Annotated in this window: 48 protein-coding genes, 6 tRNA genes, 1 other RNA gene and 2 other annotated features (1 of these 57 only partly in view); of the genes, 2 read left to right on the plus strand and 53 right to left on the minus strand. The window is 46.2% G+C overall.

The window, feature by feature from the left end; translation table 11 throughout:
* The 14 genes from ACX4JR_RS15870 to metG all read right to left on the minus strand — a co-directional run.
* On the minus strand, nucleotides 1–188 hold the 5' end (the start) of the coding sequence (locus tag ACX4JR_RS15870; protein WP_476058964.1) for a CAP domain-containing protein. The gene continues 1,522 nt to the left of window position 1, outside the view; only the first 188 of its 1,710 coding nucleotides appear in the window; its start codon is at nucleotides 186–188; its stop codon lies off the left edge, out of view.
* A gap of 333 nt (nucleotides 189–521) precedes the next feature.
* Entirely contained in the window at nucleotides 522–923 is a 402-nt protein-coding gene (locus ACX4JR_RS15875; protein ID WP_476058965.1) for a hypothetical protein, read from the minus strand.
* A gap of 14 nt (nucleotides 924–937) precedes the next feature.
* Nucleotides 938–1,387, minus strand: a complete 450-nt coding sequence (locus tag ACX4JR_RS15880; protein ID WP_476058966.1) for a chymotrypsin family serine protease — start codon at nucleotides 1,385–1,387, stop codon at nucleotides 938–940.
* A 174-nt stretch (nucleotides 1,388–1,561) separates the two neighbouring features.
* Nucleotides 1,562–3,166 carry a recombinase family protein gene (locus tag ACX4JR_RS15885; RefSeq protein WP_476058967.1) on the minus strand — a complete coding sequence of 535 codons (1,605 nt, stop codon included), beginning with the start codon at nucleotides 3,164–3,166 and terminating at the stop codon, nucleotides 1,562–1,564.
* A gap of 313 nt (nucleotides 3,167–3,479) precedes the next feature.
* Nucleotides 3,480–5,099 carry a (Fe-S)-binding protein gene (locus ACX4JR_RS15890; protein WP_476058968.1) on the minus strand — a complete coding sequence of 540 codons (1,620 nt, stop codon included), beginning with the start codon at nucleotides 5,097–5,099 and terminating at the stop codon, nucleotides 3,480–3,482.
* A gap of 25 nt (nucleotides 5,100–5,124) precedes the next feature.
* Nucleotides 5,125–6,018, minus strand: a complete 894-nt coding sequence (locus tag ACX4JR_RS15895; protein WP_476058969.1) for a respiratory nitrate reductase subunit gamma — start codon at nucleotides 6,016–6,018, stop codon at nucleotides 5,125–5,127.
* A gap of 268 nt (nucleotides 6,019–6,286) precedes the next feature.
* Complete coding sequence (locus tag ACX4JR_RS15900) at nucleotides 6,287–6,754, minus strand: hypothetical protein (protein ID WP_476058970.1); 468 nt, start codon at nucleotides 6,752–6,754, stop codon at nucleotides 6,287–6,289.
* A 59-nt stretch (nucleotides 6,755–6,813) separates the two neighbouring features.
* On the minus strand, nucleotides 6,814–7,698 hold the full coding sequence (gene yabG, locus ACX4JR_RS15905) for a sporulation peptidase YabG (RefSeq protein WP_476058971.1): 885 nt from the start codon (nucleotides 7,696–7,698) through the stop codon (nucleotides 6,814–6,816).
* A gap of 191 nt (nucleotides 7,699–7,889) precedes the next feature.
* The gene (locus ACX4JR_RS15910; RefSeq protein ID WP_476058972.1) at nucleotides 7,890–8,360 is read right to left on the minus strand and encodes a ribonuclease H-like YkuK family protein; all 471 of its coding nucleotides are present in this window, start codon (nucleotides 8,358–8,360) and stop codon (nucleotides 7,890–7,892) included.
* 93 nt (nucleotides 8,361–8,453) lie between these two features.
* Nucleotides 8,454–9,332 (minus strand): 16S rRNA (adenine(1518)-N(6)/adenine(1519)-N(6))-dimethyltransferase RsmA, encoded by an 879-nt coding sequence (gene rsmA / locus ACX4JR_RS15915; protein WP_476058973.1) that lies wholly within the window; start codon nucleotides 9,330–9,332, stop codon nucleotides 8,454–8,456.
* Between the two features lie 89 nt (nucleotides 9,333–9,421).
* Nucleotides 9,422–10,405 carry a ubiquitin-like domain-containing protein gene (locus tag ACX4JR_RS15920; RefSeq protein WP_476058974.1) on the minus strand — a complete coding sequence of 328 codons (984 nt, stop codon included), beginning with the start codon at nucleotides 10,403–10,405 and terminating at the stop codon, nucleotides 9,422–9,424.
* A gap of 129 nt (nucleotides 10,406–10,534) precedes the next feature.
* Nucleotides 10,535–11,068, minus strand: coding sequence for a cob(I)yrinic acid a,c-diamide adenosyltransferase (cobO, locus tag ACX4JR_RS15925; protein WP_476058975.1), 534 nt, complete (start codon nucleotides 11,066–11,068; stop codon nucleotides 10,535–10,537).
* A 26-nt stretch (nucleotides 11,069–11,094) separates the two neighbouring features.
* Nucleotides 11,095–11,868, minus strand: a complete 774-nt coding sequence (locus ACX4JR_RS15930; RefSeq protein ID WP_476058976.1) for a TatD family hydrolase — start codon at nucleotides 11,866–11,868, stop codon at nucleotides 11,095–11,097.
* Nucleotides 11,869–11,879: 11 nt separating this feature from the next.
* Nucleotides 11,880–13,430 carry a methionine--tRNA ligase gene (gene metG, locus ACX4JR_RS15935; RefSeq protein ID WP_476058977.1) on the minus strand — a complete coding sequence of 517 codons (1,551 nt, stop codon included), beginning with the start codon at nucleotides 13,428–13,430 and terminating at the stop codon, nucleotides 11,880–11,882.
* Nucleotides 13,431–13,486: 56 nt separating this feature from the next.
* Nucleotides 13,487–13,746 (minus strand) — a binding site (T-box leader).
* A gap of 176 nt (nucleotides 13,747–13,922) precedes the next feature.
* Between metG and ACX4JR_RS15940 the strand changes: the two genes are divergently transcribed.
* Nucleotides 13,923–14,192, plus strand: coding sequence for an AbrB/MazE/SpoVT family DNA-binding domain-containing protein (locus ACX4JR_RS15940; RefSeq protein ID WP_476058978.1), 270 nt, complete (start codon nucleotides 13,923–13,925; stop codon nucleotides 14,190–14,192).
* A gap of 34 nt (nucleotides 14,193–14,226) precedes the next feature.
* Here ACX4JR_RS15940 and rsmI read toward each other — a convergent pair whose 3' ends face one another.
* From rsmI to ACX4JR_RS15970, 6 genes are read right to left on the minus strand one after another with little or no spacing between them, the layout of a single operon-like run.
* Nucleotides 14,227–15,081 (minus strand): 16S rRNA (cytidine(1402)-2'-O)-methyltransferase, encoded by an 855-nt coding sequence (rsmI, locus tag ACX4JR_RS15945; RefSeq protein ID WP_476058979.1) that lies wholly within the window; start codon nucleotides 15,079–15,081, stop codon nucleotides 14,227–14,229.
* A 13-nt stretch (nucleotides 15,082–15,094) separates the two neighbouring features.
* Nucleotides 15,095–15,343 (minus strand): initiation control protein YabA, encoded by a 249-nt coding sequence (locus tag ACX4JR_RS15950; RefSeq protein WP_476058980.1) that lies wholly within the window; start codon nucleotides 15,341–15,343, stop codon nucleotides 15,095–15,097.
* On the minus strand, nucleotides 15,330–16,211 hold the full coding sequence (locus ACX4JR_RS15955; RefSeq protein ID WP_476058981.1) for a PSP1 domain-containing protein: 882 nt from the start codon (nucleotides 16,209–16,211) through the stop codon (nucleotides 15,330–15,332). The genes ACX4JR_RS15950 and ACX4JR_RS15955 overlap by 14 nt, the downstream gene beginning before the upstream one ends.
* Nucleotides 16,183–17,211, minus strand: coding sequence for a DNA polymerase III subunit delta' (holB, locus tag ACX4JR_RS15960; protein WP_476058982.1), 1,029 nt, complete (start codon nucleotides 17,209–17,211; stop codon nucleotides 16,183–16,185). Before holB ends, ACX4JR_RS15955 begins: the two co-directional genes overlap by 29 nt.
* Nucleotides 17,198–17,833: a dTMP kinase gene (gene tmk / locus ACX4JR_RS15965; RefSeq protein ID WP_476058983.1), complete on the minus strand. Its 636-nt coding sequence runs from the start codon at nucleotides 17,831–17,833 to the stop codon at nucleotides 17,198–17,200. Before tmk ends, holB begins: the two co-directional genes overlap by 14 nt.
* Before the next feature lie 25 nt (nucleotides 17,834–17,858).
* Nucleotides 17,859–19,304 (minus strand): aminotransferase class I/II-fold pyridoxal phosphate-dependent enzyme, encoded by a 1,446-nt coding sequence (locus ACX4JR_RS15970; RefSeq protein WP_476058984.1) that lies wholly within the window; start codon nucleotides 19,302–19,304, stop codon nucleotides 17,859–17,861.
* Nucleotides 19,305–19,482: 178 nt separating this feature from the next.
* On the opposite strand from ACX4JR_RS15970, the gene ACX4JR_RS15975 reads away from it, so the two are divergent.
* Nucleotides 19,483–19,746 carry a hypothetical protein gene (locus tag ACX4JR_RS15975; RefSeq protein WP_476058985.1) on the plus strand — a complete coding sequence of 88 codons (264 nt, stop codon included), beginning with the start codon at nucleotides 19,483–19,485 and terminating at the stop codon, nucleotides 19,744–19,746.
* Here ACX4JR_RS15975 and ACX4JR_RS15980 read toward each other — a convergent pair.
* From ACX4JR_RS15980 to dnaN, 33 genes are all read right to left on the minus strand, one after another.
* Nucleotides 19,701–19,886 (minus strand): sigma factor G inhibitor Gin, encoded by a 186-nt coding sequence (locus tag ACX4JR_RS15980; protein ID WP_476058986.1) that lies wholly within the window; start codon nucleotides 19,884–19,886, stop codon nucleotides 19,701–19,703. The genes ACX4JR_RS15975 and ACX4JR_RS15980 overlap by 46 nt on opposite strands.
* Before the next feature lie 117 nt (nucleotides 19,887–20,003).
* A complete protein-coding gene (locus ACX4JR_RS15985) occupies nucleotides 20,004–20,264 on the minus strand; it encodes a 4Fe-4S dicluster domain-containing protein (RefSeq protein ID WP_476058987.1) in 261 nt (86 codons plus the stop codon).
* Between the two features lie 12 nt (nucleotides 20,265–20,276).
* Nucleotides 20,277–20,846, minus strand: coding sequence for a 2-oxoacid:acceptor oxidoreductase family protein (locus tag ACX4JR_RS15990; RefSeq protein WP_476058988.1), 570 nt, complete (start codon nucleotides 20,844–20,846; stop codon nucleotides 20,277–20,279).
* Nucleotides 20,839–21,606, minus strand: a complete 768-nt coding sequence (locus tag ACX4JR_RS15995) for a thiamine pyrophosphate-dependent enzyme (protein WP_476058989.1) — start codon at nucleotides 21,604–21,606, stop codon at nucleotides 20,839–20,841. The genes ACX4JR_RS15990 and ACX4JR_RS15995 overlap by 8 nt, the downstream gene beginning before the upstream one ends.
* A gap of 78 nt (nucleotides 21,607–21,684) precedes the next feature.
* Nucleotides 21,685–22,770, minus strand: coding sequence for a ferredoxin oxidoreductase (locus ACX4JR_RS16000; RefSeq protein ID WP_476058990.1), 1,086 nt, complete (start codon nucleotides 22,768–22,770; stop codon nucleotides 21,685–21,687).
* A 165-nt stretch (nucleotides 22,771–22,935) separates the two neighbouring features.
* On the minus strand, nucleotides 22,936–23,589 hold the full coding sequence (locus ACX4JR_RS16005) for a hypothetical protein (protein ID WP_476058991.1): 654 nt from the start codon (nucleotides 23,587–23,589) through the stop codon (nucleotides 22,936–22,938).
* 181 nt (nucleotides 23,590–23,770) lie between these two features.
* Nucleotides 23,771–24,034: a pro-sigmaK processing inhibitor BofA family protein gene (locus ACX4JR_RS16010; protein WP_476058992.1), complete on the minus strand. Its 264-nt coding sequence runs from the start codon at nucleotides 24,032–24,034 to the stop codon at nucleotides 23,771–23,773.
* Between the two features lie 58 nt (nucleotides 24,035–24,092).
* Nucleotides 24,093–24,689, minus strand: a complete 597-nt coding sequence (recR, locus tag ACX4JR_RS16015) for a recombination mediator RecR (protein ID WP_476058993.1) — start codon at nucleotides 24,687–24,689, stop codon at nucleotides 24,093–24,095.
* Nucleotides 24,690–24,759: 70 nt separating this feature from the next.
* Nucleotides 24,760–25,089 (minus strand): YbaB/EbfC family nucleoid-associated protein, encoded by a 330-nt coding sequence (locus tag ACX4JR_RS16020; protein ID WP_476058994.1) that lies wholly within the window; start codon nucleotides 25,087–25,089, stop codon nucleotides 24,760–24,762.
* Between the two features lie 32 nt (nucleotides 25,090–25,121).
* Nucleotides 25,122–26,795, minus strand: coding sequence for a DNA polymerase III subunit gamma/tau (gene dnaX, locus ACX4JR_RS16025; RefSeq protein WP_476058995.1), 1,674 nt, complete (start codon nucleotides 26,793–26,795; stop codon nucleotides 25,122–25,124).
* A 119-nt stretch (nucleotides 26,796–26,914) separates the two neighbouring features.
* Nucleotides 26,915–27,179: signal recognition particle sRNA large type (ffs, locus tag ACX4JR_RS16030), an RNA gene on the minus strand.
* Between the two features lie 21 nt (nucleotides 27,180–27,200).
* Nucleotides 27,201–27,295, minus strand: a tRNA-Ser gene (locus ACX4JR_RS16035).
* 43 nt (nucleotides 27,296–27,338) lie between these two features.
* Nucleotides 27,339–27,433: transfer RNA gene (locus ACX4JR_RS16040), tRNA-Ser, on the minus strand.
* A gap of 5 nt (nucleotides 27,434–27,438) precedes the next feature.
* Nucleotides 27,439–27,906, minus strand: a complete 468-nt coding sequence (gene tadA / locus ACX4JR_RS16045) for a tRNA adenosine(34) deaminase TadA (protein WP_476058996.1) — start codon at nucleotides 27,904–27,906, stop codon at nucleotides 27,439–27,441.
* 100 nt (nucleotides 27,907–28,006) lie between these two features.
* Nucleotides 28,007–28,082: transfer RNA gene (locus tag ACX4JR_RS16050), tRNA-Arg, on the minus strand.
* A gap of 58 nt (nucleotides 28,083–28,140) precedes the next feature.
* A tRNA-Arg gene (locus ACX4JR_RS16055) sits at nucleotides 28,141–28,217 on the minus strand.
* Nucleotides 28,218–28,414: 197 nt separating this feature from the next.
* Complete coding sequence (locus tag ACX4JR_RS16060) at nucleotides 28,415–29,767, minus strand: N-acetylmuramoyl-L-alanine amidase (RefSeq protein WP_476058997.1); 1,353 nt, start codon at nucleotides 29,765–29,767, stop codon at nucleotides 28,415–28,417.
* A gap of 127 nt (nucleotides 29,768–29,894) precedes the next feature.
* A complete protein-coding gene (gene ltrA, locus ACX4JR_RS16065; RefSeq protein ID WP_476060484.1) occupies nucleotides 29,895–31,151 on the minus strand; it encodes a group II intron reverse transcriptase/maturase in 1,257 nt (418 codons plus the stop codon).
* 262 nt (nucleotides 31,152–31,413) lie between these two features.
* A complete protein-coding gene (locus ACX4JR_RS16070) occupies nucleotides 31,414–31,713 on the minus strand; it encodes a hypothetical protein (protein ID WP_476058436.1) in 300 nt (99 codons plus the stop codon).
* A gap of 52 nt (nucleotides 31,714–31,765) precedes the next feature.
* Nucleotides 31,766–31,859, minus strand: a tRNA-Ser gene (locus ACX4JR_RS16075).
* A 17-nt stretch (nucleotides 31,860–31,876) separates the two neighbouring features.
* Nucleotides 31,877–31,968, minus strand: a tRNA-Ser gene (locus ACX4JR_RS16080).
* A gap of 114 nt (nucleotides 31,969–32,082) precedes the next feature.
* Complete coding sequence (gene serS, locus ACX4JR_RS16085) at nucleotides 32,083–33,351, minus strand: serine--tRNA ligase (RefSeq protein WP_476058998.1); 1,269 nt, start codon at nucleotides 33,349–33,351, stop codon at nucleotides 32,083–32,085.
* A 165-nt stretch (nucleotides 33,352–33,516) separates the two neighbouring features.
* On the minus strand, nucleotides 33,517–35,106 hold the full coding sequence (serA, locus tag ACX4JR_RS16090) for a phosphoglycerate dehydrogenase (protein ID WP_476060593.1): 1,590 nt from the start codon (nucleotides 35,104–35,106) through the stop codon (nucleotides 33,517–33,519).
* Nucleotides 35,106–36,257: a pyridoxal-phosphate-dependent aminotransferase family protein gene (locus ACX4JR_RS16095; protein ID WP_476058999.1), complete on the minus strand. Its 1,152-nt coding sequence runs from the start codon at nucleotides 36,255–36,257 to the stop codon at nucleotides 35,106–35,108. Before ACX4JR_RS16095 ends, serA begins: the two co-directional genes overlap by 1 nt.
* Before the next feature lie 99 nt (nucleotides 36,258–36,356).
* Nucleotides 36,357–36,582, minus strand: a binding site (T-box leader).
* A 49-nt stretch (nucleotides 36,583–36,631) separates the two neighbouring features.
* A complete protein-coding gene (pdxT, locus tag ACX4JR_RS16100; protein ID WP_476059000.1) occupies nucleotides 36,632–37,216 on the minus strand; it encodes a pyridoxal 5'-phosphate synthase glutaminase subunit PdxT in 585 nt (194 codons plus the stop codon).
* Nucleotides 37,217–37,220: 4 nt separating this feature from the next.
* Nucleotides 37,221–38,105, minus strand: coding sequence for a pyridoxal 5'-phosphate synthase lyase subunit PdxS (pdxS, locus tag ACX4JR_RS16105; protein ID WP_476059001.1), 885 nt, complete (start codon nucleotides 38,103–38,105; stop codon nucleotides 37,221–37,223).
* A gap of 799 nt (nucleotides 38,106–38,904) precedes the next feature.
* Nucleotides 38,905–39,114, minus strand: a complete 210-nt coding sequence (locus ACX4JR_RS16110) for a hypothetical protein (RefSeq protein WP_476059002.1) — start codon at nucleotides 39,112–39,114, stop codon at nucleotides 38,905–38,907.
* A gap of 297 nt (nucleotides 39,115–39,411) precedes the next feature.
* Nucleotides 39,412–41,835: a DNA gyrase subunit A gene (gyrA, locus tag ACX4JR_RS16115; RefSeq protein WP_476059003.1), complete on the minus strand. Its 2,424-nt coding sequence runs from the start codon at nucleotides 41,833–41,835 to the stop codon at nucleotides 39,412–39,414.
* A 48-nt stretch (nucleotides 41,836–41,883) separates the two neighbouring features.
* A complete protein-coding gene (gyrB, locus tag ACX4JR_RS16120) occupies nucleotides 41,884–43,788 on the minus strand; it encodes a DNA topoisomerase (ATP-hydrolyzing) subunit B (RefSeq protein WP_476060594.1) in 1,905 nt (634 codons plus the stop codon).
* 117 nt (nucleotides 43,789–43,905) lie between these two features.
* Nucleotides 43,906–44,160, minus strand: coding sequence for an extracellular matrix regulator RemB (gene remB, locus ACX4JR_RS16125; RefSeq protein WP_476059004.1), 255 nt, complete (start codon nucleotides 44,158–44,160; stop codon nucleotides 43,906–43,908).
* A gap of 3 nt (nucleotides 44,161–44,163) precedes the next feature.
* Nucleotides 44,164–45,279, minus strand: coding sequence for a DNA replication/repair protein RecF (gene recF / locus ACX4JR_RS16130; RefSeq protein ID WP_476059005.1), 1,116 nt, complete (start codon nucleotides 45,277–45,279; stop codon nucleotides 44,164–44,166).
* Between the two features lie 29 nt (nucleotides 45,280–45,308).
* The gene (locus ACX4JR_RS16135) at nucleotides 45,309–45,530 is read right to left on the minus strand and encodes an RNA-binding S4 domain-containing protein (RefSeq protein ID WP_476059006.1); all 222 of its coding nucleotides are present in this window, start codon (nucleotides 45,528–45,530) and stop codon (nucleotides 45,309–45,311) included.
* Nucleotides 45,531–45,551: 21 nt separating this feature from the next.
* Complete coding sequence (gene dnaN, locus ACX4JR_RS16140) at nucleotides 45,552–46,658, minus strand: DNA polymerase III subunit beta (RefSeq protein ID WP_476059007.1); 1,107 nt, start codon at nucleotides 46,656–46,658, stop codon at nucleotides 45,552–45,554.
* Nucleotides 46,659–46,850: the final 192 nt, after the last annotated feature.

Genomic DNA, 46,850 nt, shown 5'->3' on the forward strand with positions numbered 1-46,850 from the left:
GAAACTCCGGCTTCGGAGCGGTCACCGTTAATCAATTCCAACAACCGGCTTTCGTCTCTGCTAAGGGATATACCCGCAGCAGCAATTTCAGTTGATTGATTAAACTGTTGTAAGGTCTCATCATCTACCGCAAAAACCGGACTTACAGCAAAAGCCAGCACCACCGTGCAAAAAACCGCTAACACCATAAATATCCCTAAAGTTTTTTTCAAGTAAGTTTCCACTGTCACTGCTCCTTTCTTATATTTTTGAAGGATTTTCAGGATTTAGTTAACTTAATCCTGTTTTAGGCAGTTACGGATACACAGTGCAGATATAGCAAGTATATCTTAATGGTACCAGATGACAGTATATGTAACAATTTGTTGAATATTAGTTACGTCTTTGATTAGTTAACAAGTAATGGTTATTTCGGTTAAAAATTATTGTTAACGTAAAATTCGGGGACCATGGTATAACTAACCAAAAAAACCAGCAATTAAATGCTGGCTTTTTATAAAAATAACGTCCAAAAATATCTTTTATTTTATGGCTACTAAAACAGCACCCAGCCCTTCCGTAAGGGCAAGGCATTCCAGCTGTCCATCTTCATTCTCATAAAATGAGGTTACTATAAAAAATTTTTTCCGCAGTCCTTTACGAAAACGTTTTAACATTAACTCGTCCAGGTTTTTAAGGGCCTCCAATTTAACTTCCCCGTACTTCAGCACAAAGGAATACCTGCCGTCAGCTTGCTTTACAAATGACGCACTGCAACTGCCCTGAGCGGAGGTAAGGCCGAACCGGTTAAAATTCGCCAGGTAATCTTTTACCGCCCGGATGGCATCGTCCCTTTTACTAAAAAGGGGACCGATGGCCGGAATATTATCCTCCCCTAAAAAAACCAGTGCCTTATCTTCGGCCCGGTATACCCTTATACCCATGAACGTTCCCTGCACTAAAAGGTTACTTGCAATTGTTCTAAAACATTATTTATTCGATTAAACACGGAATATTGATCGGAGCCGGCAAAGATTAAGCCCACTGCTTTCTGCTCCCCGTTTAAGACCAGGGAACCGCTGTCCCCGGGATTTACCTTTATATCGGAAACTACTTGATCGGAAAACCAACCGTATTCTTCCTCTCCCAATTCTACCCGCAAGCTCACGCCGATGGCCGTTACACCGCCCTCCGTCAAGCCACTGGAACGGCCGCTCTTTTTTATGGGCATACCCAACTGCGCCTCCGCCACTCCTTCCACTTTCCCCAATTCCATTATTTCGTCAATTATCTGATTCGGCTGGTCGGGTTTGGCCACAGCCGCATCGATTAAATTTGAAGCCCTGGTATGTCTTACAAGCTTCATTTCATAATCAGGCCGTACCACTTTTATCAGCCTGTTTCCCATTCTTTGAACCCCTGCAGCTACAGGACATTCCGGTTCCTGAATAGTTCGCGTCAAGGGTATGAACCTTAACAGTGAGCCAATACGATCATTAAGAGTCCCGCCGTCATAAGGCCCGGGTTATGATACCACATTGATCTTAAAAAAGCCCGGTGCCTTTGCACCGGGCAAAATCGCTTAGACAGAGCGCACATTGTAAAGAATGATAAGCCCTTTTTTTTGCCCAATTTTTTTTAGCTGCTCCTTACTTAAAACTGTCTTCAGGCTATATTTTTCCATTACCTCTTCATTAATTTTTTCACCGCTTTCAATTACGATTATTTTTTTTAAAAATTGTTCCAAAAATATGCGGTCAATGTCTCCGTTATCTAATAAATCCAGCCCTATATCATTAATTTTTTGATAAATATCTTCGCTTGTTTTTTGTATCTCTGCCCACTCGGCTTTTAATTTATCCAAACAGCCCGACAGAAAGGCTATTTCCTTTTCTAAAAATGAATTTATTTCTAAAAAAAGTTCCCCTGAAATAATACCTCTAGCTTTATCAAGGTAAGCCATTTGCAGTTGTCTCTTTCTGCTGGCAATTTCATCTCTTAATTTCTTAATTTTTTTATGATTGTCGTCTTTATTATTATCTTTCTCATACTCCCTGATTAACTGATCACGGAAAGAAATACCGTCGGCCATACTTTGTATATCCTGGATTATATAACTGATTAACCCCTTTTCTGAAACATGGTGGCTGGTACAGGCCTTGCGCCCCAGCCTGTTGTAAAGCCCGCAAATATATCCTGCCGGCCTGTTTCCCTTTTTCCGGTATATGTGGTGGGCACCGCAGCGGGCACAAACAATGAAGCCGGTAAACAGGTGGGGGCCGGCCCTTTTACTTTTTTTCCTGCCCTGCCCTTCCAGCCACCTCTTAACCCGCATCCTCTGGGCCAGTTCAAAAGTCTCCCTGCTAATAATAGCCTCGTGAGTACCGGGCACCACAATCCACTTTTCACTGTTTACCCGCCGGGTTTTCTTGGACTTAAAAGAAATCTTCTCACTTACTCCTTGCACGCTGTCTCCGCAATATACCCGGTTGGTAATAATCCGGCGAATATGTTGCTCATTCCAGCGCTGGGATTTGGGCGCGTACAAATATCCTTTGTCCTGACTGGGAGTGGGAACGCCCAATCCCTGAACATAATCGGCCAGTGCCCTGTAACCCCAACCTTCAATGTATAGCTCGAATATTTTTCGGATAATTTCCCGGTAACGTTCGTCTACCACCAGCTTGTTTTTTTCCCGGGAAGATTTAAGGTAACCGAAGGGCGGCCGGCCCAAAAACTCACCGTTTTGCTTTTTTTTTCTAAGGTTATAACGAACTTTTTTGGATATGTCCCGGGCATAATGCTCATTAACCCAGGTTTTAATGCCTATAATTTCGTCGTCATCCCTAAAACTATCGTAGTTGTCTCCCAAAGAAATCAAACGTACATTTTTTTCCTCTAAAAAAGCAAGAAAAGTTAACGTTTCCCCGTTATTGCGGCCTAATCTGGAAAGGTCCTTAACCACAATGACCTTTACAATCCCGCTGTTAATGTCGTTGACCAGTTTAATCAGCCCGGGGCGGTCAAAACAGGTTCCCGATACGTCATTGTCTATGTAAAATTTAAAGCTGCCAAGCCCGTTTTTCTCCACATAGTCCCTTAACAGCTGGCACTGGGTTTCCAGACTTTCATCCCGCTCACCCTTCTCATTCACACTGAGCCGGGCGTAAATGGCCACAACGGGCATCCCTTACCCCTCCCGCGGTGAGTGTTGTACTGCTTTATCGGCAAGGACTTTTTTAAATTTTCTATACATTAAAAAAAAATCATCTCGTCAATTTTCCTGTCACCGGCCAGCACCGAGATATGGTTTTGTTTTTCCAACACCCGCACCGCTCCTGAAGGCCGCTGCATGTCAAAACACCCCCACGCTAAAATATGCCCGGCGCGGCAAGTAAATAAGTTGTCCATCCCCCCAACAACCTGGTAATTTATACCGCCGAACTTCACATAAAAAAGCCCGGTAAACCCGGGCCCGCGATAAATAATTATATATCCTGTCAGTTAACTGTATCTTCACCTTCCTCTAAAAATTCCAGGAAAGGCCTGTCAAATTGAGGCATGGCATTGACCACCAGTTCAACCAGGCCGCCGTAATGGACGTTAAACTTGGCGGTTGTTTGGTAATAATTAAGAATATCCCTGATGGCTCCCTTGCAGTTTGAACAGGGTGCGCAGACATATTTGGGAACCTTGGGATCTTGAATTGTATCCTGGAATGCCTCCAAAATCTGCTTAAATTTCATCCTGCTGGATATCTTATTCCTAAACTCCGGGAAATTGAAAGAATTCATAATGGCAAACCCGCTTCCGCCGCCGCAGCAGTAATTTCGCACCCCGTTAGGAGTCATCTCTCTGAATTGGGGACATATGGCCTTGATAATTTCACGCTGCGGCATGACCAATCCCATCATCCTGGCCATGTTACACGGGTCATGCAGGGTAACAGGGAAGTTATTCCTTACGGGATCCACTTTTATTGCTTTCTTTTTAATTAAATCCCTTAAGAGGGGCAGAAAACTCTCCCTGGGAATGTTATCTTCCCCGGCAACATTCCGGTCCATACTTACCGCAGCCGCCTTATGGGCATGGCCGCACTCGCCAATGACAATTCTCTTAACTCCCAATTCCTTGGCGACCTTAAGCTGGGCAAGGCCGATTTTTCGTGCCTGGACATCATCATAAAAAATACCGTAATTGACATTATCGTAACCTATCATTTCACTGCTCAAAGTCCAATTAAGGCCGGCCTCTTCAAAAATGATGGTAAAAGCGGCAGGATTTTCAGGCCATGCTAGAAATTCACCGGCATTATGGGTTAAAAGGATATCGGCACCCTTCTTATCTATGGGAATTTTATATTTCTTGCCGGTTTTTTCGTAAATATCTTCTTCCAAAAATTCAATAACATCCAGCAGAGCAGCCCTGGTAAGTCCTGTACTGGATCCTGTCCTTAACTGGTTCATTGTACCCTTTTCATGCAGGGGTTTTGGCGCAATACCCATTTCCATGCTAAATATTTTCCTGATTTCCCTGGCCAGCAGGCCGTTATCCAGTCCCAGAGGACAGGTTTGTGCACAGCGGCGGCAGAGATTGCAGCGGTAGGCCAGCTCTCCCAGGCGCATAACCGTTTCAATGTTAATGTCAATATCCCCGCCCGTAAAACGGCTCAACAAACTACCGTTTTGCTTATATTTTTTATAAACTTTCCGCAAAACCTCGGAGCGGAAAATCGGCCTGTAAATCTCCGCCCCGCCACTGGATTTAAAGATGTGACAGGCTTCGGAACAAGTATTGCACTTGGCGCAGTATTCAAAGGAAAGCATCAACGGCTGCAAAAAGCCCCTGTTAGTATCTTCCGAAAAGAGCTTGTCCAATCCGCTCAGGAACTTTTTGATCATTTCCTGCTCTTCTTCTTTTGTTTTCGGCCTGACCAGGGTATCATTACCCACAAATCCGTCCAGGGTAGTGCAAAAATCCTCCTTCCAAACCTCTTTTAGAGGGGTAAATTCCGGCTCCATGCCCGGTTTATCGTAAGGAGGCGGCAAAGGCATTAATTTATCCGGCTTAACCAACTGTTCCGCCGGCTTGCCCATATCTTGGGGTTTTATGTCAACCATTGGAGTTATCCACCTCTTTCAATTGCTACTTTTCCTCGGATGCAAGGGTACCGTGATGAATATGAGGTGCCGACCAGGAAGTCCTGGGCTTATAGCTTAGATTCTCTTTAACCTTTTCTTCTATCTTCGAATTTCTCAAATTAGGCTCGTTTTCCCATAATACCTTGTGAAAAGCAAAATACTTGCCTACATAATGACTCATTTTGGTCAGCGGTATATAAATTAACAAGGCCCCTAACAATAAAATGTGGACGGTCAGGGCAGTATCCGCCCGGATAGGCGAGAAGGTTAAAAGTCCCTTCATAATCTCCCGGCCGTAATTAAAAGCAGGATCTCCGCTCCACACTACCAGCCCGGATACCGCTACAATAAATATAAAAAGCAAATTAAAGTATTCCTGGAACGTAGTGTATTTGCGAAAAGTACTGTTTAAAAGCCTTTTTAAAAAAAGGCCGGCAGAGCCAAAGGCCAGTAACAGTGCCCCGGTCGTACCTGAAACAAGGGTACCGTAATATACAAGGGCAGCCGGTAAACTTTGCATTAAGGACGTTTTAGACAGTTCCAAAATGGCGCCGGCCAGTAATAAAACAGTCCATAAACCCAACAAGTAAATACCCAAATGCATGGCATAGCAAAGCCACCACTGGCGTCTCTGGTTTATAAAGAGATTTTTAATAAATAGCATTTCTTTTAACATTTCTTTAATTTCCCCGGCAAGGGAGGTTCGCCTGGGTTTTTTCCACCACTCCGCATCTTCATAATAAGACCCACCGTAATGCCCCCTCTCCCCTGGCTCTTTTGGTACCGGGTACAGTTCCCAGCGGCCGTGCATGGGCATTTTGGCATACCGGTAGGCCTTATACAGGGAAAGCCCTATAAAAGCAGCAATAAAAAAATAAATAAATAATAACAGCAGCAATCAACATTCCTCCTTATCTTTCTAAGATAATTATTTTTATGCCCTGTTATGGTAAAACCCACTTGGGCTGAAGCCTTGTGGCTTAAAATTCAACCTACTTATAGGTCAGACCACCATACCAACCTCGACCTCTGCATAATACAAGATAACATAAAATTATGTAATTCGACAATATCAATTTTTGGCGAATTATAAACCAATTATTATCGAAATTACATGTTAATAGCTGCTACCTAATTAATTCGTTATATTAAGTTATTTAGAAACTTTAGTTCAATATAGTTTCGCAACCGCCGGGCTGTAATATGGGATCACCAATTTGAGCCCTCCCGTCGCGGCCGCTGGTACCGTTGGCCAGGATATGATTGTTGGACAAAATTAGGGGCTCGCCGGTATTAATATCCTTTACAACTGCACCAAAGGTGCCGGCGGAAATTTTATAATGTCCGATACTGATTCCCGGCTGAGCAGGGCGGTGGCGCTCTAACCTGGTCCCTAAAAGCCGTACTTTCCCTATTTCAATTACGTCTGTTTCCAGCCCGCCCACTATTTTAGGTACTCTCTCTCCCCGGGATAATTCTTCCCATTTCACCTTTTTTTCCACGAAAACTATTAAAGCAAGTTTATCGGTACGCTGCATCTCTTTGTATTTGTACCCGACACCAATTCCGCAAACATTTGGCAGCCCGATAAAACGGGACTTATATTTATTGCAGGCCCTAATATATTTGTCCATAAAAACCTCCTCCTAATGTTTTCAAACCCATGATATGCAGACAATTAAGAAAGAGTTACCTAATCTATTTGCGGCCGGGGAATTCCAAGCCTGTACTTACCCCGGGTTTCCAGCCCGCCAATTCCGTCAAAGCCTGTTATGGTGGATGAAATTATATCCTTTAAACGAATTGGGTCGTATATGGACGTATAAGCAACCTTTTCCATAACAAATACCGGATCAAAAGCATGTATAAGAACCCGTTTGGGAGAACTGGCAAAATTGGCTCCGGCCTCTAAAATGGCCTCGTAGTGGGACTGGCAGGCTCCTGCAAATATAACCAGGTCGTCCCTGCTCTTTTCATATTCCCGGGCCGCCTTAACGGCCTTCACAAAATAAGCGGAGCTGTGATAATTATTAATGTCCGCATAATCTTTACGTCCTTTTATAAAGCCGTCGTGGCCGGTTAATACCAAAAGATCGGGCCTGTGCCGGCGCAATAAGTCTACAACATGTTTTGCCTGTTCCTTTTCAGGAATCTTATAGCCATGGGCAGGAATACTAAGTTGCTTGTAAGTGGTCATACAGAGATCAAGGTATTCCCCGTCGCCGTCCAGGTGAAGTACCGAGCCGGGGACATCAAAGCTTTCTATCTTACAAGCCTGCCCCTTATCTTCTACCGCCCTCATAAAGCTTTTTTGGCGCTCCTGTTTCCTGCGGGTTAATACCCTCTTGAGATTTTCACTGTTTTTAGTCATACATTTCCTCCAATATTCAGCAACTTTAGAAGGTTCGATTTTTACCAGGTCACTTACGGGTGCCGTTGCGCATAAGCGCAAATCAATACCCTTAAGTCTGGCAAATTTTCTCCCGGCATCATCTTCCACCAGCTCAACAACCCTGAAATATATATCAAAGTTATATGACTTGCGTCCCACCACGTCGCCTTGTTTAATATTACTCATAAATCCTTTCCTCGCTTTTTTATTGTTCCTTCATTCTATGAATTCCGGCAGTCAAGATGTTCCACGTAATTGACAAAACATTAAAAAATCCTCATCCCCATAAAGGTGGTGAGACGCTCCGCACGACGAGCATGGCCGGCAACAGGGTACCGGCCCGCAAAAATAAAAAAGCCCGGTGCTCTACACCGGCCTTACTTGGTATGCTTGTCGGCCACACTGGAGGCCCCGTAAGCTTCCGGTTTTATTTTGGCGTTAAAGCCGCTGCCTGTTACCATTCCTACCACTTCCTTAATCAAATCCCTTGTATCCCCCCGTTCACCAGCATCAATATGAATTTCCACCGGCAGGTCCGCAAGCCCGTTATCGGCAAAGTGCTTTGCTATACGGCTGCCCAATTCCAGGCTCAATGCAGTTTCATAAAAGAGTTTTTGCCGTAAGCTATTAATCTTGCGCTGAACCTTTTTCCGGTAATAATACCGGGCCCCCTTGCCCAGGCGGTGAACCACCACCGCGGTAATAAAACAGGTTTCGTTACGTACCTGGGAATCGGAACCGATGATTATCTTATATGAGGAGTTGGGCAAACCAGTTATATAACTCAAAATATCATCCATCATTTCTTCAAAATGCATTTTCCCCTTGGTCGGACTTATAAAATACAACTGCTTCAGCCCCTTTCCCATTTCAAAAAACAAAGATCTTTTCAACTATAACTTCTTGGTCAACACCCCTTTTCAAACGACTTGCAACACCATCTAAAGTGTATTACTATCCACGTATTCTTCGTAACACCTGGCCAAAGCGGCAAATTGGTCCATTCCCAGGGTCTCACCGCGGGCCCCGGGCTTGATTCCGGCACTCTTAATGATATTATTCCACTGTTCTTTCCCAAGCCCAAGCCCGGCGCCTGTAAGGGCATTAAGTAACGTTTTTCGCCGCTGGGCAAAAGCAGCCCGGACAATGGAAAAGAAAGTTTTTTCATCCCTTACCTCCACTGCAGGGGTCTCCCTGCGAGCTAACTTTACCACAGCTGACCCCACCTCCGGCCGGGGTATAAAGACATTGCGGGATACCTTGCAAACCAGCTGCGGGGAGGTATAAAACTGCACGGCTATACTCAGGGCACCGTAATCTTTGGTACCCGGCAGGGCCAGCATGCGCCTGGCCACTTCTTCCTGTACCATCACCACTATTAAAGAAAAATTAAATTTATGTTCCAATAAATGCATCAACAGGGGAGTAGTAATATAATAAGGCAAATTGGAAACTATTTTGTAAAGCCCGCGGTGCCCGGCGTAACCGGCGACCAAATTATCAAAATTAACTTCAAGGGCATCTCCCTGAATTACCTTAACATTTTTCCTGTCTGCCAGAGTTTCGTCAAGGATGGGCATAAGCCCCCCGTCTATTTCCACCGCCAGCACCATGCCGGCCTTTTCAGAAATTTTCCTGGTAAGAGTCCCCAAGCCGGGCCCTATCTCAACAACTATATCCTGCTTACTTACTTCCGCCCCTCCCAGTATTTTAGAGATTATATTGGCATCTACAAGAAAGTTTTGTCCCAAATTTTTCCGACACCTGAATTGATAGCGCTCCATCAAGCGCCGTACCACGGAAGGTGAGGTAAGATCCACAGGCATCAACACCTTTAAATAAATGTATTTTATATTTTACCCAATAGAAATAAGGATTTACATATAACAAAAAAGGAGGGACACCCCTCCTATTCCAGTACATAAACTTTTACCCGGCGTACTCCCCACTGGTAGGCTTTTTGTGCACTTTCCATAAAAAGGTCGATCCGGTTTCCCTTAATGGCACTTCCCCGGTCCAGGGCCGCACAATATCCGTAATTTTCAACATACAATCGGGTGCCCAAAGGAATCACCCTGGGGTCCACGGCAACAACACCGCGCCTCGGGGGAACACCGGTAGCGGTATTATGCCCGGTATAAGTATAAGCAGTGGCAACCATATCAAGTACCCTGGAATATCGAACCGTCCTGCCGCCCCTGGAAATTATTTTTCCCGTCCCCACCTGCACTATCCTGTCAACGGGCTTGCGAATTGTTTCACTGGATATTAGCTGGCGGCTGTATTCTTTGCCGTTGCGGTACGTTATTTGCCAAACTTTCTTTTCCAGCCCTGCCTGTCCTTTTTGAACTACCCTGCTCTCCCCGTACGGAATATTGGAGTTATTTTCCTTTAAGGTCTTGTTGGGGATAACAACTTCCTCTTCCACAATTTCCGTGTGTTGCCTGATTACTTCAATCTTCATCCCCGGCTTTATTTTTTCTTCAAGGGATGGAATAACCTGATCTTCTTCCTGGAGAATTATACCAAATTCATTTAATAACTCTTGCACCGTAGTGCTTAAGGTATATACATTTTTTTCCTTACCATCCGCCTTTAATGTTACCGGTACAACCCTCTTAACCGATACCGTCATACCTTCCCGCAAGAATTCATTCGGCCCGGGGATGACACTGTCCTTTTCTCCTACCTGTATTTCCTCGGCCTGTAAAAGTTGCCCTACGGTAAAGGCAAAGGTTTTTACTTCCCTTTTTTCACCGTCCACACTTAAAATTATCGTTTTGCTCGCCCAGGCAAATCCCAACAAAAACAAACAACCCAAAGCTGCCGCAAGTACCAGGGCCCACGTACTCCTTAAAAACTCAATGCCCCGGCACTTTTTTTCAAAATCCACAATTCCACCTCTTCCAAAAATCGTTACTCAATTAATACCATTCTATTAATTGGTTAAAATTCCTGCCAAATTATCAATTCTCCAAAAACAGGAAGTTGTCTCTGAAAGAGGTGGCCTCGTTTTCTAAAATCAATATTCTATTCCCTTTTGGGCCTTAACTCCCTTGGAAAAAGGATGTTTTATTTCTTTCATTTCTGTAACCAAGTCGGCCAGGCCAATAATTTCCGGCGGGGCATTGCGCCCGGTAAGCACCAGGTGTAAGCGGAGCGGCTTATTTTTAACCAACTCTATTACGTCATCCTTATCCACAAGGCCGAAGGAAATGGCGTAATTAATTTCATCAAGAATAATCATATCATATTTACCCGAAGCCATTTTCTCTTTGGCGCTTCTCAGGGCTTCCCCGGCGGCACGCCGGTGTTCCGCCAGCTTTTCCTCATCGCTGTCCATAATAAATCCTACCCCCGCCTGGCGTATCTCGAAGCGCTCCCCCAGTTGCCCGGCGGCCTTTAATTCCCCGTATGTCCAACCGCCCTTGATAAATTGCAGCATTAATATCCTCATCCCTTGTCCCCAGGCACGAAGGGCCATACCAAGGGCAGAAGTAGTCTTCCCCTTCCCGTTTCCTGTAAATACCAAAACCAGGCCTCTCGTTTCTGCCAACAGAAAAACCCCCATATCATTTAATTTCAGCCATCCAGACCAAACAACTTCCTGGCATTAGCAGCTGTAACCAATGCCAATTCTTCCGGGGCCATGTCCCTTAACTGGGCTACATGCTCCACCACATATTTTACAAATGCCGGTTCATTTCGCCTGCCTCGCCGGGGTTCCGGCGCCAAGTAAGGACAATCGGTTTCCACCAGGAGACGATCAAGGGGTACACAGGCAGCCACTTCCTTTAATTTCCGGGCATTTTTAAAAGTAACCGGGCCGGCCAGGGATATGTAAAACCCCAGATTTATACATTCCCGGGCCATTTCCCGGTCGCCGCTGAAACAGTGCATTACTCCCCCGGCCTCTCCCACACCGTCCTTACGGAGAATGTCCAGTAAGTCTTCATGGGCTTCACGGTCATGAATAATAACAGGCTTACCTATCTCCCTGGCAAGACTCAATTGCTCCCTGAATATCTTTCGCTGGGTTTCCCGAGGAGAAAGATCGCGATAATAGTCCAATCCCATTTCCCCCAGGGCCACCACCTTTGGATGCCCCCCCCAATCGAAGAGCAAATCCAGGTAATTTTCCGGTATGCCCTTTGCATCATGGGGATGCACCCCTGCCGAGGCATATATAAAATCATACTTTTCCGCCAATTCAACGGCCTTTGATATGGAATCCAGGTCAAAGGAGACGCAAATAAGCTCTTTGCCCCCTGCTTCCCTGTACCGGTTTATCACTTCTCCCCGGTCTTCATCAAAGGCCGGATCGTATAAATGGGCGTGAGTGTCTATAAACTCCATGCCGGCCCCCCTTACTTCCCTAAACTCTCCGGATCGATCCGCGGGAACAAGGGCTTACCCCTCTTCATGGTCGTCCCGCCCGGCAGTTTACCCCACTTGAGAGATTCCCAGGTATGCAGCTCCGGCTTGTCTTCCAATCCCAATAGCGGCCAAGCCCGGGGCGGAAATTGCGGCATAAATGGGCTAACCATAACGGTAATCATGCGCATGCACTCCGCCACATTATAAAGTACCGCCCTGCACCTGTCTTTTTGGGCGGGATCTTTGGCCAGCGCCCAAGGAGAAGTTTCCTCCAGGTATTTGTTTGCCCTGCCCACCAATTTCCAGATGGCTGCCAGGGCGTTGGAGATTTCCATGCGCTCCATATGTTCTTCCACCAGCCGGGGGGTGGCCTCCGCCAGTTCTATCAAGTCACTGTCCGGGCCCTCCGCGGCCCCCGGCTCCAGAATACCGTCAAAGTATTTTGTTGCCATGGCCGCCGTGCGGTTAAACAGGTTACCCAAGTCGTTGGCTAAATCCTGATTAATCCGGTGTACCAGTGCCTCTTCGGAATAATAGCCGTCCGCCCCGAAGGGCAGCTCGCGAAGCAAGTAATAACGAATGGCATCCACCCCGTACTTATCTATCAAAACCAGGGGATCCACCACATTGCCTTTGGACTTGCTCATTTTGCCGCTTTCCAAAAGCAGCCACCCGTGCCCTACAACCCGCTTGGGAAGGGGAAGCCCTGCGGCCATTAAAATTATGGGCCAAATAATAGTATGAAAGCGAACAATATCCTTACCCACCAGGTGTACATCGGCAGGCCAAAATTTCCGATACAGGCTGTCATCTTCGCTGCTGTAGCCAAGAGCAGAAATATAATTGGTCAGAGCGTCCACCCAAACGTAAACCACGTGCTTGGAATCAAAGGGAACCGGAATGCCCCAGTTAAAGGTAGTCCTGGAAACACATAAATCTTCAAGCCCGCTTTTAATAAAGCTCACCATTTCATTACGCCTGGATACCGGCTGTATAAAATCCGGGTTCTCTTCTATATGCTGCAAGAGCCGGTCCGCGTATTTGGACATGCGGAAAAAGTAGCTTTCTTCTTCCAATAATTCCACCGGCCGCCCGCAGTCGGGACAATTTCCCTCTTCCAGGCGGGCCTCGGTCCAAAAGGTTTCACAAGGGGTACAGTACCAGCCTTTATAACTGGCCTTGTAAATATCTCCCTGATCATAAAGCTTTTGAAAAATCTGTTGAACTACCCGTTTGTGTCGTTCTTGGGTTGTCCTTATAAAATCATTATTACTTATTTCTAATTTCTTCCACAGATGCTGGAAGCCCTCCACAATTTTATCCACATATTCCTTGGGAGACTGTCCCTTTGCCCTGGCAGTACGCTCAATTTTCTGGCCGTGTTCATCTGAACCGGTAAGAAACCATACATCATAGCCGGTGAGCCGCTTGAACCGGGCCATGGCGTCCGCAGCCACCGTGGTATAGGCATGGCCTATATGTAACTTATCGCTCGGATAATATATTGGTGTGGTTATATAAAATGTCTTTTTTCCCGTCATTACCCTTCCCTTCCTTTTAATTTTTGGAAATATAAAAACCCCCACCCGTGGCCATGGCCAGGGGCAGAGGTTTAACTCCGCGGTACCACCCCGGTTCAGTATTTCCTCGCGGAAATACCCTCAGTAAGTACCGGGAATATCCCTCCCGGTACTCAAACACGATAACGGTGTTTACCCGTCCTGGCCTACACACCTTACACAGGTTTTCAGCCGGAAGCTCCGGGGCCATCTTCAGTCCTTTTCCCCGGCGGGCTTTCACCATCCCCGCTCGCTTTAACGGGTACCCGGACCTACTCCTCCCCTTCACAGCCTTTTCCCGCAGATTTTACATTAAAAATCTTTATCTTGTCAAGTTTTCCCTTAACAGGAGAAATATATACAAAAATAACCAGAGTTTTTCAAAAAATATATTGACTTTTAATGGTACCGTTGGTATCATTTAGATGTAGTTTATCGTCGAAATATGCAGATGTATTTGGGGAGGGAAAATCATTGAAGTCAACGGGTATTGTACGTAAGGTGGACGAGCTGGGCCGGGTGGTAATTCCCATTGAGCTACGCCGCACATTGGGTATTGACGAGAAAGATGCCCTGGAAATTTATGTGGATCAAGAAAAAATCATCCTTAAAAAATACGAACCGGCCTGTGTATTTTGCGGAAATGCAACCGACGTGCAACATTACCGTGGAAAAATGGTATGCCGCGACTGTACCATGGCCATGTTTGAAAACGTTAAAGAGAAAGCAAAAGAAATTGGCTAACTTTTCGTCTACCTTGAAAGGGGGAGGAGAACATCTAATTTTCCTTCCCCTTTAAAACTTCGTTATAAACTTCCCGCTTCGAAACGCCCCGCAGGCGAGCCACTCTTTTAATGGCCTCTTTGCGGTGAATGCCCTGGGATACCAACTGGGCCACATGATCCGCCAGGGAAATATCCCAAATATCTTCTTGCATCTCCCGGTACTTTTCCCCGGCTCCTTCCAGAACCAGGGTAAATTCACCTTTAGGTTCATTGATTGTAAAAAATTCCAACATTTCCCGGACATTACCCCGCAAAACTTCTTCAAATTTTTTTGTTAGCTCCCTGGCCACAGCTATTTGCCGGTCGCCCAATATGCGGTATATTTCTATAAGTGTTTCCCGGAGACGGTGCGGGGATTCATAAAAAATCAGCGTTCTTTTCTCCCCGGCCAGGCTTCTTAATTTATCTCTTTTGGCTTTCCGGGCAGAAGGCAAAAATCCTTCGAACACAAAAGCGCCGGTCGAAAGACCGGAAACCACCAACGCCGCCAGGGCCGCATTGGGACCGGGAAGGGGAGTGACATTTACTTTCCTCATTAAGGCTTCCCTTACCAAAACTTCCCCGGGGTCGGAAATTCCCGGCAAACCGGCATCACTAACCAGAGCTACATCTTTTCCCTTCTCAAGTAAACCCAACAGGTATCCCGACTTTTGTTTGTGATTATGCTCATTATAACTGGTCAGGGGAGTATGAATGTCATAATGGGAAAGGAGTTTTCGCGTTCTTCTGGTATCTTCCGCCGCTATCATATCCACTTCCCGAAGGATCCTTACCGCCCTGAAAGTTATATCTTCCAGGTTTCCTATGGGCGTGGCACACAGGTACAAGGTGCCCCGGCCGCCTGTCATTACGAAAATCCTCCTATTCCTGGTTTTTGTGCAAAAAGGCCGCACAGAATAAACAATCTCCGGATCGCAAGCGGCCAAAATACAAATTACATATGTGAAACCCCTCCCGGTAAAGATTGACGAGGTTTTTCAGCCCGGCAGGGGGAGGATTTTCTTCCCCGTTTTTCCCTACCCCGGACATAACCGCCAGCTGCTGTCGTAACTTTGCATTTTCCTCTTCCAAAATTTCAATCTGGCTTTTCATCTTTTTAAGATCCGTCATTATATTGTTGATTTTGCTTTCCATTCCCATTATTGTCCGAAGCAGGGGATGCATTAGCGGAGTTTACCTCCTTAGCCGTTAGTTCCTCAGCCTTGTATTCCTTTACAATTTTACTTTCTTTCAGCTCAACGCTAACAGTTTGCTTAAAAATATTTATGCCGGTAATCTTCCCTTCTCCGTCCGGAGTAACCACTTTACTGCCAATAGGTGGAAAAATCTCCTTGGCCTGCTCATAACACTCATTTTCAAATTTCAAGCAGCACATTAACCGGCCGCAAATACCCGATATCTTGGCCGGATTTAAGGAAAGATTTTGGTCTTTGGCCATTCGGATGGACACCGATGTAAAATCTGTCAGCCAGGATGAACAACACAATTCCCGGCCACAGCATCCCAGTCCACCTATCATTTTGGCTTCATCCCGCACCCCTATTTGCCTTAATTCTATCCGGGTGCGGAAAACCGCTGCCAGATCCTTTACTAACTCGCGGAAATCCACCCTGCCCTCAGCGGTAAAATAAAATATTATCTTATTACCGTCAAATGTTCTTTCTACACCTACTAATTTCATGGGCAGACCGTGGGCGGCAATTTTATCCAGGCATATTTGAAAGGCCTCTTTTTCCAGTTTTCGATTCTCCTCTAATTTTTGTAAATCCTCTTCCGTGGCTTCCCGCAGCACCTGCTTTAAAGGAGATACTACTTCATCATCATCCACTTCCTTCGGGCCGGTGACCACCCACCCGTATTCAATTCCCCTGGCTGTTTCTACTATTACACCGTCATTTTTAGCTAATCGTAAATTTCCCGGATCAAAATAATATATCTTTCCTGCAGGCTTAAAACGTACACCTACTACCCTGGGCAATCATTTTACCCTCCCTTGCGGCGTAAAATCCCGCCAATGTATAAAACAGGTCTTCTAAAACCAGGCGGGCATTGACCCGAAATGACAATCTCATCCCGGCCCTTTCCACAGCCTTTATATTTTGAATAATCCGGCGTACAGACAGCTTATCCGCCTCTGATTCTATATCACCGGCCCGGTCTAAATTTACTATAAAATTTTTCCGCCTGGTTTTTTTCCATATCAGTACGTCCCGATACCACAACGAAAGCATATCCAGAAACCGCTGCAAATTAACTTCTCCTTCCGCCATTTCCCGGGCCAAAATAGATACCCCGGCAGGAGTGGTTTCCTCTAATTTTCCCAACAAAAAAAGCAACTGATTCCGTTCCCGGTTACTTTCCGCCAGTTCCAGTGCCTTCCCTAAACTCCCCCCGGCTAACATAACCGGCAGCCGGCAATCCCGTTCCCTCATACCCCGTAATTTTTTCAAGCCCAGGCTAATTTCATTATTGGAAAGGGGCTTGAAATTGAATTGCTGGCACCGGGAAGATATGGTGGGAAGTAACGATTGGGGAAAATCAGATATTAATATAAATATAACTCCCTCAGGAGGCTCTTCCAAAGTCATGAGAAAACTGTTGGCCGCCTCCCTGGTCATAGTATCGGCCTCACCGATAATAAATACCTTCCGGGTTCCCTGAAAAGGACGTAAAGAAACTTTCCGCTGCAATTCTCTTATCTGAGAAATTTTTATACTTTCGCCATCGGGTTGGAGATAGTGAAAATCAGGGTGATTACCTGACTCAAACTGCCTGCAACTGCGGCACAAACTGCAAGAATCGCTCCTCCGGGGTTTAGTGCAAAGAAGTACTTGCGCAAAGGCCCGCGCCAGGGTGGTTTTACCTGTTCCCCCGGGGCCGCCGAATAAATAAGCATGGGAAATTTTTCCACTGGCCAGTGCACCGGTAAGCACTTTTATTATCTCCCTGTGTCCAATAATGTCTCTAAATCCACTCACCGAATAACTCCACCACCTCGCGCCACACTTGCCGGTGTACCTCTTCAGGCCGCAGCCGACCGTCAATTACGCGGTAACAATTAGAAAAACTTTGTGCTAAAACAAGATATGTTTCCCTTACCCGCCGGTAAAAAGATAAGTTTTCCGATTCCAGGCGGTCTGTAACTGGCGCTTTATCCTTAAGCCTGGCCATCCCTATTTCCGGTGGAACATCTAAAATGAAAACAAGATCCGGATATAAGCCCGATGTAGCCAACTCATTGATTTTACCAAGTAATTTTATGTCAATCCCTCTCCCGCCACCCTGGTAGGCCAAAGTGGAATCGGTGAAGCGGTCACATATAACTATTTTCCCCTTCTGGAGGGCAGGCAGAATTACCCTCCCGACGTGCTGGGCCCGGTCCGCCGCATACAGGAAAGTTTCCGCCCGGGACGTTATTTCCCTGTTTTCCGGGCTTAAAAGCAGGTCTCTTATTTTCTCTCCGATACGGGTACCCCCCGGCTCACGGGTAACCACCACATCCTTTCCCATTTTATTCAAGCGTTCTGCCAGCATTCTTACCTGGGTGGTTTTTCCGCAGCCGTCTATACCTTCCATTACAATGAATAGTCCTCGCTGCAAATTAAAACACTCCGCTTCAGTGGTATTAATCATCAAGAACTCTGATAGTATTTAATTCCGGGTCTTCGGGGCCCTGACAGTGCAATTTCAAATTTCGCACGGCCAGCAAGTAATCCTTTATTTCACCGGTAATCTCCTCCCCGGGGCAGACAACCGGTATGCCCGGCGGGTAAACGCAAATCATTTCCCCGCTTACCAGCCCGGATGCCTCATCCAGCCTCACCGGGCGGGACCGTGCCATCCAGGCCTGCCGCGGCGATAATTTAAGGGGCGGTATGGAAGGAGGGACCATGCCTGAAGGCCGGCGTTTAACGTCCCGACGCTCTCTGACACTAAACTCTTTCAAAGTATCTATAAGCCTGCGAATATCTTCCCTGGTGGTACCCAAACTTACCACTGCAATAATATTGTTAAAATCGGCCATTTCTACTTCTATCTGATAGCGCTTGCTTAAAATTTTTTTGGCTTCAAAGCCTGTCCAGCCCATTTCCTTAACTGAAATTACCAGGCGGGTGGGGTCAATTCCAACAATCCCCTCCCCTCTTATATGTTCTTCACTCAACAGGGAAAGTCCCTTTATCTGGCTAATGGCTTTGCGGGCCTCCCTTGCAAGTTCCAATACCCGTTCCATTATTTTCTCTCCCCTTGCAGCCAGCTGCCAGCGGGCCGCATCCAGGGAAGCCATTAAAAGATAGGAGGGACTGGTAGTTTGAACCAGGCGAAGGGAATCTCTAACCCTTTGCACGCTTACCCGGTTTCCCTGTATATGAAGCCAGGAAGACTGGGTCAGGGAGCCCCCGGTTTTATGCACGCTTTGTACCACCCCGTCGGCCCCGCACTTTAAAGCACCCTCGGGCATCTCCCGGCTAAAATAAAGATGAGTGCCATGGGCCTCATCTACAATAACAGGCTTGTTCAGGGAATGTACCTCGTGCACCAGGCCGGACAGTTCACCTACCGTGCCGAAATAAGTGGGGTGAACGGCCAAAACGGCCCTACACATAGGGCATACCTGCAGTTTTTTACGTACTTCATCCAATGCAATCCCGCTTGCAAACTCAAACAGAGGTATTATTTCCGGCTGTAAATATACGGGAATGGTACCACTTAATATAAGCCCGGCGAGAATCGACCTGTGAACATTCCTGGGAACCAATATATATTCCCCCTCCCGGGCAACAGTCATAATTAAGGCCTGAAGGCCGCAAGTGGTCCCATTAACCAGGAAAAAGGTTTGACCGGCCCCGAAAAGCTGGGCCGCCAGGGCCTGGGCCCGGGCAATAACACCGCCGGGATTGTGTAAGTCATCCAGCCCGGGCACTTCCGTCAAATCCATTTTAAATAATTCTGGCGCCAATTTTCGAAATTCCGGCGGCAGGCCTTCTCCCTGCTGGTGCCCCGGTACATGAAAACGCGCCTTATTCTTTTTACTATAATTTAAAATTTTTTCCAATAAGGGAGCTGAAATCATTTTTTTATAAAAAAATATCCTTATTTATAAAAATTTCCTTTAGATAAGTATTTTATCATATGTAAAAAGAGAGCTCCATATAAAGGGAATGATAAACTACCAAGTCTTTATTATTATATAAGCGGCATGTCAAGGTCACAATAAAAAAAGAAATTTCTTTATAAAAGGAAGTGAGATAATGGTGAGCCGTAAAAAGGACAAAATTGATGATAAAGCACTATCAAAAAAATATCGTACCAATGTAAAAAAACTAATATCGGCCTGGAAAAAGGGCTACAGCGATATGGAGGTAGCACAACTTACAGGAGTGGATACATTTACCCTGCAACAAATAAAAATTGATATCGAGCTGGCGCACAGGCGGCTTCGTAACGAGAGAAAGAAAAAATCACAAGATCAAATTACCCGGGAGCGCCATATCTTTTTAAGCCCGTTTATATAATAGCTGTAAGAAAGTTCCTCCGGAGATGCGTTTATGATTCTGACCTCACAGGTTTTACACAGGAAAAGTCCGTAAATTAACAGCCCCCGGGGTATAAATATATTATAACCACAGACCATACAAGAAACAGGCTTTGCCATATCACATACCCTCCGGTTTTATTATTTAATTTAGAATATGTACTTACCCGCAAATAGGTTTGCATATAAAAGCAAAAAGCTGCGGAAAAAACCGCAGCTTTTTGCGTATTATATTTTTTAGTTTTCCTTCTCTTTTTTCTTTTTCTTTTCCACCGCAATGGCACAATCCGGACAAGTAATTTGGCAAATGCCGCAAGCAATGCATTCATCATTTATTTCCACCGACGGAGTGCCATAAACGCCCAGAACATCCGACCATCTTATGCATTTCTTGGGGCATTTTTCAATGCAGAGCCCACAACCCTTGCAAAGTCCGGGGAAAATGGTCCAAAATCCTTTTTCTACTTCCAGCGTGCGTCCTTTAAAGTCCAAAGACATAAACCGACCCCCTTATAATGCCTCGGCCACAAGCTCGGCACCACGTTCAATGGCCTTGTAATTCATATCCCGCAACTTTGGATTCTTTTCAAACTTATAGCCTAATTTTTTCTCGATGGCTTCTTTGGCCTTATCTTGCGGTACTACTCCCGTTGCCTTTATTACCGCACCCATAATAATGACGTTAAATACCCTTGGGTGCAGCTCGCGCTTGGCAACATCCAAAGCCGGAATACCTAATACTTTCTTGGCATCTTTGGGAAGATCATCTTCTCCGATGCCCTCAATTCCCGAATCATATACAAATATGGTTTCCGGGCCCACGTATCTCCGCGTGCGGTAAACCGCCCTGTCACTGAGGGCCACCACAATATCTCCCGTATTAAATTTGGGTGCGCCGATGGGCTCGTCCCCGATCTGCAGGTAAGCCACTGAAACGCCGCCCCGCTGCTCAACACCAAAATTGGGAATGTATAAGGCTTCCCGGCCCTGTTCGTTTGCAGCCTCGGCCAGTATTTCAGCCACTGACTGCACACCTTGACCACCTTCACCGGCAAGAATTATTTTCCAAGCTTTACCCATTAACCTGTCCCTCCTCTTTCCGAGAGCCGGGGACTTTTAATTCACCCACATTAAAGTACTGGGACATTTGTTTCTCCACAAACTTCCAAGTATCTTCAGCATTGGTCCTCCAGTTGGTGGGACACAGGGATAAAGCTTCCACAAAGCTGAAGCCATTACCCTTTATTTGATTCTCCAAAGCTTTTTTAATATAATTTTTGAGCTGCTTAACATTTGAAACCGTCCCCCGGGCTACATAAGCACCTTCAGAGGCAATGGCGGCAACCATTTCCGGGCCCAGGGTAGGACGCCCGGTTTTCTCCACATCTCTTCCGTAAGGGGTGGTTTCAGTTTTCTGTCCCGGTAAAGTAGTGGGCGCCATCTGACCACCGGTCATACCATACTGAGTATTATTTACTAAAATAACGGTAATTTTTTCATTACGTGTGGCCGCGCTAACCAGGTGCTGGGAACCTATGGCATAACCGCCCCCGTCACCCATATAAGCAATCCCAACCAGATTCGGATTGGCCCGTTTTAACCCGGTGATAACCGGAGTGGTCCGCCCGTGGTGAGTTTGAATGGTATCAACGTTGAAAAAGTCCCATGCCAGTAAAGAACAGCCTATATCACAGCCAAACACAGTCCTGTCCTGAATATTTAACTCATCTATGGCCATACCCAAAGCCTTTAAAACTATACCATGTCCACAGCCAGGACAGAACTTGTGTGGTTTGGATTCTACGCGCCAGCATTTAGGCATGGCAGGTTGAATAGACATAAAAAGGGCCTCCTTTCAATTTCTTGTTTTAGGGAAATTTTCCAGGTTAAGCTTCACTTTTCGTGGAAAAATTCCCCTCTAAAGAATCTCTTTTACTTTTGCCTCAATATCTTCAGCAGTAATACCTACACCGGGCTTAAAAAAGGATAGCATCTCTGCGGTACAGCCATAAACAGCTTCTTTAACCAGGCGGTCTAACTGCCCGTTGGCCGATTCCACAACCAGCAATTTTTCAGCCTTATTTGCCACTTCGCGAATTTCAGGCACAGCCATGGGGCGCAGGGTTATAGGACGGAAGTAACCCACGTTATATCCTGCCTCCCGCATGCCCTTCACTGCCGCTTTCGCTGCCCTGGCAACAACCCCATGGGCAATCACAACCAGCTTAGACTCTTTACTGCCTATTTCTTCATATTCTGCAACTTCGGGAGCTATTTTGTTATAATCCGCAAAATATTCCTGCAAAATCTCATATAATTCCTCTTCTACATTGTAGGTATTCCGAAAATGTGCCGGCGGCCTGTCAACCCCCGGAGTTCCCTCTTTCCCTACATAGGGCTCCGTTGGAACCATTTTAATTCCCCGCACTTCGGGATCATATATAACCAGGGACTCGCGCATTTTTGCCTGGTAGCCGTCAGCCAGCACAAAGGTGGGGAACCTGTATTTCCAGGCAGCGTTAAAAGCCTTTATGGTATAGTCAAATAATTCCTGATGAGTAGAAGTGGAATAGACAATCCTAAGACCTTCTCCGTTACCGCCCAGGGTTGTCATGGTTACCTCTTGCTGGGAATAAATAACAGTGGCTGTGGATGGCCCTCCCCGCTGCTGAATAACAGTAACGGTAGGCAGGCGCATTGCCTCTGCCATGCTCATTGGCTCTTGCATTAAGGTATTTCCGGGTCCCGCAGTGGCAGTAAAAGCCCGCTTTCCGGCCATAACTCCCCCTATAGTGGTAAATCCTGCCGAAAGTTCGTCTTCCGTCTGCAAAAATTCCTTGTTGAATTTGGGGGCTAACCTGGTCCAATAATGCATGATTTCATTTTGAGGTGTAATGGGATAACCATACATAATATCCGCTTCTGCTGCCAGGGCAGCCCAGGCAATAACCTCATTGCCGGTCATAAAGACCCTCTTTTCTCCCTGAATAACCTTTTCCGCCATATAAGCTGAGTACACCTCCTGAAAACAACTTAGATTTGTAACACCTGTAACAAACCACCACAGGTATTTACCCGGCAAGATTATAACAGATCTTAATTTGGGGAAATTTTCCAAGTTAAGTTTTACTTATTTAAAGATAATACTTCGTGGAAAAATCCCCCCAAATTACCAAAGTGTATTGGGCATATATCTTGTCAAGCTGCGCACCGGGTTACCGGCGCAATCACGGGAACCCAGGGCTTCAGCCAGCTCTTTTACAGCAGTGGTTGCCACCACGGGCAATCCCAGCTGCCGGGCTGCCTCCGATACGATTCGGGCCCCTTCCTGTATTATTTCCAAAGTGGTATCGTCACCCCAGTGACTGTTATTTATCAACCCGTGAACAGTACCCAGTTCCCTTACAAAGCTAACAATATCCTCTACTGTAGACGTCATGGGCCGGGCAATATTTACCACAACTATTACATGCAAATTTGCTTCCTCCCGGACACCCTCCAGGAGGTTTAATGTTTTAGCACCTTCAACACCGTAACCGATATCTAAAATAACATCTCCCTCGCGCCGCAGGGCCCACCTGCTTTCAGGGCGTAAAATGTTGCCCGTTTCCCCCAGGCCTATGGCCTCGCCGGTTTCCCACGCCAGAACCTTCAACCCCATTGCTTCTAACTTTTTTTTAAGGGGACGCAAGGTATAGCACGGCTCCACTATATCTAAATCCACCAGGGTAACACGGGAACGGCCTTTTTGCAGCAAGTCAATGGCTCTGTTTACAGCCACTTCACTTTTTCCGCTGGCATATTCACCTATATATCCTTCCACTATCCGGCTGGCAATGTTGGATCCACCTCACTTTATATTTTTAATTTATAAAAATTATAAAAAGCCAACCTTAAAAAATCGAGACAATTTGTCCCGTCTTGACATTACTTACATAATAGTGCAAATAAATATACCCCGTCAAGGAAAGAGATAGTGTCTAAAATCTTTAAAATATTGTCAATTAAAGGAATAAATAGTTAAGAAAAACAAGTAATATTACCCCTGGCACACGCAATATTCCTACCAGTAAAGCAGTAAACGGATTAACCGCAATGTGCATGCCTGCCATTCCTAAAAAAATATTCATTATTACCAGTAACACCATACCAACTACCAAACAGGCCCCAACCTTTAATAAAATTTTCAGCGGCCTGAAGGCAACGGCTCCCATCAAAAAAAGGCCCAAAACACCCAATAACACAAAGATCACATAATTCCATTCCATATCCATACACCCCCTAAGGCTACTTGTCTTCATTATATGGATAGGAATGGAAATTATGTCATTCTATTTCACGCCGGCCCTCCAGTGCTTTGGAAAGGGTTATTTGGTCGGCATATTCCAGGTAGGAGCCCGCGGGTAAACCGTAAGCTATTCTGGTAACCTTAACATCCAGGGGCTTTATCAGCCGGGCCAGGTACATGGCGGTGGCATCACCCTCAACGCTGGAATTGGTAGCCAGGACCACTTCTTTGACTCGCCCGCCCTCAAGGCGCTTAAGCAGTTGCTTTATAGTAAGCCGGTCGGGCCCGATACCCTCCGAGGGTTTCAGCACCCCGTGGAGAACATGATACAGACCCCTGAAACTGCGGCTTTTCTCTATGGCCGTCACGTCCTTGGGATCTTCTACCACACAAATTATATCAGATACCCGGCTAACGTCGTTACATATCCTGCATGGATCGGTATCGGCAAAATTCATACATGTAGAACAATACCGTATGGAATTCCGGGCTTCCAAAATAGCTTCGGCCAGATTTTGAGCTACTTCAGGTGAAGCGCTCAACAGGTAAAAAGCCAAGCGCTGGGCCGTTTTAGGTCCAATACCCGGCAACCCGGAAAATTCGCGCACCAGGCGTTCTATGGCCCCATCGCTCATAATGACTCACTCCCGCTAAAAAATTCGGGGGAATTTTTCTATGGAAATATTATCCTTGAATGAGCAAAACTTAACCTGGAAAACTTCCCCCAAACCCGGGAATATTTAAGCTGCCCGTAATTTTACTCATTTCCTTAGCCATCATTTCCTGGGCTTGTTTAAGGGCATCATTTACAGCCGATAAAATCATATCCTGGAGCATTTCCACGTCACCGGGGTCCACTGCTTCCGGCTGAATTTCAATGGCCACCAGTTCCTGCCTGCCATTAACAACGGCCTTTACCATACCCCCGCCTGACGTGCTTTCAACGGTACGCTCACCAAGTTCTTCCTGCAATTTAGCCATTTGGGCTTGCATTTTTTGAACCTGTTTCATCATTTTAGCAATGTTACCGCCCATAAAAAATCCTCCTTTAATTTTTTTAAAAAATATTACTCAGGTGGCAGCTTCTCTACCTCTTCAGCTCTAAAAAGTTCCATAGCACTTTTAAAGTCCACTTCCCGGTTATCTCCCTCCCATTCTTCCGGGCGCTTTTGCCTGGTATCACACCGAACGGTCCAATTGCCTTTAAAGAAGGAACTGAGGACTTGAGCCAGCAATCTCTGATTATTTTCTTCCTCCATAACCTCTTTTGCTATATCACCCTCCTCATAGCCCAAAGTTAATACGCAGCCCGCAATTTTCGCCGGCCAGGATGATTCCAAACATGCATAGGTCGCCTTATTCTTTCTTTTAACCGCCGCCAAAATTTGCGGCCAGAGTTTTTTAACCTTTTCCAGGGATATACCGCCAGCGGCCGCGTTCAAGGGTTGTTTTCCCTTCTTAATTACGTTATTGCTTACTGTGTTTACATTGTTTACGATATTTACATTATTTCCCCCATTGTCATTTTTGTACACCTGCTCAAGGTCACCGGATTTTTCTTTATTATCATCAATTTCAGGGGCTGAAATTACATTCTTCTTGCCGGTGGAAATCCGGGACTCCAATAATTTTTCCACCCGTTCCTCCAGCCGGGCCAGGCGCAGCGCCAAATCGTCCACCGAATTATCTCCCCCGCCCTCCACAGCTTCAAACACAAATAACTCCAGCAATAACCTCGGCTGTGAACTCCACCGCATTTCCTGTTCATACCGCACCAAAAGTTTCGTTATATATAAAAGCAAGCGCCGGTCAAAGGAGGTTACGGGCCTGTCACCTTCGCCGGCAAAGGCCATATCTTTAACCAGCAAGTTCCTCAAATAGGCTCCCAACTGGCGGACAAAAACGCGCAAATCCTTTCCTTCGGTAACCAGGGTATCCACCAATTCAACGGCGCCGGCAATATCGCCCGCAAGCAAAGCCTCCGTCATTCGGCGAAGTACATCTTCATATACCGTTCCCAGGATCCCGTGTATCTCTTGTTCAGTAATTTTACCTTCGCCCAGAGAAGAAGCCTGATCCATTATACTCAAGGCATCCCTGAGACTCCCCTCGGCAGCCCGGGCAATAAGTCCCAAAGCATTTCCCTCGACGTCCAAGCCTGCCCCCCTGGCCACTTCCTGCATTCGGCTTACCATTTCCTGCTCGGCAATGGGCCTGAAATCAAAGCGCTGGCACCTGGAAAGGATGGTTACCGGAACCTTATGGGGTTCGGTGGTGGCCAAAATAAAAACCACGTGGGCCGGCGGTTCTTCCAGGGTTTTCAATAAGGCGTTAAAAGCCTCATTGGTCAACATATGTACTTCATCGATTATATATACCCTGTACCTGCAATTGGACGGAGAAAAGTTTATCTTTTCCCGCAGATCCCTTATTTCATCAATTCCCCGGTTTGACGCGGCATCTATTTCTATAACGTCCATGGAGCGCCCCTCCATAATAGAAAGGCAGTTATCACAACTATTACACGGTTCCGTAGAGGGTCCTTTTACACAATTAAGCACTTTGGCCAGTACTTTGGCAGTGGTTGTTTTACCCGTACCGCGGCTGCCGCAAAAAAGATAGGCATGGGAAATGCGCCCGGTGCTTAAAGCATTTTGCAAGGTACGGGTAATATGCTGCTGGCCCACTATTTCCGCAAAACTTTTTGGCCGCCACTTACGGTACAGAGCCTGGTAAGTCAAAAACATACACTCCTTTTTGTTACTACCAATACCAAGATTACTTCGCCAAATCATATCCCTTTTCCTTGTATAAATTTAAAAAGACCATACCGCCTCTGCGATATGGTCCAAATTTAATGCCGTGCACCCACCCTCGAATTATGACTTCCGGGCGTTACTCCTGCAGGTAGCTCGGATCAGGCGCCCTCGCGGCACCCGGAGGGACTTCCTTAGTGCTGCTTCCGTCAGGACCTGACACGGTTCGGAAGGCTCCGTCGCGCGAGACCCAATCGTCAACACCCCTTACAGGAGCCGGACCCCACAAGCCAAACCCTCAGGTGGGAATTCAGCCCTGCTATAGCGGATTGCAGGTTCAGGGCACCGCTACCTCCCCGCCTAGCACGGCAATTTTTATAAAATAAAAAATGGCGGAGAGAGTGGGATTCGAACCCACGAGGCGATTTCAACGACCGCCTACTCGCTCTCCAGGCGAGCGCCTTCGTCCACTCGGCCATCTCTCCACAGACTAATCTATGGTTAAAACTAATATTTTATTTATTTTTTTGGCGGAGAGACAGGGATTCGAACCCTGGAGACTGCTACTCGCAGCCTACTCGATTTCGAGTCGAGCGCCTTAAACCAGACTCGGCCATCTCTCCGTATTTTAAGAATTCTTGTTTTTACTTCTTAATTCCCGAAAAAAACGCTGCATAATTTCCCGGCATTCATCTTCCAGGACGCCGGATACCACAGCCACCTGGTGATTAAACCTGGGCTCACGCACTACGTCAATTATGGAATCCACTGCCCCGGCCTTGGGATCTGGCGCTCCGTAAACGAGGCAGTCTACCCGGAACTGTACAAGAGCTCCGCCGCACATGGCACAAGGCTCAATAGTAGAATAAAGGGTAGTACCCGAAAGCCTCCAGTCACCTAACTGGCGGGCCGCCTGCCTCATAGCCACTATTTCTGCGTGAGCCGTACTATCCACCAATGTTTCGCGCAAATTATGCCCCCGGGCAATAATTTTACCATCCCTGACAATTACTGCCCCAACAGGGACTTCACCAAGGGCGTATGCTTTACACGCCTCGTCCAGCGCCGCGCGCATAAATTGAATATGTTCTTTCACTGAAATCCTCTTACCTTTTAGGGAAATTTTCCAAGCCAAGTTTTGCTTATTTTAAGGTAATATTTACGTAAAAAATTCCCCCCAAGAAAGTATAAAAAGATGGTGCGCCCGGAGGGAATCGAACCCCCGACACGCGGTTTAGGAAACCGCTGCTCTATCCCCTGAGCTACGGGCGCTAAGGAAAAGAAAGCTGTTAGACGCGCTGCTGCATACAGCGCAAGTCTAACAACTCCTTGGCGTGCCCGAAGGGACTCGAACCCCTAACCTTCTGATCCGTAGTCAGACGCTCTATCCAGTTGAGCTACGGGCACATAAGTCATTCACTTTTACCTCAGCACATTGCACAGTTTATTTTAACAAAAATATTTAACCCGGTCAAGAATATAATTCTTACCAAGGACCAGATATTTAATATATGAGTTAATATTATCAGAATAGAGCCGAATATTCAAGAAGCTTTTTTGCAAAACCGACCCGGCCTGATTAATACAGGCCGGGGTAAAATTTTTTAGCTGTAAGGGGAAACTATCTCTGCTATTTTCTTAAATTTAGCAGTCATTTCATTTACCGTATTTTCAAGTTCACCTATTTTTAATTTACTTTCATCAAATTCACTCTGCAATTTCAATATTTGAATTCTTTTTTTATCCAATTCATCTTTCAGACTATTAATTTTATTAATTAGTTGTACTTTCTCTTTTTCCAATTTATCTATTTCTTGCAAAAGTTTCTCTCGTTCATCCGCCTCCGGAAGGGAAAAAACAAGCATTTTACTGAGATAGTCTTTGACAATACTTTTGCCGTAACCAGGATCCGGGGCCCACATTCCGCCTAATTTTTCCACCGTGGGAGCGACACCCCTTCCCACAAATTCGGCAACTATTTCAAAACGGGGATCCACCAATTTGCGGCCTGCAGGAAGGGGGTAATCGGTAGCATAGCAGTAAAGATGTTGAATATGGGCCTCCACACCCGTTTCGGGATCGGAGAAGCGGGCGTGATCAGAAGGAGAATCTCCCTTGGCATCGGCTTTTTTAAGACCGCAATAGTTATTGAATTCCGGCTTTACTGCTCCAGTAAATTTGAAATAATCAGTCTCCTTACAAGCCTGGGCCAGGGCAACATCAGCCCTTACATTGTAAATAGTAGCTACGGAATAATAAATATCCACTAAAAATACCCAGTTGGGAGCCATTTTTTCTAAAAATCCTTTTGCCTGTATTTTACCAACTTCTGGTGTTCCCATAATAGGTGTTCCGTAAGCAGGCTCCTGAGGTATTTCTTGGTACTTCACTCCCAGGTAAGTGGCTGCACCCCGTAAAATGGCACCGGCAATGAGCTTAAGGGTATCGGGCCGCGAAATATATTCTGCTTCTTTGGGATCTCCACCTATAAAGCCGGCTTCCACCAAAATGGCCGGCATGGCAGTGTAGCGCAATACGTAAAAACTGCCGGGCTTTATTCCCCTGTCCCGCAAACCGGTACTTTTTATAATTTCCTTTTGCACAAAACTTGCCAGGCGCTTTCCCTTTTCAGAAGTATAACCTTTATTAGAAAAGTAATACGTCTCTACTCCCTGCCCCTTGTAGTTCGGATCGGCATTTTGGTGAATACTGATATAAATATCTGCCCCGGCATCATTGGCGATTTTAACCCTGGCTTTGAGGTCAGCCGGTATATTTTCGACGAGAAGGCTATCTTCCAATCGCGTATATATAAAATTTACACCCGGTAAACTGTTCTCTTGTTTCTTAATTTCCCTGGCTATAGCTAAATTATTGTCTTTTTCCCGGCGGCCGCTTTTTGATATGGCGCCCGGATCACTGCCACCGTGGCCGGGATCTATACAAACCAGCACCATTATCAACTCCTTTCACTTTTACATGTTATTAAAGGGACACCAAAATGTGCTAAGGCAATCGAGTAGGAGGGGGTGATTAACCCCCGTCCTCTCACACCACCCAGCATGCGGGTCCGCACTGGGCGGTTCACCAAGCGCTACGAATAAAATGATAACGCTCGGTTAAACTCATGAGGCCCTGGGCCTGCCAGTAGGCAGTGTTCAGGGCATTGTTTAATGGGCCGCCGGTTATGCGCCAGTATCCCTTACGGGTGTTCGCCAGCTGGTGTGCGACCCATTCCGGGAGACCGAGGGCCCGCAATTCCCGGTAACGGGTGCGAACCCGTTTCCATTGTTTCCACAGGCACATGCGCAGGCGCCTTCGTAACCAGCCTTCAATATCCATTAATCTGTTGGACATGTCGGCCAGTGCAAAATATCCTACCCAACCCATCAGGTACTGGTTAATCCGCTGGATGCGTTCTTCCATGCTTATGCTTTTGCTTCGAGAAGTTAGTTCCCGGATTTTGTCCTTCAGCCGCTTGATGGTTTGAGGGGCCAGGCGGATGCGCACTTGCCCCTTGATTTTGTACATGCTAAAACCAAGGAATTTGCGCTTCCATGGACGGTCTACCGCGCTCTTGGTCTCGTTTACTTTGAGTTTTAACCGTTTCTGCAGGTAGGCGGTTATGCTGGCCTTGACCCTTTCTCCGGCCCGGCGGCTGCGAACATAGATGTTGCAGTCGTCAGCATACCTGACAAAGCGGTGTCCCCGCTTCTCCAGCTCTTTGTCCAGGTCATCAAGTATGATGTTGGCCAGTAGCGGGCTTAGAGGCCCACCTTGTGGTGTGCCCTCGTCCGTTACCAGGACCAAACCATTTACCATGACCCCGGATTGCAGGTATAGCCGGATTAGTTTGAGTATGCGCTTATCTTTGACTTTGCGCGCTACCCTGGCCATGAGGATATCGTGGTTCACCTGGTCGAAGAATTTCTCCAGGTCGATGTCCACTACCCATTCATAACCTTCTTGCACATATTGCCGCGCTTTGCGCACGGCATCATGCGCGCGACGCCCGGGCCTGAATCCATAGCTGTTGGGTGAAAATCCAGGGTCGAATATGGGCGTCAGTACCTGCAGAAGTGCCTGCTGGATTAAGCGGTCTATCAAGGTTGGGATTCCCAGAAGTCGCACTCCGCCGCCCGGTTTCGGGATTTCGACCCGGCGCACGGGTTGCGGCCTGTAGGTCCCGGCGAGCAGTTCTTTACGTATGCGCTCCCAGTTCTCTCGCAGATAGGCACGGAAGGATTCAACCGTCACTCCATCTACCCCGGGGGCTCCTTTGTTTTGCTCTACCCTCTTTAGTGCCGCCAGCATGTTGCTTCGCGCAAGCATGGCTTCCAGCAGGTTGTTATCATTTCCTTCGCGGGATGCATCCTCGGGTCGTGCCGGAGACACACTCGGCCCTCCCGCGGTCCCCCGCGGCTTCACCGCTTCCTCCCGCGGGCAGGCTCCGTTTGGAGTTTTCTGCTGTCTTCGCATGTCTCGCGAACTTGCCAAGTTCATCCCTCCACCTGGTGTTCGGTCCTTCCCTGCTTTGACGTCTGAAGCAGGTACTATGACCTCTGCTGACTTCTGCCGGTTCAGCCGGGCCTCTCGACCCGGGTTACCCAGCACTCAAGTTCTGAGTGCTGGGCATATCCGGCAGACCTCCCCGGGTAAGAGCGATAACTTTCCTCCCACACCCGCCGCGTTTACCGCCATACCCCTTGGCAGCATTGGGCTTTGCCTTGTCTTGCAGGCTCGCCCGAATATGACGGCCTCGCCCGCGGTTCGTGGTCCTCGGGTCGGGATTTTGCCTCGGGCTTCCTTCGGATTCCACGTCGCCGTGGACACCCTTGCCGTTGGCTAGCGGTTGGTGCTGCCAACCCCCGCAGGGGACTTTCACCCCCAAGTTATCGCCCATGCCGGGCGCACAAAAAATAAGGCGCGTACCTGAAAGTACGCACCTTTAGGTGTGGCGGAGAGAGAGGGATTCGAACCCTCGAGACAGTTTTTTAACCGTCTACTCGCTTAGCAGGCGAGCGCCTTCAGCCTCTCGGCCATCTCTCCGCAAATATACTTCTTTCTGGCGGAGGGAGTGGGATTCGAACCCACGGAACCCGGTAAAGGGTTCAACGGTTTTCAAGACCGCCTCCTTAAACCGCTCGGACATCCCTCCAGGCTATTCCTTAGCCAGGGCAATGGGTAGTATAACATGGATAAAAAACAATGTCAATACGTTAAAAAAGCCCGCGGCCGAAAATTTTCGGCCACCGAGCTTGATTATAACAAACTAACCTATTTGCGTCAAGCCGCCCATATAAGGCTGCAGCCTTTCTGGAATCCGCACGGTACCGTCTTCTTGCTGGTAGTTTTCCAATATGGCGGCAACGGTACGTCCCACGGCCAGGCCCGAACCATTCAATGTGTGCACGAATTTGGGCTTGCCTTTACCTGTTTTATAACGGATATTGGCCCGACGGGCCTGAAAATCAGAAAAATTACTACAAGAAGATATTTCCTTATAATCCCCGTAACTGGGCAACCAAACTTCAATATCATAAGTTTTGGCGGCACTGAAGCCCAAATCTCCCGTACATAAATTAACAACCCGGTAAGGTAATTCCAATAATTGAAGAATCTTTTCCGCATCTATGGTAAGTTTTTCCAGCTCTTCGTAAGAGTCTTCCTGCCGGCAGAATTTTACTAATTCCACCTTATTGAACTGGTGCTGGCGAATTAAACCCCGGGTGTCCCTCCCTGCAGCGCCGGCTTCGGCACGAAAACATGCACTGTAAGCACAATGATAAATGGGCAGTTTATCGCCATCCAATATTTCATGCCGGTAAAGATTGGTTACCGGTACCTCTGCCGTGGGGATTAAATAATAGTCCATGTCCTCGATTTTAAACATATCCTCTGCAAATTTGGGTAGTTGGCCCGTACCTATCATGCTGTCGGTATTAACAATAAAAGGCGGAAAAATTTCCACATAACCGTGCTCCCGGGTATGAACATCCAGCATGAAATTAATAACCGCCCGTTCCAGCGCCGCTCCCAGTCCTTTATAAAAACTGAAGCGGGTCCCGGCAACTTTACTTCCCCTTTCAAAATCTATAATATCCAGCGCCTCACCGATTTCCCAGTGTGGCTTGGGTGCAAAGTCAAACCGGGTTATTTCTCCCCAGCGCCTCACTTCTTCATTATCATTTTCATCTTTCCCTACGGGAACGGACTCGTGTACTATGTTGGGAATACCCAAAAGAATTCTTTCAATTTCCTCCTCCAAAACCCTTATCTCTTCATCCATTTCTTTGATTTGGTCGGACACCCGGCGCATTTCTCGCACCATATCATCAACATTTTTTCCTGCTTTCTTCAGCCGGCCGATTTCTTCGGACACCACGTTCCTTTTATTTTTCAGCTGCTCAACCTCGGCCAACTTCCTCCTCCTGCGCTCGTCCAGCCTGAGAAAAGGCTCCAGACTGATATCGCTTCCCCTTTTCCTGAGGGATTCCTCAACTACTTCGGGGTTCCTGCGCACAAACTTTATATCGAGCAAAAATCACACCTCCTGAGCAGGTGTTTCTTTATTATAAATTATTACCATGTATAACCAAAGTAAGAACATATAAAAATTTCTCTTCCGGGGTACCCCCAACCAAAAATTAATGCCGGGGTATTACCCGGCAAAAGTATATCATATTGGAATATCCTTGTAAAACCGCTACAAGCTTATGAACTTCACATCCATAACCCCATCTATGCGGGCAATTTCCTTTAATGTCTCTTCCGGAACTTCGGCATCCACCGACAGCACCATTACCGCCTTGCCGCCGATCTCCTTTCGGCCCACCTGCATGCCGGCTATATTAATATTATGCTCTCCGATAAGGGTCCCCACCGGGCCGATGATTCTGGGCTTATCGATATGGGGAATATAAAGCATATATCCGCTGGGCACGGCATCAATTCTATAACCGTCTATCATAACTATGCGGGGATCATTTTCCCGGAAAAGGGTTCCAGCAACGGTTTTTTCCAACTTATCCGATACAACTTTAACAGTAATTAGACTGGCGTAACCTTCAGCACTGCCGTCCACCGTTTGAGCCACTTGAATTCCGCGGCTTTTGGCCAAAACAAGGGCATTCACATAATTAACCCTTTCTTGGAGAATGGGATCCAGCATGCCTTTCACCAGGGCGGTAGTTATAGGTGCAACTTCCAGCTTGGCCAATTCTCCGCTGTATATGACTTCCACCTTTTTAACCCTGCCGTCTAACAGTTGGGCCTGGAATTTCCCCAACTTTTCCGCCAGGTTAAGATACGGCTTGACCCCGGCCATTACTTCCGGCTTAACGGAAGGAATATTTACCGTGTTCTTTACTATTCCGCCCTTGAGGGCGGCCACTATTTCCTCGGCCACATCCACGGCTACATTCAGCTGTGCTTCAGCCGTAGAAGCTCCCAGATGCGGGGTGGCAATAACATTATCAAACTTAAGCAACGGACTGTCGGTATTGGGCTCTTTTTCAAAGACATCCAAGGCCACACCGGCCACCTTACCGGACTCTACGGCACGGTATAAGGCTTCCTCGTCCAATATACCGCCCCGGGCACAGTTTATAATGCGCACGCCGTCCTTCATCAGGCTAAAGGCCCTTTCATCAATTAAATGATAAGTTTCCTTGGTTTTGGGCATGTGGAAAGTAATAAAATCCGCCCGCTTTAAAACATCTTCCAGGGGCATAAGGGACACTCCCAAGCAAGCGGCCTTTTCTTCCGTAATGTAAGGGTCATAGGCTATTACTTCCATTTCCATGGCCTGGGCCCTGCGGGCCACCGCCGAGCCGATACGCCCAAGACCGATAATACCAAGTATCTTACCCCTGAGCTCTACACCAAGAAATGCCTTCTTATCCCATATGCCTTCCTTGAGTTTTTTAACTGCCTGGGGTATGTTTCTGGCCAGGGCCAGCATCATGGCTATGGTATGTTCGGTGGCGGCTATGGTATTGCCGTCCGGTGCATTTACCACCAACACACCTTTTCGGGTACAGGCATCTAAATCAATGTTGTCAACCCCCACACCGGCACGGCCCACAACCTTCAACTTTTTGGCACTTTCCACTACCCTGGCGGTAACTTTGGTGGCACTGCGCACGATCATGGCGTCATAATCACCAATTATCTTAACTAACTCATCTTCGGTCATTTTTCTACCAATAACTACCTCTATATCCTTTTCCTCGCGCAGCGGGGCCAAACCCTGCTCCGAAACGTTATCCATTACCAGAACTTTAAAACTGGCCATCATTCCTGCCTCCCCAGAAATACTTCTTGCGCGGCTTTAACTCCCTCGCCCAGCCGGACGGGATAACCCACTTTGGCCAGAGCCATTTCCAGGCCGGTTATGGCCAGGAGTACATCCATCTTATCGGCAAAACCCATATGAGCAATGCGGAATATTTTATTTTTCAATTTTGCCTGGCCACCGGCAAAGGTGATGCCGTACTCCTTTTTAAGTACCTTGCGAATATCATCTGCCCCAATGCCTTCCGGCGCATATACCGATGTAACCACCGGGGATGCACAGTGGTCTTTCGTCATCAATTTCAGCCCGAGGGCTCTTATGGCCGCCCTGGTGGCATTCCTCAACAGTTTATGCCGGGCATAAACGTTATCCAATCCTTCGGCCAAAATCATATCTAAAGCGGCATCCAGCCCTACAAAAAGGGACACTGCCGGAGTAAAAGCAGTATTCCATTTTTCCATGGATTTCCTTGCTTTTAAGAGATTGAAGTAATAACGAGGTGATGAATTGTTTTTAATTTTCTCCCAGGCTTTGGAGCTCACACTTATAACAGCCAGGCCCGGCGGCAACATAAAGGCCTTTTGGGAACCGGTTACTAGTATATCCACATTCCACTCATCGGTTTTAATCTCTATGCCACCGACGCCGCTGACGCCATCTACCACCAGTAAAGCAGGCGTTTTCGCCACCAGCTTACCGAGACCTTCAACATCATTAACCACCCCTGTGGAGGTTTCATTGAAAGTAGCAAATACCACTTTAATGTCGGGATTGGCGGCCAATTTTTCTTCCACCACTGCCAGGTCAACCGGAGTGCCCCATTCAAAGTCCTCCCGAATTACTTCCGCCCCGTAGGTATTGGCCAGCTCGGCCCAGCGTTCCCCGAATTTACCTCCAACCAGAGCCAAAACTTTATCCCCAGGACTTACGGTGTTGGCAACGGCAGCTTCCATACCGCCGGTACCTGAATTAGTTAATACGAAAATATCATTTTGGGTTTGAAATACTTTTTGCAGTTTACATATAATTCTTTTATGCATTTCGGCAAAATCTTCACTCCGGTGGCCGAACATGGGCCGGGACATTGCACCGGCCACCGGCGGCGGTACCGGAGTCGGGCCGGGAATCATAAGGTATTCTTTACCTTGCATAAAGGTCTCTCCTTTCAAAATATCGAGTCTTGTTTTTTATCAAATGACTTGATGGAAGCGCCGGTAAATATAAAAACCTCTCACTCCCTGCATATATAACACAGGGACGAGAGGTTAACTCCCGCGGTGCCACCCTCATTGATCCGGCAAAAATTACCGGATCCCCTCAATTAACAGCATAACGGGTAATACCGTGCCTGCCTACTGCTTTTTTCAGCAGGCCCCCTCCGGGGAGCCTTTCACCAGCCGAACCCACCGGTTCGCAGCAACCACCGGCTCTCTGAAGAGTTTACGGCTGACTACTCTACCCCTTCACTGGGTTTTCCTATTAATTTTTAAAAAATAATAATACATTTCGTCGCAATTTGCAATAGTTATATGTACTTTTGTTCGTTATTCACTTTATTCAGAAAATATTCATGAAACCTCAAATCATCCGTTAACTCCGGGTGAAAAGCAGCAGCCAATATATTCCCCTGTTTCACGCATACAATTTTATCTTCAAATTTTGCCAAAACGTCCACATTAGACGCCACATCAATTACATAGGGAGCTCTTATGAAAACCGCCCTGAAAGGTTTTTCGCCCAGTGCCGGTATATCCAAATCTGTTTCAAAACTCTCTACCTGCCGGCCAAAGGCATTACGCTCAACCTTAATATCCATCAATCCCAACCTGGGCTGGTCGGACCCGTTAATTTCCTTGGCCAGCAAAATCAACCCCGCGCAAGTGCCGAATATGGGCAAGCCTTCCCGGCCAAGTTCAACCACAGGTTCAAATAAATTATAATCCAGCAATAATTTTCCTATAGTGGTGCTTTCACCGCCAGGGATGACCAGGGCATCCAGCCCCTTTAGTTGTTCCGGCTTGCGCACCTGAATTGTATCCGCACCACATGTCTCCAGTGCCCGCTGGTGTTCCCTGAATGCACCTTGTAACGCCAACACCCCTACCAGCATTTTTCTACCATCCTCTGTCTTGCATGCGTTGTTCCGGAGCAATGGAGGAAATTTCTATACCGGGCATGGCTTCGCCCAGGTTACGGGATACTTCCGCCAGTACCTGCGGGTCATTGTAATGGGTGGTTGCCGCTACAATAGCCTTGGCCCTGGCAGCGGGATCCTTGGATTTGAAAATACCGGAACCCACAAAAATACCGTCACTGCCCAACTGCATCATCATGGCGGCATCTGCAGGAGTAGCAATTCCCCCGGCAGCAAAGTTCACTACAGGCAGCCGCCCTTCCTTCGCCACTTGTAAAACCAATTCATATGGTGCCCCCATCTCCTTGGCTGCATGCATAAGTTCTTCTTTGGGCATATTTTGCAGCCTGCGAATTTCACCCATCACTCTGCGCATGTGCCGCACGGCTTCCACCACGTTTCCGGTACCCGGCTCTCCCTTGGTACGAATCATGGCAGCACCTTCGCCGATGCGCCGCAAGGCTTCTCCCAGGTTGCGGGCACCACAAACAAAGGGCACCTTAAATTTATGTTTATCAATATGATGTTCTTCATCCACCGGTGTAAGAACTTCACTTTCATCTATGTAATCCACACCTAGCGCTTCCAGTATCTGGGCTTCTACAAAATGCCCGATGCGAACTTTAGCCATCACTGGTATGGTAACGGCGTCCATAATTTGTAATATCACCGACGGGTCGGCCATTCTGGCCACACCACCTGCAGCCCTGATATCCGCCGGTACCTTCTCCAGGGCCATAACTGCACAAGCCCCGGCCTCTTCCGCTATTTTAGCCTGTTCCGGGGTGGTAACATCCATTATAACGCCACCCTTTAACATTTCAGCCAAGCCCTTTTTTACAGTCCAAGTTCCCTGTTCCGCCATTTATGACGCCTCCATTTCTTGCTTATAACTAACAAATAATTTTACTTTATTATACAAAGAAAAACAAGATAAATGAAAATTGTCTTAGCTCGGCCAATGGATATTTCTTATGGCCACATTACGACATCCGCAATGACCTTTGCTCGACTAACCATGGATATCTTAGGAACCCGCAGCAGCTTCTCGGTCACTGCAGACCCCAAATCCATAAAGAATAAATCAAAATTAGGAAATAATTAACCCCCTGGATATAAAATCCAGGGGTGACTATATACTAGAGCCCGGCTCAAATTATATCACCTGCATAAGCATTTTTCAATCTTTACCACTGTCGTAAATTTTCACTACATACATGTAAGAACGGGTACCCGAAAAAATTCGCCGGCTTTAGCCCTCGGGGGAGCGTTATAGCTGCTAAAGGGGAAGGTAAGTCTTTGGCCTCTCTTTTGCGAGGGGAAATTTATTTATTTTAAACAGAGTCACTTTAATCAAATATTTCCCGTAAATATTACTCTCAGCTTTTACCCTGTTCAACCACGTGCACGATAGCTTGAATTTTAATTTTACCGTATTCCCTCTTCAGGGAATTCTCCGGTTGGGAGAAATTTTCCAAGTTAAGTTCTACTTAATTTAAAGATAATATCTTCTTGAAAAATTCCCCCAACTTTCCACCGGTTCAAAGTACCTTCTATTTGATTGTAAGTTCTTAACCCGCCTACCCCCTCCCTTTGGGGGGAATTTTTCAGTTAAGCTTATATATTTCTTATATATATTTAAAGACAAATTCCCCTAAAATTCCTTAATTGCCAGGTCCCCTGGGAATCCGGAGAATTTCTTTTAGCAACACCGTCCTTTCCACCGGCCCGTTATCGATATTTAGGCCGGGAAATTCCATAATAATTGTCTCACCTTTAACGGCAGTTATATTTCTCTCCCTGGTACTGGCTAGGTAGGGAATTACGTGGGAGTAGAATTCAATTATTCCGCTTACCTCGTTAATTTGTCCCATAATGTTAACCTCCTTATTTGGGGAAAATTTTTCAAGTTATGCTACTTGTTTAAAGATATTATCTTTAATTGTCCTAAACTTTTTAAAAATTTTCCAAGCCAAGTTTTCCAAAAAGGGCGCCCTTTTTTGGAAACTTTTGCCTATAATCATAACATATTAAATCAAATCCTAAATTTTTCCATATATTTTTAATATGCTTAATTACCTGTTTAATTTGGCTTATATCTCTTACTTCCTTATTTTTACACTAATGATTGCACATAAAAAATCACGGACAAATGCTATCCGTGATTAGACTTAACTCGTACTCACTACCCGGGCCACTGCCACCACCCGGTCCCCTTCACTAAGTTTCATGAGAATCACACCTTGAGTAGACCTTCCCATAACCGGTATATCCCCTACCCGTAATCGAATCATAACACCTTCCGCGCTTATCATCATTATTTCTTCATCTTCCTTAGTAATCCGTACCGATACCACATGTCCGTTCCGAGGGGTGCATTTAATGTTACGTATCCCAACCCCTCCACGGGATTGTAACCGGTAATCATCTATTCTGCTCCGTTTTCCATAGCCTTGACTGCTGATTACCAGAACATCCCCGTCTTTACGAACCTTATCCATGGAGACAACATGGTCTCCCTCGCGTAAAGTTATTCCTTTTATTCCCCTGGTAACCCTACCGATAGGTCGCACTTCCCTTTCGTGAAAACGAATGGCCAGCCCGTTTCTGGTGGCAAGAATAATTTCCTCATTGCCATCCGTAAGAATTACATTTATCAATTCATCCCCTTCATCCAGATTAAGGGCTATGATACCGTCTTTGCGCGACGAATCATAATCATTGAGGGGGGTTTTCTTAACAATACCCCTTTTAGTTGCCATAAATAAATAATAATCCTGCACAAATTCCTTGATAGGTATAACAGTAGTTATATATTCATCCGGGTCAATATTAATAAGATTTACAATGGCAGTTCCTCTGGCCTGCCTTTCCGCCTCGGGTATTTCATGAACCTTCAGCCTGTATACTTTACCCTGGTTACTGAAGAAGAGCAGATAATGGTGAGTGGAAGTAATAAAAAGGTGTCTTAGAAAGTCCTGCTCTTTGATGCCCGCAGCATGAATACCCCGCCCACCCCTGCGCTGGCTCTTATAAGTACCCAGTGGCATGCGCTTGATATATCCTTTATCGGTTATAGTAATAACCACGTCCTCTTCAGCTATCAGGTCTTCCTCTTCCATTTGGAAATCTTCGTCACTGATAACCGAACGGCGGCTGTCTTTATATTTTTCCTTTAACTCAAGTAACTCTTCTTTAATAATTCCTAATACTTTTTTCTCATCCGCCAGAACTGCCTTCAAATAAGCTATTTTTTTCATTAACTCTTTATATTCCGCTTCTAACTTTTCGCGCTCCAAGCCGGTGAGGCGCTGCAGGCGCATGTCCAAAATTGCTTGGGCCTGCTTTTCGGAAAGAGCAAATTTTTTCATTAAGGACTCTTTTGCTATTTCCACGGTGTGGGAAGACCGGATTGTGTTTATAACTTCATCCAAATTATCCAGGGCTATGCGTAATCCCTCTACAATGTGCGCCCTGGCCTCGGCCTTATCAAGTTCAAATTTAGATCTGCGGGTTATAACTTCTTTTTGATGTTCAAGGTAATGCCACAATAACTCCTTAAGATTTAAAACTTTAGGCTGGCCGTCAACTAAAGCCAGCATTATAATACCGAATGTATCCTGTAACTGGGTGTGTTTATAAAGCTGGTTCAAAATTACCCTCGGTTTGGCCTCTTTCTTCAGTTCAATGACAACACGCATTCCCTGGCGATCAGACTCATCCCTCAAATCGGAAATACCCTCTATTTTTTTATTTCTTACCAGATCCGCTATTTTTTCAATTAACTTGGCTTTGTTTACTTGGTAGGGAATTTCGCTAACTATAATCTTTTTCTTACCACCTTCGGTTTCGATGGTTGACCTGGCCCTGACACGGATTGTACCACGGCCGGTATAATAAGCTTCCCGTATTCCCTCCCGCCCCATAATTATGGCGCCGGTGGGAAAATCCGGGCCCTTAATTACCGTCATTAATTCTTTAATTTCAGCGCCGGGATTGTCAATTAGCATAATCACCCCGTCAATAACCTCTGCGATGTTGTGAGGCGGAATGTTTGTGGCCATCCCTACTGCAATCCCTGCAGAGCCGTTAATAAGCAAATTGGGAATTCGGGACGGCAAAACCACCGGCTCTTTTTCCGTGCCGTCATAGTTAGGCACAAAATCTACAGTATCCTTTTCTATGTCAGACAACAACTCCGTTGCTATCCTGGCCATGCGGGCTTCTGTATAACGCATGGCGGCAGCGGAATCCCCGTCAACCGAACCGAAATTCCCATGACCGTCAACAAGGGGATAACGGCTGGAAAAGTTCTGGGCTAAGCGAACCAGCGTGTCGTAAATGGCCGTGTCACCGTGGGGATGGTATTTGGCCATTACTTCACCGACGATAAATGCAGACTTGCGGTGGGGCTTGTCAGGGGTAACCCCCAAATTATGCATGGCATACAATATTCGCCGGTGAACGGGCTTCAGGCCGTCCCGAACATCCGGCAGGGCACGGCCTACTATTACGCTCATAGCGTAATCAAGATAAGAATGTTTCATTTCTTCGTTTATGTCCACTGGTATTACTTTACCTACCATTTTTGGCATATCTAGTCACCTCTTAAAAACTGGGAAAAAGCCTGTATTTATATCCAGTTAAACGTCCAAATTCCTGACAGACCTGGCATTTTCCTGAATAAAGCATCTTCTGGGCTCAACCTTATCCCCCATTAGCATGGTAAAAATTTCATCTGCCTTGATTGCATCTTCCAGCTTAACTTGTAAAATTGTTCTTGATTCGGGGTTCATGGTGGTTTCCCATAATTGCTCGGGATTCATTTCACCCAGGCCCTTATACCTCTGGATGGAAACAGAGTTCCTGCCGATTTCATTTAAAATTTTTTTCAATTCTTGATCGCTATAAGCATAATAATCTTTTTTATTCTTTTTAATCCTGTACAAGGGAGGTTGAGCAATAAATACATAGCCTGCCTCTATCAGTTTTTTCATATAACGGTAAAAGAACGTCAACAGAAGAGTACGAATATGGGCCCCGTCAACGTCTGCATCGGTCATGATAATAATTTTATGATAGCGGGCCTTTTTAAGATCAAATTCATCACCGATACCGGTACCTAAAGCCGTAATCAGTGCCCTGATTTCTTCGTTATTCAAAATCCGGTCCATGCGAGCTTTTTCAACATTAAGTATTTTACCCCGCAGGGGGAGTATGGCCTGAAAACTTCTTTCCCGTCCCTGCTTGGCCGAACCTCCCGCGGAATCCCCCTCCACCAGGAAAAGCTCACTAACTGAAGGATCCCGATTTGAGCAGTCGGCCAATTTTCCCGGCAGGGCTGAACTTTCCAGCGCAGTCTTGCGGCGGGTTAATTCCCGTGCCTTGCGGGCTGCTTCCCTGGCCCTGGCAGCCGTTATTGCCTTTTCCAAAATGCGTTTGGCAACAGCCGGGTTTTCTTCCAGGAATGAACTTAATTTACTTACTATCACTGATTCTACGGCACTGCGGACTTCACTATTTCCCAGTTTTGTTTTGGTTTGACCTTCAAACTGGGGCTCCGGTACCTTTACGCTGATAATTGCCGTAAGACCTTCCCTAATATCCTCCCCGGTAAGATGGTTAATACCATTTTTTGTTAAGTTGTATCTACGCCGGTATTCATTAATAACTCTCGTCAAACCTGCTTTAAAGCCTGCTTCATGGGTTCCGCCGTCTACAGTATGAATATTATTGGCGAATGAAAATAAATTTTCGATGTATCCGTCCGTATATTGGAGGGCCAATTCCACTATTATGTTACCTTTTTCCTCTTCAAGATAAATGGGATCGTGCAGGGGACTTTTATTTTTGTTTAAGTGCCTGACAAAATCTTTTATACCGCCTTCTTTATGATAAGTGACGGTCTTGTTAATCCTTTCGTCTTCAAAAATTATGGTTATGCCCTTGCTTAAGAAGGCCAGTTCTTGTAAACGTTTTGCCAGGGTTTCATGATTAAATTCCACTACCTCGAATATTTCCGGATCGGGCTTGAAAGTAATTTTTGTTCCCGTTATGTCAGACCTACCGGTTACTTTCAGGTCTGTTACAGGTATTCCCCGGCGATACTTTTGGTAGTAAACTTTCCCGTTACGCCGTACCTCTGCTTCCAGCCACTGGGAAAGGGCATTAACCACAGATATGCCAACCCCGTGTAATCCACCACTGACTTTATAAACTCCGCCGCCGAATTTACCGCCGGCGTGCAGCATTGTCATTACCACTTGTAGTGCAGGGAGGCCTATTTTGGGGTGGATATCCACGGGAATACCCCGGCCGTTATCGATGACGGTTACACTGTTATTGTTGTGTACAATAACCTTTATTTTATCGCAGTACCCTGCCATTGCCTCGTCAATACTGTTGTCCACCACCTCATATACCAGGTGGTGAAGGCCCCTGGCATCGGTACTGCCGATATACATTCCGGGCCTGCGGCGCACGGCCTCGAGGCCTTCTAAAACCTGTATTTCCTCGGCACCGTACTTTACATTATTGTTTTCTTGCAACAAAACGGGAACCTCCGTTTCTATTATTCCTGATGCAATATTTTATCACAAAAAACAGGTATATTTTTACTGACTTAAATGGAACCGTGGTTGACCACGGTTCCCGGATATGTTTTCTTATTTTGCTCTTTCACAGAATGTATGTGACCGCTTCTTTAAAGTTGTGCAGGATATCGGAGATACGTAAATGCTGTCGCTGGTGATGACAAAGGATTTGGCCTTCTCCATAGGGGTAATATTTTTAATAAAACCTTCATCCTTTGCAATTTCCATGAATTCCTTTGTTACAGGCGATTCTGACGAACGGGCATCCAAAATGGCAATTATCTTATGTCCGGGAATTACGATATTTCCCCCAAGGTGTAGAAACACTGTTTATACCTCCTGTTGTAATTTTCCTTCGGTGACGTAAATAACATTATCGATTATTGTAGTTCTTTGTATTCTTAACCTTTCCATACTGGTGGTAAGGAAAGTTTGCACCTGGCCACGGACCTTTGATAACAAAGACTCCTGTCTTTCTAAATCCAATTCCTGTAAAACGTCGTCCAGCAGAAGAATTGGATATTCCCCGGTTTCCTTCTTCCACATATGCAACAGGGCCAGTTTTAAAGCTATTACGATTGTACGTTGCTGGCCCCGTGAACCGTAATGCCTGGCTTCGTTATCGTTTATGTAAAATACTATTTCATCCCTGTGGGGCCCTTTAAGGCTTTGGCCCCGCAAACGTTCTTCTTCTTTGACACTGGATATTTCTTTTAAGAATCTTTCCTTAACTTCATCGTATTTCATATCTTGAGTTACTTTTATTGACGATAAGTATCTAATTTCCAGTTTTTCCCTACTACCTGTTAATTGTTGAAATAATCTCTTTACCAGGGGAACCAGTTTATTCAGTAAATTTAATCTTTTAATCAGTAAATGACTTCCGGTATCTGCAAGCTGCCAGTTCCATGTTTCCAGAACGTCATCTTCTACTACGCCCGTTTTCACTTTCCGCAGTAGACTGTTACGTTCAAACAAAGCCTTCTGGTACTGGCGAAAATAATAGTGATAGTGAAAATCCAGCGGGCCCAGCTCAAAATCTATATATTTCCTTCTCCGGGCGGGATTCCCCTTTATTATGTCCAGATCGTCCGGGGTAAAAACCACGGCTTTGGGATAGGGAAACTCCCTTCCCGGTTTCAATTTTTTTCCGTTTACGCTTATTAGCTTTTTTCCGGCGGTAGTTACCTCAAAAAAAATAGAATTATTTTTCCCGGCCATGGCGAAAGTAAAATATAATTGTGCTTTTTTGTCGCGCCAGTTAATAACCTCTGTGATGCGATTGGTACGAAACGAGCTAATTGATGTTCCAAGGTAAATGGCTTCCAGCAAATTAGTTTTACCCTGGGCGTTTTTACCTATTATGAGATTAATACCCTTGTGTGGGCTCCAGGATTCCTGAACATAATTGCGAAAACCCCGCAGGTTAATCTTTTTCAGGTACACCGGTACAGCAACTCCTGTTTACCCGTACTTCACTTTGTTGTGAAAACCACTCTATAAGTGGGACCGTCTGATACCGTAACAAGATCACCATCGGACAGTTTTTTGCCGCGGCGGGTTTCTAATACATCATTAACCTTCACTTTTCCGTTTTGGATCATCAACTTGGCCTTTCCACCGGTATCTGCGGCGCCCGACCACTTTAGAAACTGATCCAGCCGTATGGTTCCCTTTACTTTTATATCAATGCACATGGTAATCCCCCGCTAACGCTATTATTGCGGTACGGCTGGTACAAGTACTGAAATGTACTCATCACCTTCGCTGGGTTTAATGACTGCCGGAGTGCTCGGCCCGGTAAGCTGTAAGTGTATTTGTTCCGTATCCATGGACTTCAGTGCATCTATCAAATACCGACCGTTAAAACATACGTCCATATCTTTTCCACTGCTCTCAACCAGCAAGTCTTCCCTGATTTTACCTGTTTCTGCATTAAAGGAAACGGTAAGAGTATTTCCTTTAAGTTGTAAAAGGACCGTTTGTCTCTTAGGGTTGGTGAGCAAAAGTGCCCGGTCCACTGCTTCTAATAATTCCCTTGTATTAACTTTTACCTCACAAGTGATGTTTTTGGGTATCACTACATTATACTTAGGAAAACTCCCTGCCAGCAGGCGGGTTACGATTTGTACTTTATCGATAAAAAAGAACATTTGGTTTTCAGTGACGTGTATTGATACGTAAGAATCCCCGTCAGCCAACAATTTTGCCACTTCATTAAGAGTTTTTCCGGGAACGATGACGTTTATAAGTTTGTTGGGCTTGTGCTCCAGTAACGTAGTGCGCAAGGCAAGCCGGTGTATGTCCGTAGCCACCAGATTTAGTTTATTTTCCAAAAACTCGAACAGTACTCCCGTAAAGACAGGCCGGTACTCGTCCTGGGAAACAGCATAAAGAACCTGCCTCAGCATTTTACGTAGCAGGGCCTGGGGTAAATTAATAAGGGTTTCTCCTGTAACATCAGGCAGTGCAGGATATTCATCAGGTGAAAATCCATGTAGTGTAAGTTCGGACTGGGCGTAGCTCACAACGGTAGTGTTATTTGCAGGGTCCGTTTGTAATTGTACAGTCGGCACGCTTAACAGCCGGCGGGCCAGTTCCGTAATTTCTCTGGCAGGCAGTACTGCTGTTCCAGGAGTCTTTACAGTAGCAGGAATGTGGGTACGAATTCCTTGTTCCAGATCAGTGGCAGTCAGGTAAAGGGAGTCATCAGCGGCTTCAAAAAAAATACCCGTTAATATGGGAAGGGGGGTGCGGGGGGGTACTGCTCGGTAAACCGTTTGCAGGGCATGAAGCAAGTCTTCAGTTGTAGTGGTGATGTGCATGTATTTACCCCCTTTAAGGTGGTATGGGTTTTATTTTTAAGTTCGTTCACGGTTGCTATTCGTTATGATTAAGAAAAATAAATAATTAGGTATAGATCGTAATAGTATTAACGCTTGTGATTTTGTGTAAAAATTATTGCAGGTTGCGCTATTGTAGCAGTGCAAGCCTTAGTGGATTTGTGTATTTTAACG

It is taken from the genome of Desulfofundulus sp. JL263-se, from assembly GCF_056316025.1.

Excerpts from the sequence above, each read along its gene's own strand:
- ACX4JR_RS15875 (WP_476058965.1), bottom strand. The coding sequence starts at position 923 with ATGGGTATAAGGGTATACCGGGCCGAAGATAAGGCACTGGTTTTTTTA.
- ACX4JR_RS15880 (WP_476058966.1), bottom strand. The coding sequence starts at position 1,387 with ATGGGAAACAGGCTGATAAAAGTGGTACGGCCTGATTATGAAATGAAG.
- ACX4JR_RS15885 (WP_476058967.1), bottom strand. The coding sequence starts at position 3,166 with ATGCCCGTTGTGGCCATTTACGCCCGGCTCAGTGTGAATGAGAAGGGT.
- ACX4JR_RS15890 (WP_476058968.1), bottom strand. The coding sequence starts at position 5,099 with ATGGTTGACATAAAACCCCAAGATATGGGCAAGCCGGCGGAACAGTTG.
- ACX4JR_RS15900 (WP_476058970.1), bottom strand. The coding sequence starts at position 6,754 with ATGGACAAATATATTAGGGCCTGCAATAAATATAAGTCCCGTTTTATC.
- yabG (WP_476058971.1), bottom strand. The coding sequence starts at position 7,698 with ATGAGTAATATTAAACAAGGCGACGTGGTGGGACGCAAGTCATATAAC.
- ACX4JR_RS15930 (WP_476058976.1), bottom strand. The coding sequence starts at position 11,868 with ATGGAGTTTATAGACACTCACGCCCATTTATACGATCCGGCCTTTGAT.
- metG (WP_476058977.1), bottom strand. The coding sequence starts at position 13,430 with ATGACGGGAAAAAAGACATTTTATATAACCACACCAATATATTATCCG.
- rsmI (WP_476058979.1), bottom strand. The coding sequence starts at position 15,081 with ATGACAGGCGGCCGGGGCACCTTGTACCTGTGTGCCACGCCCATAGGA.
- ACX4JR_RS15950 (WP_476058980.1), bottom strand. The coding sequence starts at position 15,343 with ATGACGGATCTTAAAAAGATGAAAAGCCAGATTGAAATTTTGGAAGAG.
- ACX4JR_RS15970 (WP_476058984.1), bottom strand. The coding sequence starts at position 19,304 with ATGATTTCAGCTCCCTTATTGGAAAAAATTTTAAATTATAGTAAAAAG.
- ACX4JR_RS15975 (WP_476058985.1), top strand. The coding sequence starts at position 19,483 with ATGGTGAGCCGTAAAAAGGACAAAATTGATGATAAAGCACTATCAAAA.
- ACX4JR_RS15980 (WP_476058986.1), bottom strand. The coding sequence starts at position 19,886 with ATGGCAAAGCCTGTTTCTTGTATGGTCTGTGGTTATAATATATTTATA.
- ACX4JR_RS15985 (WP_476058987.1), bottom strand. The coding sequence starts at position 20,264 with ATGTCTTTGGACTTTAAAGGACGCACGCTGGAAGTAGAAAAAGGATTT.
- ACX4JR_RS15990 (WP_476058988.1), bottom strand. The coding sequence starts at position 20,846 with ATGGGTAAAGCTTGGAAAATAATTCTTGCCGGTGAAGGTGGTCAAGGT.
- ACX4JR_RS15995 (WP_476058989.1), bottom strand. The coding sequence starts at position 21,606 with ATGTCTATTCAACCTGCCATGCCTAAATGCTGGCGCGTAGAATCCAAA.
- ACX4JR_RS16000 (WP_476058990.1), bottom strand. The coding sequence starts at position 22,770 with ATGGCGGAAAAGGTTATTCAGGGAGAAAAGAGGGTCTTTATGACCGGC.
- ACX4JR_RS16010 (WP_476058992.1), bottom strand. The coding sequence starts at position 24,034 with ATGGAATGGAATTATGTGATCTTTGTGTTATTGGGTGTTTTGGGCCTT.
- recR (WP_476058993.1), bottom strand. The coding sequence starts at position 24,689 with ATGAGCGATGGGGCCATAGAACGCCTGGTGCGCGAATTTTCCGGGTTG.
- ACX4JR_RS16020 (WP_476058994.1), bottom strand. The coding sequence starts at position 25,089 with ATGGGCGGTAACATTGCTAAAATGATGAAACAGGTTCAAAAAATGCAA.
- ACX4JR_RS16060 (WP_476058997.1), bottom strand. The coding sequence starts at position 29,767 with ATGGTGCTGGTTTGTATAGATCCCGGCCACGGTGGCAGTGATCCGGGC.
- ACX4JR_RS16070 (WP_476058436.1), bottom strand. The coding sequence starts at position 31,713 with ATGGGCGATAACTTGGGGGTGAAAGTCCCCTGCGGGGGTTGGCAGCAC.
- serA (WP_476060593.1), bottom strand. The coding sequence starts at position 35,106 with ATGGCCAGTTTTAAAGTTCTGGTAATGGATAACGTTTCGGAGCAGGGT.
- ACX4JR_RS16095 (WP_476058999.1), bottom strand. The coding sequence starts at position 36,257 with ATGCAAGGTAAAGAATACCTTATGATTCCCGGCCCGACTCCGGTACCG.
- pdxT (WP_476059000.1), bottom strand. The coding sequence starts at position 37,216 with ATGCTGGTAGGGGTGTTGGCGTTACAAGGTGCATTCAGGGAACACCAG.
- pdxS (WP_476059001.1), bottom strand. The coding sequence starts at position 38,105 with ATGGCGGAACAGGGAACTTGGACTGTAAAAAAGGGCTTGGCTGAAATG.
- ACX4JR_RS16110 (WP_476059002.1), bottom strand. The coding sequence starts at position 39,114 with ATGGGACAAATTAACGAGGTAAGCGGAATAATTGAATTCTACTCCCAC.
- gyrA (WP_476059003.1), bottom strand. The coding sequence starts at position 41,835 with ATGCCAAAAATGGTAGGTAAAGTAATACCAGTGGACATAAACGAAGAA.
- ACX4JR_RS16135 (WP_476059006.1), bottom strand. The coding sequence starts at position 45,530 with ATGTGCATTGATATAAAAGTAAAGGGAACCATACGGCTGGATCAGTTT.
- dnaN (WP_476059007.1), bottom strand. The coding sequence starts at position 46,658 with ATGCACATCACCACTACAACTGAAGACTTGCTTCATGCCCTGCAAACG.